A 57671-nucleotide genomic window follows, 5' to 3' on the forward strand; every position below is an offset into this window, starting at 1 on the left:
GGTTCGCCAGATCCTTCTGTAGCCGTTCCGGGCCGAAGGTTTGTCGGCTACGCTCGTGAGCTGCACGCACCTGCGCTTCGAGCCGAGACTCCTGCTGCGCGTGCAACGACAGCGGCCGTTTGCGCCAAGCATAGTAGCCACTCGTGGACACGCCCAGGAACCGGCACATCGGCGGCACAGGGTACTGCTGTCGCATCTGCTCAATTGCGCCGTACTTCACCGCGACTCCTTCGCGAAGTACGTTGCAAACTTTTTTAACAGATCGCGCTCCATCTTCACTTCTGCCAACTCTCGCTTGAGCCGGCTCAGCTCCGCCTCGATCTCAGTCAGTGGTTTCTGGGTTTGCCCGACGTTCTCCAGCTTGCCGTCCTTTGCGGCGCGAACCCAGTTCGCCAACGTCTTCATCGATATTGACAATCGACGGGCAGCTTCAGACACGCCCACTCCGTCAGTCATTGTCAGTTTTACTGCTTCTTCACGAAATTCCTTCGTGTACACAGCCTTCGGGATTCGCTTCATCAATGCCTCCATTCCTCAATTCTACGGAATGTTGGCGTCCACTTTTTTCAGCCGACCTCAGTGTCAGCGTGGTGAGCAATGCGCTGCTTCTTCGACTTGGAAACCTCGTCCCCAAAACATATGAAGGGATAGGCGCGCCCTGTCTGCATAAGCGTTAGGCATGCTGAGGTGGATCGGTTCGGATGAGGATGCCTAAAGGCATCCTCATCTTCCGTTTGAAACTCAATACCAGAGTTGGATGCCCACTACGAGCTCCTTGTCGGTCACGGGCTCACCATCGCGCCTGGAAAAATCTGCCGTACGGCCGAAGCGCCGCCCCCAGACAAGTCCGACGTACGGGGCTATTTCGCGACGTACCTCGTAGCGCAGCCGCAATCCGAACCTAATGTCTGATATACCACTGCCAATTTCTCTCTCAGGGTCCGACTTCCCGTACACGTTCAGCTCCGCTTCTGGAGTCAAGAAAAGCCTTTGCGAGAGCAGGAAGTCATACGATGTCTTGAATTGCATCGCTGTTCGGCCCGACGTCCCGATATAGCCCGTAGCCTGGACGTTGAAGAAGTACGGCGCGAGGCCTTCGACGCCAATAGCCGCCCAGTCCCGCGTCGGTCCGTTTCCGAAATCGTGCCTAACGCCGGCTTGCGCATTCCAGTAGGTTGAGTACGCGTGAGATACGAGCGCTTCAACGCGAGCGTCATCGGTCTTCCCATAAAGCCTCTGCCCCGAGCTTTTGAGCCACAGCCTGTTAATATCGCCGCCTAGCCAGGCTTCGGCATCCCACGAAAGGCCCTGACCACCGGCCGACTTTATATACTCAAGTTGATTGATGAGGAGTTGGTGGTAGACGGCGTTGTCGGCCATGTCCATGCCCGGCATGTGCATACCTTGGCTTGGGTTGTTCATGTGAATGGGCGGTTCATCCACCTTTATAATGCGGTTCGCTTGGCCAAGAGAAGGGTCTACGCCCTCCGGGTTCGCAGAACCGCTGCCTTCAGCCTGCGCGGCGCCGGCGTTTTGCTTCGGTTCGGCAGTTGCTGGCGATGTCGGTGATGTGTCAGTCGGCTTCTTGCTAGGCATGTTCATATTCCCCATGCCTTTCATGTCGGGCATCCCGTCCATCTGCGACATATCACCGGCAGCCCAAGATGCTGACGACGCTGTGACCAGAGCGACGCATGCAAGCGATACAGCCCATTTCTGAGTGTCAGCGGGAACGGACACGCGCGATTGATTGAGGCTCATGCAACCACCACCTGACGGAACATGCCCGCCTCCATGTGATACAGCAGGTGACAGTGGAACGCCCACTGCCCTGGTGCGTCCGCCGTGACAAGATAACTCACGCGCTTACTAGGCTGAACGTTTATGGTGTGCTTTCGAACGAGAAACTTCCCGTCCTCATCTTCGAGTTCACTGAACATGCCGTGAAGGTGGATTGGGTGGTTCATCATCGTGTCGTTGATAAGCGTGATGCGTAGTCTCTCGCCGTACTTGAAGACAACGGGCTCCGACTCGGAAAACTTCTTTCCGTCGAACCCCCAAATAAAGCGTTGCATGTTTCCAGTTAGGCGCAGCGTGATTTCCCTGCTCGGCGCGCGGCTGTCAAGCGGACCTCCAACTGTGCGCAGATCGGCGTATGTGAGCACCCTCCGTCCGTTGCCACGCAGCCGTGGTCCCGGGTCGCTGAGAGAGCCTGACACGGTCATGGGTCGGGCATCAACCGATGGCCCCGTGCCTAGCGCGGTTTCTCCCATACCGTTCCCGCCATTCTTACTGCCCATGCCGGACCTGCGATTCATATCGCCCATACCTTTCCCGTTGCCCATGCCCTTCATGTTGGACGTGTCTTCCGCATCACCCATGCCCTTCCCGTCGGACATGCTCTTCATATCACCCGTGCGTTTCCCGTCGCCCATGCCCTTCATGTTCGACATGTCTTCCCCATCACCCATGCCTTGCATATCAGGCATGCCCTTCTTGTCGCTCTTACCTTTTCCATCGTCCATACCCTTCATGTCACCCATTGCTTTGTCGCCGCCCATGTCCGACATCCCGTCCATACCTTGCATATCCCCCATGCCCATGTCATCCATGGTCAACCAAGTCTTCGGGTCGATACGTGGAACAGCGGCCTGCATGCCAGCGCTCGGGGCAAGCGTGGCGCGCGCATACCCACTTCGGTCCATGGATTGGCAGAAGATGGTGTATGCCTTATCGTCAGGTATGTCGACTACGACGTCATAGGTCTCGGCGACAGCAATTCGAAATTCATCGACCGGGACTGGCTTTACCTCCTGGCCGTCAGCCGAGACGACCGTCATCTTCAACCCGGGAATGCGGACGTCAAAGAACGTTTCCGACGAACCATTGATAAACCGAAGTCGTACCTTTTCGCCCGCTCGAACGATACCTGTCCAATTACCCGCGGGCGTAACGCCGTTTGCTAGGTAGGTGTAAGTGGCCCCGGAGACATCGTGAAAGTCAGTCGGATTCATGCGCATTTGGTTCCACATCCGCCGTTTAATTAATGCCGCTTTCATCCCCATCTGCTTCACGTCGTGGAAGAAATCAGGCGCGGTCGGCATCTGATAGTTGTAGTAATCGCTCGAGACTTTGAGCTTCTCCATGATTCGCTCTGGATTCTCATCGGTCCAGTCGCTGAGCATCACGACGTAGTCACGGTCGGTACGAATGCTCTCACCGCTAGCCGGCTCGATAATTAGGGGCCCATAGAGCCCCGTTTGCTCTTGGAATCGACTGTGGCTGTGATACCAGTACGTTCCTGCCTGCCGCACGAGAAAGTTATATGTGAACGTCTCGCCTGGTTGAATGCCTGGAAAGCTAATACCGGGCACGCCGTCCATGCCAAACGGCACAAGCACACCGTGCCAATGGATTGAAGTCGGGACAGCGAGCCGATTTGTGACGCGCATTGTGACTTCGCTACCCTGCTTCCATCTGAGTGTCGGCGCCGGAATCGAGCCGTTGACGGAAGTGCTCGGTCGAGTGCGGCCTGTGTAGTTGATAGGAGTCGAATCGATTGTGAGTTCAAAGTGCGTGCCGCTCAGTTCATGAGGTCCGCTCTTGGAGTTAGCCGCTCGGCTAACCAACGGCCACGCTCCGACCCCGGCGACCAAACCGCCCGTAGCCAGACCCTGCACAAACCGACGCCGCCCCACGTTGTTGGCTTTAGGAACGTTGGGGAAAGTTACCTTACTCACGTTTGCATCTCCTAACAAAAAAATAGTCCCACTGGGCCGTCCCTGTAACGGCGAAACTGTACGTTCGGGAACGACACAAAAATTCCCGCCGTTGCTACCTGCTCAAGTGAGCGCCGTGGTAGAGGCCAAACAAAAACCGGTCAGTCGACCCGGACAAGCCACACAACGCAAGCAATGTGCCGTCGTGAGGCACTTCTACATTGCTTAAGGATGAGATTAACGTCACAGCACGCTGTTGAAAAGGAGAAATCGGCTTCTAAATTTCAGATGGCAAATAAATGGCAAAACGGTAACCCAGACGCAATCTAAAAGACAGACTGTAAAGGTTGACCATCGACAAAATCATCAGGTATGCTTTAATCTGTCTCGCACAACGGATGCCGTAAACTAAGTCTCCGACAATCCGTCTATATTTTAATTATTGATAGATGAATGCCATCCGTGTTCAACATAAACAAACCGTCGGCGTGGTTTCTATTTTGGCTTTCCCCTTTTAGCGGCTAATTTGGTGGTAGAGACTTTGGCCGATTGGATCTGAACTGCGTCGGTAGTGTCGATGAAAGCAAGCCAACCGTTTTTAAGTGCTGAGAGCAAGCTGGAGCATAAACAAGTCGAAGCAGGAAAGTCTATTAATCGCAGCGGCGTCATATCCGGATAAACACGTGCGTCGAAAGGCTACCGCAGATGAATGCTGTTTCAATCGCGAAAATCGGTTTAGGATTTTCCTTAAATTCGTTTCGCGAGAGAGGGTATGTCCAGAATTTAGCTAAATTCCCACTTAGAAATTTAGTTTTGCTAATTGAACGCTGTGAACGCAAGTGCGTGGTTAAATAGCCGAGAATAGCGTGGGCGACGCCGTGGAAGAATTATTGAATATCTCTTGAGGCCGGCCGCGCTCTCTGTGGTCGATAGGCTTCGCCTTTGCAGTATAGCTACAAGGTGGCATGAGAACTGTTCTTACTTGAATGAACCGACTTCGAAAAATGATGTACGTCACAGAAGCTAAGTATGATTTACGGCAGAGAAGTCAAAATCATCATTCAGTTGCCGTCATATTAGAGAACAACCACAAAACGCGGCCGTCATGTCGAAGCGCCCACAAAAAGACTTCCATTTGATCGTACTCATTGTTTATCTCGAACCGGGTCACCCGTCCATGTTCAGCGAACAATGACGTATTATCCAATCAAAGGCGATGCGCATGAAAAGGGATAACGAAAACGCTGGATACGTGCGGCTTTTGGCCGAACTTGCTGCTGACAGGAAGCTCACGGTTGCGTATGTGAAAAATGCGATGGAAAGCGTCAGTTGCCCGGACGAAAAAGGAAGCGCGCTGATCGCGTTACGTTTGGTCGCGGAAGCATACGGCGGGCTCGGCGCCGTTGCGAGGGCAACCGGTGTGAGCCGTGCTACCGTTTATCGATCGTTGTCTGCTGACGGAAATCCAAGACTAGATACTCTGCTTGCCCTGTTGCGTATCGTCGGTTTGAGACTTTCAGTGGAGAGTGCAGTCCCATCAGTTCAACTAGAAGCACTGAAAATAGGCGCACCGAAGCGCAATCGCGACTCAAGTTCCGATTAAGGCATGCTTCGCGGTAGTACAGGTCGCTTAATAACAACGCTAGTTTATCCTGCTCCGGGGCAGAGAAAGTAGGTGAAACCTTTAAATGTCGCAGACACCGTGAATCGACAGAGCGTTACCCCGGTCGGCTAAGACATTATGCGCTCAGGATGCCAACAGCTATGCGGCGCGGCCATAACCATCCAAGAATGCAAGGTTTATAATTCTTTGACAGCTTAATCGGTACTCCGAGTCAATCTTGGCCCTTTGGAAGCTACGTGATTCTGCCGCTGTTTCACGTTCTGCTGTTCTGTTTGCCGCAGACGGCCAGGTGCCGAGCCATGAATTGTCAGCTTTAACCAGGCATCCCTAAGCTCATTGATGCGTATGTCGGTGATGGCCCCCAGTGTGCCGGATTACTCCGGCAGACGGAAATTTGCGACTAGACTCGTCTGCGGTGTTTATCACGACCATCCGACCGAACGGAACCCGACAGGTATTCGAGCTGGCGGACCGTGGCGGCTATCTGGAATCCATTCAAGAAATTCCGGAGCCGCACGCATTCAAAGCCAACGTTCGACTGGCGGATGGCAAGCATGAAGTGGAATTCGAAGAACACGAGCACCGCGATAAAGCGCGGGACGCAACGACTCGTGACCACAACATCCGGTCTGCCTACATTCACGTCATAGCGGATGCGGCGGTTGCAGTGCTGGCTATCATCGGTCTTGTTCTGGCACGCACGTTTGGGTGGCTTTGGACGGACCCGCTTGCCGGCGTCATTGGCGCATTGGTTGTTGCAAACTGGTCCTACGGTTTGATGCGAGACACTGGCGCAATTCTGCTCGACATGAGCCCCGACCAGCGGATGGCGAGAATGTGCGTCGTGCGATTGAAGGCAACGGCGACAATGTTGTCGACCTGCACGTTTGGCGGGTCGGACCTGGCCATATGAGCGCGGTGGTGTCGGTTACCACCAACGAGTCGCAGCACGATTCACGTTTTTTCCACGCGATTCTCGAACGTTTCAAAGGACTCTCGCACGTCACAGTCGAAGTACAACCCGCTCAGGCCGCGAGATGATGCTCCGCAACCAGTCCGAAAGGCACTGTGAAGTCACAACATGCCACGCGTCGACGTTTTTAGCGGCTGGTTCGCGGCGAGAGGATTAAGCCCTTGCCGATTGCGCCGCCCACAACTTAAACCACTGAAGAATTGTCCGAAGTCAGGGAACATGTTCGTGCGCTAAGAAGACATGCCCCCCATAGCACACTCGGAAACGAACACACACGCGTTGCGGCTCGAACGACCGCAGCCTATTGTTTTGCCCGCGGAATCTTTGAACCATCCGAAGCGCCGAATGTCCCTCCTTAGCCGGCTGATACAGCAATTTTCGGTGGCGTTCCCACGGCGCGAGGCCATTGCGGACTTAAAACCTTAAATGAACAAAACCGCGTACTTCGACAGTTCTCTCGCCGACGCGGTTTGCAGGCGGGCGTTCGCGGCAAGACTGGATATGACTCTCAAACGTTTAAAGATACCTTCGAAGCGTGTTGCTCAACGTCTTGGTGTCCCGGAGCACGACGTGACTCTATGGCGCGCCGGCGTGACCGTCCCGACGGGCGTCCAATGTCGGGGCCTTTCCGAACTGCTTTGCGTCGACGTCGCGTGGCTTTGTGTAGGTCAAGCGTAGGACGAGTATGTGTTGTACCCCGAAAGACAAATTCCGTCAGCGGACGTCATAACGCGCGTGTACTGTACATCTCGGGCCGCAACAACTTCAAGGGCGTTGCAAATTTAGCCCCGGCTTCACCAGGTTTGTGGCACGGGAACAATCATCGCCAAGAGAGAGGTCGTCCCTTCGTTCCTGAATCTCACAGCCGTATCGGCTGACATTCACCGCGCTCGTGCGAGAGGCCATCAACACGCGATATGCGGTGTTCGCATCAAGCGGTTGCGCCGTGGAATTTCGCCGCCTTAAGGCGAAGCGCATTTCCAATTACCGAAACGGAACTCAACGCCATCGCGGCGCTGGCGATAATGGGACTCAGCAGCAGGCCTAGCCATGGATAGAGAACACCAGCCGCTACGGGTATTCCAATCAGGTTATAGGCAAACGCGAAGAACAAGTTCTGGCGAATGTTACGCATCGTCGCTACGCTCAGCAGTCGCGCTGTGGCAATTCCGCGAAGGTCCCCTTTGACCAGCACGACACGGGCGCTATTCATCGCGACATCGGTACCCGTTCCCATTGCGATGCCGACGTTCGCTTGCGCCAGCGCAGGCGCATCGTTGACGCCATCGCCGGCCATTGCGACCACATGCCCTTGCTGCTGCAGCGTTTGAACGAATTTGTACTTGTCTTGCGGCAGGACGCCGGCCTCCACGCCATCTAACGTCAGCGCCTTTGCGACCGCGTTAGCTGTTACAGGGTTGTCGCCGGTGACCATGATTATCTTGATACCAGAATTTCGAAGCAGACGAACAGCTTCCGGCGTCGACGCCTTTACGGGGTCGGAAACCGCTAGGTAGCCAGCCAGTTTTCCGTCGACAGCCAAATACATAACCGTCTGTGCGTCTGCTCGCAGCCGGTCCACATCAACGCTTGCAACCGCGTAATCGGCTTTCGCTTCGTCCATCAAGCTCGCATTGCCGAGTAAAACCGTCCGGCCTTCCACTGTTCCGCGTACCCCTTTACCGGTCACCGAGTCAAACGACGAAACGGAAATCAACGCTACGTTGCGGTCGCGCGCACGCGTGACGATGGCCTGTGCTAGCGGATGCTCACTCTGTCCTTCAAGGCTGGCGGCGTACGCCAAAACAAGCTCTTCGGCGAAACCGTTGAGAGCTGTAACCGTCTGCACCTGAGGTTTTCCTTCCGTGAGCGTTCCCGTCTTGTCGACCACCAGCGTATCGACCTTCTCCATCAGCTCCAGTGCTTCCGCATCCTTAATCAGAACGCCTTGTTTCGCACCTCTGCCGACGCCGACGATAATCGATACTGGTGTGGCCAAACCGAGGGCGCAAGGGCACGCGATTATCAACACGCTGATTGCGACCACGAGGGCATGAGAAAGCGCCGGCGCGGGGCCCCAAATTGCCCACACAATAAAAGACATGACAGCAATTGCTATAACAGCCAGCACGAACCATCCAGACACTTCGTCGGCCAGCTTTTGAATCGGCGCTCGGGACCGCCCTGCCTCCGAGACCATTTCGACGATTCGTGCGAGTAGTGTCTCAGACCCGACTCTCTCGGCTTTCATAAGGAACGAGCCGGTCTGATTTACGGTAGCGCCGGTTGCTTTGCTACCGACTACCTTTTCAACCGGCATGGCCTCCCCGGTAATCATCGACTCGTCGACGCTTGACCGGCCTTCAATTACCAACCCATCGACCGGGACCTTCGACCCGGGCTTGACGCGAAGGGTGTCACCAACTGCAACAGCATCAAGCGGAACCACCTCATCTGCGCCATTCGCTCCTACTCTGACCGCAGTATTTGGGGCTAGCTTTAACAAGTCCTTTAGTGCGGTTGAGGTTCGCGAGCGCGCCCGAAGCTCCAGCACTTGTCCGAGCAAAATCAGCGCGACAATCAAAGACGCGGCCTCAAAATACAGTGGCAACTGCATACCTTGCCGAAAAGCCTGAGGAAGGCTCGCGGGGAAAACTAAAACGTAAAGGCTGAAGAAATATGCTGCGCCGACGCCGAGACCCACGAGGCTAAACATATTCAACTGCCAAGTCATAAACGATTTCCAGCCCCGCTCGAGAAACGGCCAGCCCGCCCACAACACCACCGGCGTAGCCAGTAAGGCCTGCGCATATTGAGCCCACGACATGGACTCGACGAGTGGAAGTCGCAGAGTCGCTGCCAAGCGATTGATGACTCCGTTTAGGTCTGGAAGCCGAAGGTCATGACCCATCGTCAACCACAGCAATGGTACCGAGAGAACTAGCGCAACCCAGAAGCGGCGAGTCATGCTCGTCAGTTCCGCTGAAGACTCCTCTTCCGCGACGGGCATGACTAGCTCTAAGGTCATGCCGCAGATAGGGCAGGAACCTGGATTCGGCAACCTTATCTGAGAATGCATTGGACACGTGTAGACAGCGTCATGTCCTGGCGCTGGCGTATGCAAGGCAGAAATCGGCAAATTCGTGGAAGTCATATTGCGTCCGGAGTGTGGTCCCGCATTTTTTGCGATTCGCGTAGCGCATGAGAATTTCAAGCTCAATCGGGCCCCTCAAACCGTTCACTGGCAAGCTCGACGCGCTCGGAAGAAAAAGTTGTCAGGCGCCAGCGGGAATCGTGAAGGTCACCGTTGGAACGAAACGGTGCGTTCGGGTCGCGTAGTCCTGCCAAGCTTGCCCGAATTGGAAAGCCGACTTCTTCTCTTCGCTCAACGCGAGCCGAACGTACATCATCACCAAAATCCCGAACATGACCAACGTAAGCAACGTGGCCCATTGCAGAAGGAACCCAAACATCACGAGCACGAAAGCGACGTATTGAGGATGCCGGACTCGCTGGTATGGCCCAGCCGTGGCAAGCTCGTTTCTCCGCTGTGCGCTGAATAGCACGTGCCAAGAAACACTCAGCAGGTAGAACCCGCCCAGAATGAACACGAAACTTAGAACGTGCGGAATTCCAAGGTGCGGATTTCCATGACGCCCCGACATCATCCACCAAATATGCCCCGCGTCGTGCGAAAAGAGATTAGTCTGCGGAAAGCGCGGTTCAAGCCAACCTGACAGCAGATAAACGGTGAGGGGAAAACCGTACATTTCAGCAAACAACGCGATGATGAACGCCGAAAAGCCACCGAAGGTCCGCCAATCGCGAAACCTGGTGGGCTTGAAAAAACTGTACGCGAAAATGATGAAGAATAGGGAGTTGATAACGACCAAGTGCCAAAGTCCATAATCACTAGCTGAGGGTGCCATCGTGCTCTCCCTTAGCTTTGACCGCCTCAACCCTGGTATGCGCGTTGTGGTTTTTTCCATGGTGCATGAATACGTGCATCAGCGGACAGGACAGCAACAGTACAAAGGGCAACGCACCGAGAAAATGGCTGCGGTGTTCCGAAAACATAAAGAAGAAAGCAATCGCCGCGAACCCGAGGAACACGATTGCGCCTCGGGATTTCCAGAACGGTTGTGCTTCGTCGGGATGCGTATTCATTCCAAGCTCCTTAGGCAGCGTGCTTTTCCGTGGGTTGCGGCTATTCTCCGTACATAACTCATCATGCTACGAGCACATCAAAATTGAGCACTTCGCCCAGTACGGATGAGCTATGGGCAAGTGCTTAGGACGCCTGCATCTTGCTCGCCGCGGTTCACGTTTTTACGACGCTTCGCAACGCGCTGCAGACAAGTTCTCGGCGAACTCTGTAACTACAGTAGGCCCAAAAGCAACTATTTTCTTGTCTCAAGTCAATTAAAAGCGGATGGTGCTCGTCAGGTTCCCAAAGACCGTCGTTGCAATCGTTTTTTCGCAACGACGCGGGCCACGGTGCCAGCGTCTGCCCATGTTTAATTGATTTGCGTCACTAAATATGTGCGTGCAAGGCATACACTTTCAGTGTTAGTTCAACCGTAGCCAGCCGGGTTTACACCAGCCAACCTACGATGTTTGCAACAAGAATAGGTCAACAAGGCGGCAATTGCGGTTGCAGCGGACCTTATACGACCCGCAGGAGTTCTAATGCGTGCCATTTTTCTGAGTCTGATAACGCTTGTCCTGCTTTCTCTTACCGGCTGCGGTTATAACTCCATCCAAAGCAAAGACGAGCAGGTGAAAGCAAGCTGGTCAGAAGTGTTGAACCAGTATCAACGTCGGGCTGACCTGGTTCCCAACCTCGTCAATACGGTCAAGGGCTACGCCAACCAGGAAAAGGACGTGTTCATCCGCGTGACTGAGGCTCGTGCGAAAGTCGGCTCCGTTCAAGCAAGCTCTGAACTCGTCAACGACCCCCAGGCTTTCGCAAAATTCGAAGCGGCACAAGCGCAATTATCGTCCACGCTGTCGCGGCTTTTGGTTGTGTCCGAGAATTATCCGCAACTGAAGTCAGATGCAAATTTCCGTGACCTGCAAGCTCAGCTTGAGGGAACTGAAAATCGCATCACCGTTGCACGAAACCGTTACATCAAGGCGGTGCAAGACTACAACGTGGCCATACGTTCGTTCCCGTCCAACCTTACGGCTAAAGCGTTTAACTACAACGAAAAAGCAAACTTTTCGGTGCAGAACGAAGCGGAAATTGCGCGTCCCCCGGTGGTAGATTTCAATGCGCCACCGCAGCCGGCCAGCGGAGCCACGAAATGAACACGAGAAGAGCGCTGAGGGTACTGCTATTAATTTTCGCGGCGATTTGGTCGTATGCGGCGAGCGCAGATACACCAATTCCCGCACTGACGGCACGGGTGACGGATGAAACATCTACATTGACGAGCGAGCAACGCTCGTCACTTGAACGAAAGTTGCAAGAGTTCGAGGCAAAGAAAGGAAGTCAAATCTCCGTCCTCGTTGTGACTTCCACTGAACCTGAGACCATCGAACAATACTCGCAGCGCGTCGTCGAACAGTGGAAGTTGGGACGAAAGAGCATCGACGATGGAGCCCTTCTTATCATCGCTAAAAATGACCGCACCCTCCGTATCGAGGTGGGTTATGGCCTCGAGGGCGCGCTCAACGATGCCACGAGCAAACGCATCATTAGTGAAACCATCGTGCCAAGCTTTAAACAGGGTGACTTCTACGGCGGCATCGATGCGGGCCTGGACAGCATGATGAGCGTTATCGATGGTGAGCCATTGCCGCAGCCGACTCAGCGCGCGGGAGGAATCGACGGAAATCCGATGCGTTATCTACCTGCTCTTTTCGTGATGACAATTGTCATCGGAGGCGTCCTTCGAAGCCTGCTAGGACGCCTCCCTGGCGCTATTGTGACAGGAGCGGGGGTAAGTGTTGTCGCGTGGTTTCTATCAAGCGGTATTTTAATCGCGATAGTTGCAGGCGCAATTGCACTTGGGTTCACATTATTCGGTAGCGGGCTTGGCGCATACGTTGGAGGGCGGGCTATCGGGGGGCAGGGTGGCAGGCTTGGCAATGGGTCCGGCCGTGGGGGATTCGGCGGCGGCGGCGGGAGCTTTGGCGGCGGCGGCGCATCGGGAAGGTGGTAACCATGAATCTAAAACGTGTGTTCAAACATTTGTTGATGAACCGGTGGAGAGTCGCCCTTGCCTTTCCACCCCGTACCTTATCGGCAATAGAAGACTCAATTGCGGTAAGCCATAAGGCGCATGCGGGGCAGGTGCGGTTTGCAGTCGAGGGAGCGCTTCACTCCGCTTTGCTGCTGAAAGGTGAAGATGCGAGAACACGGGCAGTCGAAGTCTTTTCTGAACTGCGGGTCTGGGACACCGAACAGAACAACGGGGTGCTCATCTATCTCCTTCTTGCTGACCGCGACGTAGAGATAGTTGCTGACCGAGGAGTGCACGCGAAGGTCGACGCGAGCGAGTGGGAGTCGATTTGCCGGTCGATGGAGGAAGCGTTCCGCCACTCAAGGTATGAGTCGGGTGTCGTCCAGGGGGTCGGTGACGTGACGGCCCTCTTGCAAAGACACTTTCCAGCTTCTCTCACGCCCTTCGAGGAACTGTCGTCCGACCCGGTATTGCTCTGACGCTCCCTAAGAACGGCGCAACGTTCGTGATTGCCGCTTGATCTGTATAGCTCATACCAATCAATAGCCCGTCGTGCTCGCAAAGCGAACGAGCTTGTTCGCTAATTCTGCGCACTGGCGGACTTCATAGACTCTTGTGCCGCCGGCTTTTGAAGGAGACGCCTGCGTATCATATCTCTTACGGGCGCTACCACGTACTCTTGAAAATACACAGCGGCGACAACAGTCCCGACTAAATAGAGCGGATACGTCGCCATGCTCGGTAAAACGTCTTTCGACGCTGCGACGCAGGCAGAGAAATGTGCGGCGCAATTCAGTGGTGACTCTCCTATAGAAAATAGCTTCAGCGCTTTCATCAACACAAGAAAGATAGGCGCATGAATCGCGAATATTGATAGCGCGGCGTTACCGAGTCTCACTGAGAGTTTTGCAAATCCCACAGGCAGCGCAGCCGGCGCGCACACAATGACCAATGCCATTTCAGCAGGCATCAAAGCGCCGTTGTGGACAATGTATCGCCAGAACAACGCGCCGTCTGCGACGAGCCACGCGGCAGCTGCGAAACTGAGGGCAACGAAAACGAGGGTAAGGAATCGTCGACCTGCAGTCGCGGTGAACAGGCTCAACCGTTGCTCGCGATACAGGCCATACAAAACAATGCCGCTCGCAAATTCCGGCAATCGCAGCAATGGATTTCTGGTGACTATTCCCACCGCTACCGGGCCGAACCAATGCATGCTACTCGCCACAATCGGTGGAACCATGTACGCGACCCACAAGAGCAACAATAGCAGGGCCTTCTTTCTAAACGCCATTATCCGAGGCGCGAGGAAGGGAAAGGTGATGTAGAAAAAAAGAAGAGTCGCTAACGACCATGACGATGGATTCACGGAACCGTAAGGCGGGTTCCAGACCTGCACCATCACAAGATTCAGAACGAAATTGAACGCCGTCGCTGTTTGACCTAGATGAACCAGCTCGTCGCCGCCGTCGCTTAGTGAAAGGGTGGCAAATTCACTGAATGCACGCGTGCCGGCCACCGAAACGAGTAACACAAGTGCTAGCGAAAACAGGTGGATGGGATACAGATTTGACAGCCGCTTAACAAAGAACGCTCGCGTTCCACCGCGAAGGTCCGACGACTGAGCGAAATATACGTGCGTCAGAATAAATCCGGACAGCAAGAAAAAGGTACTGGTTGCGAAGCCGCCCAAATTCAAAAGTTCCACGAAAGGAATCTGCGCGCTCTGCGGATACTGATGAATCGAGTGAAACACCATCAGATAGACGGCTAGGAGAAATCGCAGGAGGTCGAGCCCGACAAACTTGTTCTTCACTTTTCCTCTCGGGAATTTGGTCGCAATGGACATTGATGGAACGTCACCAAATGCCCGCGCTAGTTTTGACACTTAGCCGTCTTCCAGTGCTTCAACGTACACCGTGACCGCGCTTCAAGTTGTGCGACGGACCACAATTGTCGTAACGACCCAACGGCCTTTTCTTTCCATGCAGTCCTATTTAAATCGCTATCATCCACCTCACTACGACGAAGTTATAGAAAGGGTTTTTCACGATAGGCCGTTGGTGGGTCCAAATCCTCCTCAATAGGCGGCAACTCGTCGCGCCCAATGACAAATAGATGACTAAAATGTAATCCCGTCGCCATCTTCGGGCGGCCGGCTGAAGGGAGATTGCACTGCTGGCGAGCGGGCGCCGCGACACCCCCGTGATTGCTTTGACCGACCGTCTTTTTCAATTCATCGATTTGCATTCGGTCGCACATTTGCGGCGCGCCAGCGCAGTCCTTGCAGTGGACGGTCTTGTGCCGTGCGCATTTAAAAACTATGGCGGTCCATCGAATGCCGACTCGACGCACGAACACGTCTCATCGGGGACACAAACCAAAAAAAACCGAGCACAGGGCTCGGGCAAAAGCAAATACCTGTCACCAGCATCATCGGCAGCATGATGCATAAGACAAGCATTTGCCGCGTGTCAATAAAGCTATGCGGTTCGTTCTCGCTTACTCTGTACCAGGCAAAGGGCTTGATACGAGTACAGCGGCGACGGCGACAACGCCAATTAACACCCACGATTCAACGTGCAAGATTGTCGAGAACCGCTTAAGGGGCCCCTTATGACTTACCTCACTGTTTCTCAGCGACCCCAAAAGCGATGGCATTTCAAAGAAACGATTGTGTCCGCCCAACCCGGCCGCTATCAGCACGAGAACGAGCTTCAGAATGAGAACCTGTCCGTACCAGGAACCCAGCAAGTTTTCGGGAGCACTCACCCCACGCCAGCCGTTATAAGCGCCCGTCGCGAATAAGGCGATAAGGGCGATGGTGGCTGCATCGGACACCGACTGAACGAACGAGGCACCACCGGACAAATCCTCTCGTCCTGCCTTCATCATCCCCGGATTCACGATAAACGTCGCGGCGAAAACAATGCCGACCCAAGAACTGATGGCGATGAGGTGGACCCAGTCGGCCCACACGGGCAGGCTTAACGTTCCCGCATCGACCGGATGACCGCCGTTACTTTTTGCCAAGGCGACGCAAGCAACCAAGAGCCAGATAAGGGGCTGAAACCGAATGGTCCGCTCCCGCGTGCGGATGACCGACAGACCGATAAGAAGGACCAGTAGCCCGGCACCGATTGCCCAGACGTGACCGAACTGGGTCGACCTCAGCATCGAAACGACTGCGGGCCACGCGTCAAGTATCGGTAGTTCACTCATCAGGGCGCAATGAACCCAGAAGGCACCAGCGCTCGCGGCGAGGGTCAGGATAGCCGAAAGCGTGAACGCGGTGGCGAGGCGGCCGTTGACCTGCAGTCGCCAGCCGGACTCAGCGCCTCGCAGCCATCGCGCGCTCAGCAAAACACCCACCAAGCTGGCAAAGCTCAGACTCTGCAGCGCAAGAAAGACCAAGCGCGCGATTTCGAGAGGCCCGAAGCTCATTTACTTCACCGAAAACTTGTACGTGCCTTTGGACTTGTGACTGTCGCCAGTCATCACTGCCCATTGCACAGAGTACGTGCCGGCGCCAAGCTTCGGAATCGCCAGCGTGAGCACCTTCTTATCCGCCGCGTCGATTTTTGCCTTGCCTTCGCCAATCGCAGTGCCGCCTGCGTCTGCAACTTTGATAGTTGAGAACGCAGGCTCAAGGTCTTCATTGAACGTGAGGCGCAGATTTGGCGGCGCAGTGTCGACGATAGCATTGGCGGCAGGCTCCGCGTTCTCAAGCTTGCCGTGCGCGAAAGCCATTGCCGGCGCTAGCGCGACCAGGGCAGCGGCGGCAAGCCCAACGGCTGTTTTCTGATTAAAAAGCTTCATTCGGATTTATCCTGTCAGTGGGTGGCGCATGGCACGCCGCGAGAGACGGGCCACGCGAACGAAGGCTTCACTTCTTTTCGAGCTTGGTCACCGTCAACGCGCCGTTCACCTCTTCGGCCACAAAGTCAATTTTGTCGCCGACCTTGACCTGCGAAAGCATCGCCGGGTCCTTCACCTTGAATGCCATCGTCATGCCTTCCATGCCGAGATTCTCCAGAGGACCGTGCTTGATGGTCATCTTCCCGGTCGACATGTCGACTTTCTTGACTTCACCGTGCGACATCGCCGAATTTGCGGCACCACTTTTCATGGCGCCGCTGGACATGTCCATGTTGCCCATCTCACCAGCGGCATAGGCCGCGCCCGAGGTCGCGAAGACAGCGCCCACCATCATCGATACGATTGCTTTTTTCATCTCGTGCTCCGTCCATTGCGTTAAAAAGGACCCGCGCGTCGCGCGAGGCAAACTACTCATGCGTCAGGCATTTCACCCGTGTACTCAAATGCAACCGTTCCCTTGGGGTGCTTGAACCAACCTGGGTCTCGGTAGTCGTTGCGAGCCAAGCCCTCGCGCACCTTGACCACGCTAAACATTCCCCCCATTTCGAGCGGACCGAACGGGCCCGTGCCTGTCATCATCGGAATCGTGTTGTCTGGAAGCGGCATTTCCATTTCGCCCATCGCACCGCCGGCGCTACCCATCGCCATGTAGTCGGGAACCAGCTTGTTGATGCGCTTGGCCAGGTCCTTCTGCTGGACACCGATGAGGTTCGGCACCTGATGACCCATCGCATTCATCGTGTGGTGCGACTTATGGCAGTGAAACGCCCAGTCACCAGGACGATTCGCGGTGAATTCGATTGCCCGCATCTGCCCTACGGCGACGTCAACGGTGACCTCCGGCCAACGCGCGCCAGGTGGTATCCAGCCGCCGTCGGTTCCCGCGACTTCGAAGTGATAGCCGTGCAGATGGATGGGGTGATTGGTCATCGTAAGGTTGCCAAACCGAATCCGGACCCGGTCACCCATACGTACGGGAAGGTGGTCAACGCCGGGGAACACGCGTGAGTTCCATGTCCACATGTTGAAGTCCGTCATTTCATTCACACGCGGCGTAAAGCTTCCCGGGTCAATGTCATAAGCCGACATAATGAAAACAAAGTCTCGGTCGGCGTGCATGATATTCGGGTCTTTCGGGTGAACAATGAACGTCCCCATCATTCCCATTGCCATCTGCACCATTTCATCAGCGTGGGGGTGGTACATGAACGTTCCGTGCTTCTCCAGCTGGAATTCATAGACAAACGTTTTGCCGGGCGGGATGTGCGGCTGGGTCAGGCCACCGACTCCGTCCATGCCGGACGGCAACAACATGCCGTGCCAGTGAACTGTCGTGTGCTCCGGCAGTTTGTTCGTGACGAAAATGCGAACCTTGTCCCCCTCTACTGCCTCGATGGTCGGTCCTGGGGCTTGGCCGTTATAACCCCAAAGATTCGCCTTCATGCCCGGCGCCATTTCGCGCACCACGGGCTCCGCCGTCAGGTGAAATTCCTTCCATCCGTTGTTCATGCGCCAAGGCAGCGACCATCCATTAAGCGTCACGACGGGGTTGTACGGCCGCCCGTTGGGCGGCGCAGGCGGCGGTTGCATATTCACACTCGACATCGTTGCCGCCTCAGGCAATGACGCCGCGCCAGCCTTGCTGACAAGGGCAGCGCCAAGCAACGCCGCACCGGAACCGCCGATAAAATTTCGACGAGAGACCATTTCACTTACCTTCTGTATTTGTGGGGGACGCTGGTTGCGTTTTGGATTCGGGCATCGGTCGCAATTGCGCGACCGCAACCGCTGGCAAGCGGCCACCCACCGCCTGCTGCAGGTCGGTCTCCGCTATCCAATATTCCTTGAGCGCATCGATGTAGCTGTTGACCGCGCCAACCTGCTCGCGAGAATCAGCAAGCAGTTCGAACACGCTCGCCAGCATGCCGTTGTAACGCAGCAGAAGCTCATCCGAGATGGTTTTGCGAAGCGGCACGACCTCGTCGCGGTAGTGCTTTGCGACGTCGTAATCGCTGACATACGCGGAGTACGATTCGCGCACCTCAGAACGCGCATTCACCGCCGTTTCTGCGAGTCGATTAGCGGACTGCATATACACGGCCTGTGCTCGCCCGACTTTCGCGCCACCCCAATCAAACAGAGGTATCTCGACACTAATGTCAAAGCCGTGGAGGCGCCCCTTATCGGTTTCGAAATTGTTCTCGTATCCGACGTCGAGCGCGTTGATGAAACGGGTCGCCTGTGTGAGCCCCAATGAGGTTGCGACCGCTTGGGTCTGCAGTTTCGCCGCCTGTATGTCCAGGCGGTTTTGCATGGCGAAGCGCTCAAGGTCGTGCAGCTCGGGACGGTCTTTCGGAAGGTGGGGCAGACGCTCGGGCAACTGGAATTGAGCGCCAGCGCCCCACAAGCCCATCAGGCGCGTCAATTTCTCTCGAGCGGCGACGCTTTCCTGTCGGGTCTTGGCGAATTGAGCGACCGAATCCGCGTAGAACGCCTGCTCACGCGCGTAGTCAAGCTTGCTAAAGTTGCCTGCCTGCTGCATGCGCGAAGCCAGTTCGGCAACGGCTTCCGCCGAATCCTTGACCTGCTGCGCGTAGGCGACTGACTGTTGCGCCGCGACTGCGCTCACATAGGCGCGCCTGGTGTCGGCTGCAACTTTCAGCATCGCATCGGCGGTCAGCAGCTTCGTCTGCTCAAAGCGTCGGCTTTCAATACGTGTGGCCAACGGCAGCGTAAAGATACTCAGGATGCCAAGCGAGAACGTACGATTGATACTCAAATCGTTGCTGGAGTGCGTGCGACTGAACGAGAAGCCTGGGTTCGGCAACCGCCCGGCTTGCACAAGGTCGGCTTCGGAAATACCCAGGTCACCATATGAAGCCTGCAAGCCGCGATTGTTCAAGAGCGCGACCTGGACCGCGTCATCCATGCTCAACGGCTGTGCTAATAGTTCCCTGGTGCGCTTGAAGACCGAATCTCTATCGGCATCCGTTTTGACAATAACTGCGTCCTTCCCAAGCCGCTCAGATGCGACATTGGATACGGTATTGAAGCCACCGTCCTTGGAGAATGTTGTACAGCCGGCAAATAGGGCAACGACGCTGACAGCCGCAACGAGCCGACCAGAAGCAAAGAGTTGCGGCTTCATTCACCCATCTCCCCGTTGTTCATCTTCATTCCCCGCTTTCCGACAGAAGTTGGCTGCGAACCGGTTTCAGGAGGCATCTTCGAATGGTCCATGCCTGGCATGCTGTCGCTGCCCGAACCCCCTTTCATATCACCCATACCCTTCATGTCGCTCATGCCCTTCATGTCACCCATGCCTTTCATAGATTCGGGGTTGGCTGAGCCCATCGGCATTGTTGAATGGTCCATTTCCGCCATGCCATTTCCTTTCTCGGAAGAAGGCTGAGGGGTTTCTTTCGAAGGCTGCTTTTTATCCATGCCTTGCATACCGCTCATACCGGACATTCCATCCATGCCGGCCATTCCCGACATGCCCGTGCCGTTCTTTTTAGATGGTGTGACAGCGCCGTTTAAGTCGCGCCACGAGCCGACGGGCTTATCCTGAAAAGGCTTGTAGTCATTCGTTGCAGATGGAACGATGACTGCTGGCACCGGTGCGCCCGCGTCGGTTGGGTCTGGGGTAGCAGTGGGTCCACTTGCGAACGAAGGCAAAGCCACCGCTGCGCTAAGCAGCACGGCATAAATAATTCGCATGAAATCTCTCTCGACAGAGTTCAGCTGACAGCAACAATTGCGGTCAGAAACGGGGAGCGTCACGCCAGCGGCGGGACGACCAAACTCAGGCGAGAATGAGGCGGGGAGGTCTTTCGATACCACCCGTCAAGAAACGGGCGGAGCCAGCCGGCGCGTTGTCCAAAGGGATATCACGCACAGCCTGGCTGGGAATCGAGATAGCAGGGATTAGGGGAAGAACGCCGCCGGCACAGCAGGAAACGCAAGTACTGCAATGCCCACTGCCGTGATGGTGCATGCCGCCCTGGAGATGATGTTCTCCATGGATAGAGGCGGTCGTCATCGCTTCCGACACACGAGTCGCCATCTCGTGCACGTCGTGCGCGCTGGACATGACTTCTTCTCTGACCTGCGAAGGCTCGCAGGTCAGGGGGGCAGCCCCGAATGCCCGAGCCGACAGGCTCAGCATCAGGAACACGACCGTAAGAAGTTTGCGCCAGTTAATCATAGGGCCCGAGTCTAGCACGCGGTTTTAGCCCGTTGTAAGGTTCGCAGGGCTGACAACCCGAACACTACCAACACCCTCATGACGAGACAATGGCTCCAAGATGACCGTTCAGTCATCCACGCACCGAACATGGCGAAAATGTCATTTTGCCGCCATCTTTCTGAATGCTCCAAATTGTTACCCTGTTCGCATCACTAAAATAAGAGGCTCGGTATGCGCATACTTATCGTCGAGGATGAGCAGAAAATGACGTCGTATCTGCACAAGGGTCTGACCGAAGCGAGCTTTAACGTTGACATCGCAAGCAATGGCAAGGACGGTCTTTTCCTCGCGCTGCACGAAGATTTCGATGTGATGGTTCTGGACGTGATGCTCCCCGAGATGGACGGCTTTGAGGTACTGCGCCGTCTTCGAGAGCAGAAGTCGACCCCAGTTCTTCTGCTGACCGCGCGCGATACTGTCGAAGACAAAGTAAAAGGGCTGGAGCTTGGCGCTGACGACTACTTGTCCAAACCATTTGCGTACGCCGAATTTCTCGCTCGCATCAGGTCGCTCTTGCGGCGCTCGCCACGCGGCGCCCGTGACGTCATCATGATTGCCGACCTCGAGATTGAGCTCTTCAAGCGCCGTGCGAGACGGGGCAACACGCGCATCGACCTGACCGCACAGGAATTCGCGCTCCTTCAATTATTGGCCGAGCGTCAGGGTGAGGTGCTCACGCGTACCTTCATCACTTCGCAGCTCTGGGACATGAACTTCGACAGCGATACGAATGTCGTCGATGTCGCCGTCAAACGACTCCGGGCAAAGGTAGACACACCCTTTGAGCGCAAACTGTTGCACACAGTTCGCGGAATGGGATACGTCTTAGAGGAACGCACATGAGCACCACCGGCCGGCACTATTCGCTTTCCGGCCGCCTCGCGCTCGCATTCTTGGTGGTCGCCGCCGCAGTCTTTGCGCTCATCGGCGCATTTTTATATAGCTCCCTCGATACCGAGCTGCAACGGCGCGACGACATCGAGATTGACGGCAAGCTCAATCAATTTGCGCAACTTGCACGCGAGGCGAAGACCGTTGCAGGGGTGCATGGCGCCCAGACTATGTTTCACGAAATTCTGCTTTCTCATCCTGGCGTCTACCTGACCATCCTGGACCAGTCCGGCAAAATCGTTGCCAACCACTCCGAAACACCTGGGGCGAACCTTCCGTCGGCGTATGGCTCCCGAAACGCGCAGCGCGTACCGTACACATGCCAGCCATTTCAGATTGGTGCGGCGCGCTGCGTTTTTGCAGATGAAACGCTCCCATCAGGCGAGGACATACGGATCCTCCTCGCGAGAAGCGCATCGGACCGTGACTCGCTCCTTCAAAGCTACCGCCTCGACATTCTGTTCGCAGCTGCTGCAGGTTCCACGCTGATTGGATTTCTCGGGTACGGCGTGGCGCGCCGGGGACTCACGCCGGTGAAGAGTATCGGCCGCCAGACCTCCCGCATTGAAGCTGATAATTTGAGTGAGCGATTGAATGTCGAAGGTGGACCACTTGAGCTGACCGACATCGCTGTATCGGTCAACCGGATGCTGGACCGACTTGAGCGCGCCTTTACGCGACTGTCGCAATTCTCGTCGGACCTGGCGCACGACATGCGGACGCCGCTTGCGAACGTCATCAGTTCCTCGCAAATCACCTTATCGAAGACCCGCAGCGTCGAGGAATACGAGACGCTCATCGACTCGAATATCGAGGAATGCGAACGCTTGCAACGGATGATTGAGAACATGCTCTTTCTCGCACGAACGGACAACGTCAAGCAAGCAGTCAAAGTGACGGCGCTCGACGTCCAATCCGAATTTCAGCGACTCGCCTCGTATTTTCAAGGTATCGCCGAAGAAGGCCGACATGCAATTGGTGTTGAAGCCAGCGGCGTCGTACACGCAGACACGACATTGTTTCGCCGCGCTGTCAGCAACCTCGTGAGTAACGCGCTGGACCACGCGGCTCCCGATTCAATCATTTCGCTAAAGGCTGATGAGCTGCCAAACGCAACGGTGGTCTCCGTGAGTAATGCCGGCGTAGCGATTTCCGAAGCGCACATGGAAAAAATCTTTGACCGCTTCTATCGCATTGACCCGTCGCGCCATGAGTCCGGAAAGAATTCCGGACTGGGCCTTGCAATCGTTAAGTCCATTATGGAATTGCATCGCGGCAAGGTCGACCTGACAAGCTATAACGGACAGACCACGTTCACATTGATTTTTCCGAAATCCAGCTCTGCTGTGGTTCAAGAGGCTATCACCACATGAAGACCCTATTCTCCTTGACACTCGCCGCGCTCTGTTCGACCTCAGCTCACGCTGAACTTGTTACTGTGCTGAATTCGTCTGACGCCAACGTTAGCTTTATTGACATGGCTAGCCAAAAGGTGACGGACACCATCCCCGTCGGAAAAGAACCTCACCACCTGATGGCGAGCCCAGATAACAAGTCGCTCATCGTGGCCAATTCAATAAGCAACAGCTTGGTGCTCCTCGACCCAAGAACCGGGAAAGTTCAGCGTTGGATTGAAGGTATCGAAGACCCCTATCAACTCGGATTCTCGTACGACAAAAAGTGGTTCGTCACGGCGGGATTGCGTCTGAATCGAGTGGACATTTACCATTACGACGGGAGCAACTTTGCGCTCGGGAAGCGCGTTCCCTTAGCGGATACACCCAGTCACCTTGCATTCACGAAGGATAACAAGACCGTCTTCGTCACGCTGCAGGAATCCGACGAACTTGCGGCGCTCGACCTGGATACACAAACGGTCAAGTGGAAAATGAAGGTCGGCAAGGCGCCGGCCGGTCTCTTCTTCACGCCCGACGACAAGTACCTTTTAGTTGGCATGACAGGCGCCGATTATGTGGCGGTGGTCGACTGGCGTACGCAAAAGGTCGTCAAGACCATTCACACCGACCGGGGAGCCCACAACTTCCGGTCGCTGGCCGATGGACGCCGCGTACTTGTTACCAACCGCGTAGGGAGCACCATCAGCGTGGTCGACCTTCAGTCGCTCACGGTGCTGAACACGATTACAGGCCTTTTGCCCGGTCCCGATGACATGGAACTGACACCGGATAAGCGATACCTCTGGGTGACATTCCGCTTTACCCGATTTGTCGGAGTGATTGACCTGCAAACGATGAAGCTAGTGAACACAATTCACGTTGGAAAGTCTCCGCACGGCATTTACTTCCCTGACCGCGCACCGCTTGGTTGAGTGTAATCGTTGTTAACAAGGAGAGACCGAGATGAGCATCCTGACTGCAATTGGTCACGCGCTGTGGATGTCCTTCACGATGTTCTGGGACATATTCTGGGGGTTGTGCCTGGGATTTTTGTTCTCGGCGATTATCGAGGTCACAATTTCAAAAGGCGAAATGTCGAAGTTGCTGCCTGACGACTCGTCTAACTCGATAGTGACGGCGAGTGCCCTTGGCGCAGCGTCGTCGTCATGCTCATACGCGGCCGTTGCGATGGCGCGTTCCATAGTCCGCAAGGGTGGTGATTTCACGGCCGCCATGGCGTTCGAGTTCGCCGCGACCAACTTGGTGCTGGAACTGGGCGTGCTGATGTGGGTGCTAATTTCATGGCATTTCGCGGCGGCGGAATTTATCGGCGGCCCGATTATGATCATTGTGCTCGTAATCCTGTTTCGCTTAACGCTCAAGGACTCGCTGAAAAAAGAAGCACTCGCCCAAGCCGAAAAGGGCATTGCAGGTTCAATGGAAGGCCATGCGGCGATGTCAATGGGCGAGCAGAGTGGCACCTGGAAGGACCGCCTGTCGTCTAAAGCCGGCTGGGTCAACATAAGCCATTCGTTCGTGATGAATTGGGCAATGCTGTGGCGAGATATCGGCATTGGGCTGCTCGTTGCGGGCGCGTTGGGCGCCTGGGTTCCAAACGAATTTTGGAAAGCATTCTTTCTGGTGGACCACCCCGTCGCGGCAATGATCTGGGGCGCGTTTGTTGGACCGCTTATCGCCGTTATATCCTTCACCTGCTCCGTTGGTAATGTCCCACTTGCCGCCGTTTTGTGGAACGGCGGTATTAGCTTCGGAGGCGTCGCGGCCTTCATCTTTGGCGACCTCATCATCCCACCCATCCTGAACATTTACCGGAAATACTACGGTGGCAGGATGACCTGGTACATGCTCGTAACCTTCTACATCGCGATGGTCGTAGCTGCGCTGGCGGTCGAACTCATTTTCGGCGTCGCCGGTCTGGTCCCGCATCAGCGTATCGTCAGTATTCTGACCGAAACCATTACCTTCAACTACACGACGGTTCTGAACATCATATTCGCTGTCGTTAGCGCCGTGCTTGTCATCGTCTTCTATAAGAGCGGGGGGCCGGAAATGATGAAGATGATGGACGATGGTGGTCACGACAACGACCACCAGCACGCTCAAGATCAGGGGCAAGCTGCTTCCTCCTCGAGCAGCGGCGCAACTCCGCAGGAGCACGGGCATCACAATCATCACTAGCAGCTGGCAGCTTCGGCGAACGCCAAAAGTCGAACTTTACCGGTAGTCCACCCCCACCTACTTATAGAGGTTGCTGTGCACAAAAATTCTGTTAAGACCGTTGCATTGGGCATTGCCGTCGCTATCGGCTCATTAAGCGCCACGCCGACCTACGCGCAAACCCCCGCAAGCGGAGCCATGGGCGGAATGTCGATGGGCAAGGACGCATCGAGTTCAAGTAAAAGCCCCTCCACCGCAGCCTTCATGGCTGGTCGACAAACCATGATGCAACACATGGACATACCGCTCTCAGGCAATCCTGACAAGGACTTCATTGCTGGGATGATTCCTCATCATCAAGGCGCAATTCAAATGGCGCAAATCGAGCTTAAGTACGGCAAGGACCCAGAAGCAAGGAGGCTTGCGCAAAACATCATTGCGGAACAAAAAAGGGAAATCGTCGTTATGCACCACTGGCAAAAGAAGCACGGCGCGATGTAATAGGCGCTGCACAGACTGCGCTCAAATACGTCGCAGCAAAATTGGCGCGGTCGAATCAACATAAATCGCAACTTTAGCGGACGCAGCGCGTCGCGTGAGAAATAACATGCGACCTTGTCCTTTTCGGCGCGAAAACTCGACTAGGCAGTATGACTTCGCGCGAGGTAGGGCTGGCCGGCCGTAAGGAATCAAACGCGGATTAACATTGGTGCCAGAGCCGCACGGTGTGGACGGTGCCAACCCGGCGATTTCCCGCACGGAGGCCAGCATGGAACACGATATCACTTTGTACGTCGGCTTGGACGTCCACAAGGACTCGATCACGGTCGCCTACGCGCCCGCCTCGGGCGAGGTCGAACTGTCCGGCAAGATCGGTACGACGCAGACCGACATTGATCGCTTGTGCAAGCGCCTGCAGTCCAAAGCGCGCCACATACGCGTCGTCTACGAGGCAGGCCCGTGCGGCTATGGTCTCTACCGTCAGCTTGTGCAGAAAGGCTTCGACTGCATGGTCTGCGCACCGTCACTGATTCCCAGAAAGCCCGGCGAGCGCGTCAAGACCGACCGACGAGACGCCGTGAAGCTAGTGCGGTTGCTCCGTACCGGCGACCTGTCGGCAGTGTACGTGCCTACCGTAGAGGATGAAGCGTTCCGCAATCTGGCACGTGCATGGGTAAGCGCCAAAGACGATATGAAGCGTGCGCGGCAACGGCTGAAGGCCTTCCTGCTCTCGCATGGCGTGCGCTATCTGGGTCGGGCCGACTGGGGTCCCGCGCATCGACGCTGGTTGAGCGCGTTTTCGTTCGACAACCTTTGGCAGCAACTGGCGCTCGACGAACTGCGGCGCACGATCGAAGACCGTCTCGCGCAATGCGGGCGTCTCGAAGCCGCCCTGCGAGAGGCGGTCGTCGACTGGCGCTTCTATCCGGCGGTCCTGGGCTTACAGGCTATGCGCGGTGTGCAATTCACGACCACCGTGGGCATGCTCGCCGAGCTGGGCGATCTCTCACGCTTCACGCATCCACGCCAACTGATGGCCTGGCTCGGCGTTACCCCGTCAGAACATTCCTCAGGCAACAAACGGCGCTTGGGCAGCATCACCAAGACGGGTAACAGCTATGCAAGAAAGTTGTTGGTCGTGCCGTCTTGCCCAGCACCTCGCCGGTAGCAGTATTAAATGCCGCGAATAGACTAGCCTCTCGTTGCGGATACTCGAAGCCGTGGCTCTCGGCACGCCCCGGCGACAAAACGCGGCATCCGGTCCTTGCGCTCAAGTGCCTCGATCGCGGTTTTCTCATCCACGCAGAACACCGTCGCGTGCGCCGGCGGGTTTAGATAAAGCCCATCATGTCGGCTGCCTTGGTCTCGAAGTCCGGATCGTTAGAGACCATGTGCCGCCCCAGGCGCTGCTGCTTGATGCCGTGCTTGCGCCAGATGCGCTGCGCGGCCGAGACCGACACATCGCCCAGCTCTGCTGCGAGCTTGTGGTGTCGAACCGTCGGCTGGTTTGTGTGCTTGAGGGTGCGGTAAAGTACACGCGCTTCCAACTTGGCAGGCGGCTGCACAAAAGCACGCGGGGTGGCGAGAGTACGTGCCCGACAGTCGCTCATTGAGGAAACGCCCCGACCAACGTGCGACGAATCGCGAGCGCAGCGCAGTGCACTCATGATTCCGACGCGGGATTCACCATCCTCGAGCATCAAGATCAATTTTGCGCGTCGCACGTCCGCCGCGCGCACCGTTCGGCTGTGTGCCGCTGAAAGTAATTGTGCACGTCCGGTATCAGTCAGATTCATTTTTCATTTTTCCCATGGCCTAAATCCGAACACATACGGTGTGCCATGTCAATGACGCAGTGGACAGGTATCCGCGAAACTATCTCGTTGCATCATTGCCACCTCATCGCAGGAATCTAACGTCGGTGTTGCTCTGTCTCCGCGGGACCTTAATGGCCTTGCGCTCCATGGTCGTGCTCGCCGCTTTCCATCATTCGCATCATCTCTGGGCCGCCCGTTCTGAAAATACGACCATCAAGACGACGAACACTGCGCCGAAGATGAGGTTAAGCACGACCCATTTTTTGATCTCCCTATCCGATGCAGCGTCCATGTCGGCGAGCGGACCGCCTCGCCGACATGTTTCGCCGCAGGCCGACCCGCGTTCAGTTGTGCTCGGTGGCCCTCAATTATGTTGGCTGCGTCACCGTCCGCAGATACGGCTTGAGCGTCTTGAAGCCCTGCTGATACTTTTTCTTGGCTTCCTCATCGGAGACGGACGTCGGAATGATCACGTCCTCGCCCGGCTTCCAGTTCACCGGCGTGGCGACCGCGTGCTTGGCGTTCAACTGAAGCGCGTCGAGCAAACGCAGCACCTCGTCAAAATTGCGGCCTGCACTCATCGGATAGACAAGCATTGCCTTGACCTTCTTGTCGGGGCCGATGATAAACACCGAGCGCACGGTGGCATTGTCCGTCGCGCTTCGCTGGCCGCCGCTCGCGTTCGGATGAATCATGTCGTAGAGCTTCGCGACGTACAGATCCGCGTCGCCGATCAACGGATAATTCACTGCGTGCCCTTGTGTCTCTTCGATATCACCAACCCATCTTTGATGGTCACTCACGGGGTCGATGCTCAGTCCAATGATCCGGGTACTACGTTTGTCGAACTCTGCTTTCAGGCCGGCCAAATAGCCAAGCTCGGTCGTGCAGACGGGTGTGAAATCCTTCGGGTGCGAGAACAGGATGGCCCATTTATCTCCGATCCATTCGTGAAATCGGATCGTCCCTTCAGTGGTTTCGGCCGTGAAATCGGGTGCTTCTTCGCCTATGCGGATAGACATGTCAAACCTCCACTACTTATGTGAGTCGGAGGATCCCAGCCGCGCAAAAGCGGGCACTCCGGGTTGAGAGTCACGAACCATTATTGTGTGCTTTTTTCGGGCGGGGCCGTTGCGCTTTGGCCGCACGCGGAAGTGTCTGCTTTTGCTTCAACGCCGCGGACGTCGTCCACGTCGAGACGTTGTATGCCTTGCAATATCGTGCAACTCGATCGACTATCGCCCGCGCACTGTTGTACGAGTTGATCAAGCGAATCGCGCATGGACGTCAATTCGGCTATCCGATCGTTCAGTTCCGCTACGTGTTTCAAGGCAACCGCTTTGACGTCAGAACTGGCGCGGTCCTCATCTCGCCATAAGGCAAGCAAATGCCTGACACGTTCGATGGAAAAACCGAGCGCGCGCGTCCGTCGAATGAAGCGCATGACGTGAACGTCGCTCTCCTTATAGATCCGATAGCCGCTCCCAGCACGTCCATGTGGTTGTATCAAATCGATACTTTCGTAGTACCGAATCATCTTGACCGACATACCGGTAGCCTTGGCGGCTTCCCCGATGTTCATACGATCTCTCCTTTACTACTGCGAGCAGATTAACCCGCGTGGTTGTTTTAGTCGGCAGCGGCCAGCGCTTGAGCAAGAGCGTGCTTCCGAAGCGGATTTGCAACATCTCGCAAAGGCGTTCATGCCGGGCGAGCGCACACGATGCCGCGCTCGCCCAAGGTACTCCCTTGCGAATCGCTACTTGGCGATACGCGATTGCGGCTGCTGCTCCTGAGCCGTCTCGCTTGGGCGCGAAGCTTGATCGTCCTTACTATGGCTCATGCTTTTCATCATGAAGAACATAGACAACGGGCACAGCATGAACAACAAGAAGGGTCCGCCGCTCAATACGAGCGTTCGGAACTGAGGGAACGCCGCATAAGCCGCAGCTAGTATGACGAGCAGGACTGCTCCTGCAGCGATCATCGTTTTCATATTGCATTTCATGGTGTTGCTCCTATTTCAGATTCGGGAGAATGCTCGCGCGTGCGAGCACTGTCGTGTTATTTCGCGGGCGGCGTCTGGATCTTGTCGGCGTACTTGAGCATGATGTCGCCCATTGCCTTCATCATTTCACCGTGCATTTGCATCGCGAGTTTTTCGTTGCCCGGAGGGAATTGGCCCATCATCGGGCAGTTGCTCATCATCCCCTTTCCCATCATCCCTTTGCTCATCATTCCATCGCCCATCATGGCACTGGCGTGATCATGCATGGCCGGCTGCGGTGGGCTGGCCGCGGCACTCACTCCACTCGCGCCCAAAAGAGCAAGGGCCAGTGACACAGTGGCTAAACGTTTGGTGTTCATTTCGATTTCCTTGGCCTCTCCCTAGGTCGGAAGTAAGGCCGTCTGGTTATGTTCCTGTGGCGTCGCGCTGAAAACGCGTGACGCGATCCGTCGAGCCGAATCATCGACGTGCTGGCACGCAACCGCGCGGCGAGCTGACGCTGCGGATACGATCTAATGCCCAATCGCTGGAGGGGAGTTACAGAACTTGTGGCGGACGCTGCGGAAGATCAGGAATGAACTGCGCAAACGCAGTGGCGTCGAATGACGCGTAGACCGATGTAGAGGGCGCTGGTACGAGCGCGATCGGATGGGAAGATATCGCCGCAGGCGTGCAGGCAAGGCTACCGATGCTGCCGTGGCAATCGAGCTGATGCGTGGCCGATACAGTGGTGTCCAAGTGCGCTGCACCGGATGAGGCAACTGCGTGCGGGACCGCCGAGTGATGCAGTGGCGTGTGCGATCCGGCCATGGCCGATGAAATTTGCGGGCAAATCAATACTGGCGTGGCAAAGCCTGTCAAAGGCAGCCACGCAATCAAGAAGCACAGTAGTAATTTAACGACGCATTTCACGAGATATTGATTTCTGCACAGCTGTTCAGTTACAGACGCACTGTTTTTGGATCTGGATTACAAGGCGAACGCCGCGCTGCGGGTCACCGGCTTTCCTTTCAAGTTCAGACCTTGCCGCACGGCGGGTCCACTTATTCCATCCAATATAGGGCAACCCGGCCGCTTGTCGCCCGCGCAATGTCGCGAGAGGTTGGCGAGCGTGTCACGCATCACCACCAGTTCCGCAATGCGCGTGTTCAACTCGCCGATATGGTGCGCGGCGATCGTCTTCACTTCGGCGCTCGCGCGGTCCTGATCCAACCATAACGAAAGCAGTTGCCTGATCTGCTCGATCGGGAATCCCAAGGCGCGGGCTTGCCGGATGAAGCGCAGCACATGAACGTCAGAGTCTCCGTAGATCCGGTAGCCACTATCTGTGCGACCAGCGGCCTCCACCAGATCGATGCTCTCATAGTAGCGGATCATTTTCGCCGTGACGCCCGAGGCGCTCGCCGCTTGTCCGATGTTCATCTCGCACCTCATACATTAATTCATACCACTGCCCGTTGATTTCCAATTCTTACTCTAGACCTTCCAGTTACGGGAATGTCAAGGTTTTTTTGGCGTTGGGTGTCGGCTTCAAGACTCGCTTCTCGGCCCTTGACACTCCAGTGACGGAAGTGTTTAGACTCCGCTCCATTGTCAGATAACGCATGGCGTAGGCCAGCGAAGTGGCGAAACGTCTGCGGAAACACCCGAACGCGAGCGCGCCTTTCTTGAGCGCTCCGAATGGCAAGACCGGCGGTGATCCCGCAAGCCAACGAGTAGAGGCGAAAGAGATGTGGTGCACAACAAGAACGAAGGTAGCGGCGGTATACCCGGAGTGCGGGGCAAGCGGATCGACCGCGTCTGCCGCGAGTGAATCCGGGTGTGCGACCCTGTTGCTCGCCGATGTGCAGTCCATTGCGCACAACCTCCGCCAATCCGCCTGAGCCACCATGCGCCGCGAAGCTAAACGTACGCTAACCGTTATCACGCTCCTTGTTGCGCTGTTCTTCAGCCAGCTCTGGGTGGCTGCGTACGCGTGCACAACGACACCTTCGCTTTCCAGCTCATCGTCTACCGAAGCAGTCACGCTATTCGATGGTCATACCGACCTTCGCGATCACCAGGTCGCCGCGGTTTGCCACGCTCACTGCGACAATTCTGCGCAACCTGATCACGCCCAGCAACCCGCACCATCGCCACTCGTTTGGACACCTTTGATCTGGGGTGCATCGACGATCCCTGCATTGGCGATCCAGCCACGCTCGCCGACACGGCCTGAGCCTATTCTGCTTTCCGCCTCTCCCCCTCCTCGCATTCTGTTCCAGATTTTTCGAATCTGATCTCCGGCGATTGACGTCGATCGTGCTTGGCGAAAGCTAGCGCGCGATCACGCTCGTTCGCGGAAAGGTTTTCCCGCTTTGTCCCACCGTCTGCCTGTTCGCCGCGTTCGAACTGTGCGTCGCATCGCTCGCCGCTTACCGGGCCTCCGATCGTTCGCGAAGACGGATCAAGCAAAAGCGTTTCGCAAACCAAGCAAATTCAACTAAGTCGCCCAAGTCGAGTCGCGGGTAAGGCACCCAGGCTTTGTAACTTCGGCAATTTGTTTCGTCGATGCGTATCGCGTATTGCGCACTGCAATTATTTCTCTCTAAGGAATTAACAATGAAACGCTTCACTTCGTTCAAACACGCTGTCTTTGCAACCCTGGCCGTGTCGACGACCCTCACGGCCTTCGCGAGTGGTGGCGGTTCCGCCGCGCCGAGGGATTACCCATTCCAGAATGCGCACTCAAGCGCTGGTCAACGCACGGCATCGACGGCTTTCAGTGCGGCCGTTCTTCGCGCAGGCGTCACGGGTTCCACCGCCCCCGCGCTGGAGGCGCCTGCAGCAACTCACAGCACTTCGACGGGCAAGTCAGGGGCACAGGTGCGCGAGGAATTAGTGGAAGCGCAACGCATGGGCCTTATCCCATCAGGCAAGACTGACTATCCGCCCAGCGCCGAGACCATCGCGCGCAATCAGGTGCGATTCCAGCAGGCCGCACCGTTTTGGCGCGCGCATGGAGACCTTCCGGCGCAGGGGCAATTGGCGAGTGACGCCGATCAAAGCAAGTGAGTTATTACTGTGCGCCATCGTGCTTCATTGCATGAAGCCACGCAGCGACCTCTAGTCAGCAATCGTCGAAATCGAATGCGCTATCGCGCTTGACCTAATTAACATCAAGGAAACACACATGAAACGCATCACTTCGTTTAAACAAGTGGTCTTCGCAACATTGCTACTATCCGCAACCGTTACGGCATTCGCGGCGGGGGGCGGTGACAATGGATTGGGGCGTAATCCAAACCTCTATGCGCCCTCGCTTACTAGCTCAACATCCCACTCGCAGCAAACGGTGCTGGCAAATAGCGCTGGTTCCGAATCCGTTGTCCTCACGACTGGTACGAATGGTCCTTCGGCCGCAGAACGCTCAACAGGTTACGGGAAGACTCGTGCACAGGTCCGCACCGAACTGTTGGAGGCGGAGCGCGCCGGCACGGTCCCTGTTCATAAGAATGAGTACCCACCCAGCATCGAAACCGTTGCTCGCAACCAGGTTGGGTTCCAACAGGTCGAGCAGGCCTGGCGTGCGGGGATCCAGTGGTAGCGAACAATCAATAAGTTCGCTTTCGAGCTACTTAGCAGCGGTGATGGGACGTCGGGACTTTGTCGTCTACCGGTCATGTTGTGACAAGGACAAAGCTTGATCGTCTTTCATCGCCGTTTTTCAACGCATTTATCCGCACGGACGTCCAGATGCAGACATCCAGCGGTCAGCGGCGTAGTCAAAATTCCTCGCCACCTTAATAAAATGTCTCCGCTATAATTGCAGCCATGAAATTTCTTCGGACAATGCTCCTTCTGTTGCTCTGCGCTATGCTGCCTATCAGTGGGCTGGCAGCCAGTGGAGCGACTGGACAGTGTCCGATGCAAGAGGTCATGGCCGACGATAGCGGCGCCATGGCGGCCGATATGCCCGGCTGCGAAATGGTGACAGCGACATCCAGCGAACACGGTAAGTCGAAGTCATCTCTGTGCAAGGTGACTGCTCAATGTCAAATTGGCAGCCTCTATCACCCCGTATCTTCTCCCTCAGTCGTTCGGCCCGCAGGATCGTTTATCCCCCTCAGTTTCCACTACGCAGAGTCGTTCTCCTTCCGCGCGCCGGATGGACTCTGGCGTCCCCCGCAGTCCCTCTAGCTCCGTCGATCTGGTTCGCCGCAGCTTCGCGGCGATGTTGTCCTGGTTCAGGACTTGAGTCCGTATGTCCGTTCGCACGGATATAGGGTGCTCGACCATTCGGGGTTCACATGCATTTCCAACATCTCACGTCGATCATCCGACGTGGGCCGCTGCATTGCCTCGCTTTGGCAGCGGTCGTTATGTTTTCCAGTGGCGTGGCAAACGCCCAGGACGCGGGCTTGACGCTCGATGCAGCGCTTCAAATAGCCACCAGTCGTTCGTCCTCGATTCAGGCTTCGGAAGCCGCAGTCCGGGGCAGTTCCGACGTAGTCGTCAAAGCCGGGCAACTACCCAATCCCATGTTGAAGTTGAGCGTCGAGGACTTGCCCATCAATGGGTCACAGGCCTTCACGATCGGGCAGGACAATTTCACGATGCGCGGTATCGGCATCGAACAAGAGTGGGTATCTACGGACAAGCGCCGATTGCGTACTGCGTTGGCAGATCGCGCCGTAGAGCGCGATAAATCGACCTACCTGCAAAAAGTGGCGGAGGTCCGTCAGCAAGCGGCCATGGCTTGGCTGAACGCCATCTACGCAAAAAAGGCCGTCGCCTTGAGCCAGGCCCTGGTCGACCATCTGAGCCAGGAACTGACCGCCAGACAAGCGTCGTACCGCGGTGCAAAAGGCGCTGCGGTGGACGTCGCCCAAGCCAACCTCACGCTCGGGAACGCGCGTGATGAACTGATCAACGCGCAGCAGGACGAGAAGACCGCGTTTATCGCCCTGTCGCGTTGGACGGCGGCAGGCAATGTGCTGGAGGTCGCCGGCAACCCGCCGGAGCTGGAGTCACAGGTGTCCAGTTTAAGTGTCGAGCAGCTCGATCAAGTCCAGCCTGATCTGATCGCCGCACGCTCCGCCATCTCGTTGGCCGATGCCGACACCGACGTTACCCGAAGCAATCGAGACCCGAACTGGACGTGGGGGTTGACCTATTTCAAGCGGGGTGGAAATTTCTCGGACTACGTGTCGTTCGGTGTCTCCATCCCCTTGCCGATCAACCGCAGAAACGTCGAGGATCGCGACGTCGAGCAAAAGTCGGAAATGGGCACACAAGCACGGCTCACTTACGAAGACACCGAGCGACAGGTCGTAGCCGATATCCAAAGCCTGACGGCCAAGCTCGCCAGCGGTCGAGAACGTTTAGCGAACGTGAAGCAAACCGTTCTACCCGCCGCGGCGCAGAAAGTGGAACTCGCCAATGCAGCTTATCGGGCCGGTGCCGGCACGCTCTCCGATGCATTGGACGCGAGGCACACGCAGCTCGAAGCGAACCTTCAAGTGTTGAATCTCGAACGACAAGTCTCCCTGGTCTGGGCCCAGTTGGAATTCCAGGTTTTGCCGCCTGACTTGACCGCCAGCCAAGCCAGCCAATAAGGAGAAAAACATGAATCAGAAACTACTCGTACGTGCGGTAGCGTCGGTGTTCGTCGCAGCCGCGCTGCTAGGCGCCGGCTATGTGATCGGCACCCATCGTTCTGCGACGGATGCACCCATGGAATCAGCCACGGCCGCGACCTCACCCGCGCCCGGCGACAAGGTCGACCCGAAGACGGGCCGCAAGGTCCTGTATTGGCACGACCCGATGGTGCCGAACCAGCACTTCGATAAGCCCGGACCATCTCCCTTCATGGCCATGGCACTGCAGCCCGTCTTTGCCGACGAGGGCGGCTCCAGCGGAATCCGGGTCGACTCGGGGCTTCAACAGAATCTTGGTATCCGATACGCCACGGTGCGCCGGCAGGACACGGCCGAAGGTTTCGACGCGGTCGGCTCCACGCAGTTCGACGAGTCGGCGGCTGATGTCGTCCAGTCGCGGGTGACAGGCTACATCGACCATCTGTATGCAAGCGCGCCGATGCAGCGCGTGGCCAAGGGCGCGCCGATTGCGTCGCTGTTCGTTCCAGATTGGCTGGCACCGCAGGAAGAATATCTGGCGCTCAAACGCGGCGGTATGGACGACGGCATGCTTGAAGGTGCCCGCGCACGCATGCGAGCGATGTCGATTCCAGACGGGCTCATTGCGAACCTGGACCGAACGGGTAAAGCGCAGACGCACGTGACGCTTTCCGCGCAAGAAACGGGCGTGCTGACCGAGCTCAATGTCCGTGATGGCGCGATGGTGTCGCCAGGGCAGACGCTCGCCAAGGTCGCAGGCCTGTCAAAGCTTTGGTTAATCATCGAGATCCCCGAGTCGCTCGCGTTGCAGGTGCGGCCCGGTATGTTGGTCGACGCGATGTTCGACGGCGATCCGTCGCAGCACTTTAGCGGTCACATCCGCGAAATCCTGCCCGGCATCAGCACAAGCAGTCGCACGTTACAGGCGCGCCTTGAAATCGACAATACCGGGCTGAAGCTGACCCCGGGGATGCTGATGCGCGCGCATATCAGCGGAGCAAAACCCGTGTCGCGCCTGCTCGTGCCGTCCGAAGCCGTGATCACGACCGGCAAACGGTCGATTGTCATCGTCAAGAACAGCGATGGTCGACTGCAACCTGTCGCGATTACGGTGGGCAACGATGCCGGTGACGATACTGAAGTGACGAGCGGACTGACGGAAGGCCGGCAGGTCGTGGCCTCCGGCCAGTTCCTGATCGACTCGGAAGCGAGCCTGAAATCCGTGCTGCCGAAGCTCGAAGGAAGCGTTGTTCCAGGCATGGGTGCATCGGTTCCGGCGCCAGCCTCCGCCGCAGCTGCGGCTCCAACCTACGAGACGACCGGCAAGGTTGAAAAAGTCACGCCCGGTGACATCACGTTCTCGCACCAGCCCGTGCCCGCGTTGGGATGGGGTGCAATGACCATGACATTTGGCAAGCCTGCGCCCACGGCCTTCCCGGACGTCAAGGTGGGCGATTCCGTACATTTCGTGTTCAAGCAGTCCGATGACGGATACCAACTGACGAAGGTCGAACCGGTTGGAGGCACGAAATGATCGCGCGCATCATTCGCTGGTCAATTTACAACCGGTTTCTCGTGCTGCTCGCGACCGTGCTCGTCACAGCATGGGGCTTTTATTCGCTGACGCAGACACCGCTCGATGCGCTTCCTGATCTGTCCGACACGCAGGTCATCATCAAGGCCTCGTATCCCGGTAAAGCGCCGCAGGTGGTCGAAGACCAGGTGACCTATCCGCTCACGACGACGCTGCTGGGTGTGCCGGGCGCGACGACTATTCGCGCCTACTCATCGTTCGGTGATGCATTCGTCTACGTGCTTTTCGACGACAAGACGGACCAGTATTGGGCGCGTTCGCGGGTATTGGAATATCTGAACCAGGTGCAGAGTCGTTTGCCACCGGGTGCGACCGTGTCGCTCGGTCCCGACGCCACGGGGGTCGGTTGGGTCTACGAATACGCATTGGTCGACCGCACCGGCAAACACGACCTGGGGCAGCTTCGAGCCTTGAACGATTGGTTTCTGAAGTTCGAGCTGAAGTCGGTACCGGACGTCTCGGAAGTCGCGTCGATCGGCGGCATGGTGCGCCAATACCAAGTCGTCATCGATCCAGACAAGCTGCGCGCCTATGGCATCACACAAGGTGCTGTTGCCGATGCCATAGGAAAAGCCAACCAGGAGTCGGGCGGATCGGTTGTAGAACTCGCCGAGTCCGAGTACATGGTGAGGTCATCTGGCTACCTGCGCTCACTGGACGACTTCCGCAACATCGCGCTGCGGACCAACGATACCGGCACACCGGTCCTGTTGGGGGACGTCGCTCGCATCCAGATTGGCCCCGAAATGCGCCGTGGTATTGCCGAGTTGAACGGCGAAGGCGAAGTGGCCGGCGGCGTCATCGTGATGCGCTCGGGCAAGAACGCGCTGACGACCATCGATGCAGTCAAAGCCAAGTTCGCCGATTTGAAAAAATCGCTCCCACCAGGCGTCGAGGTCGTGACAACGTACGATCGCTCGCAGCTCATCGAGCGTGCAGTCGACAACCTCAAAGACAAGCTCATCGAAGAGTTCATCATCGTCGGGTTGGTCTGCGCGGTGTTCCTGTTCCATCTGCGCAGCGCATTCGTCGCGATCCTGTCGCTGCCGCTCGGTGTGCTGACCGCATTCATCGTCATGCGCTATCAGGGCGTCAACGCAAACCTGATGTCGTTGGGCGGTATTGCGATTGCCATCGGCGCGATGATCGATGCTGCGATCGTGATGATCGAAAATGCACACAAGCACCTGGAAGCGTACGACCACGAACATCCGGATAGTCCAATCACGAACGCTCAGCGGTGGGAACTGATCGCAGAGTCCGCGGCAGAAGTTGGGCCCGCCTTGTTCTTCTCGCTGCTCATCATCACGCTGTCGTTCATCCCGGTTTTCTCGCTCGAGGGCCAGGAGGGGAAGCTCTTTGCCCCACTAGCGTTCACAAAGACCTACACGATTGCCGCTGCCGCTGGGCTGTCCGTGACACTGGTGCCGGTGCTGATGGGCTTTCTCATCCGGGGACGTATTCCGCATGAGAATGCCAATCCGATCAATCGTGTGCTGATCCGGCTGTATCGCCCATTGCTCGAAGCGACGCTACGCCGACCGTGGGTCGCGATCGGGCTGGCGGTCGTCGCACTCGCCATCACGCTCATTCCTGTGTCGCGACTAGGCGGCGAATTCATGCCACCGCTCGACGAAGGCGACCTGCTGTATATGCCGACTGCGCTACCCGGCATTTCAGCGGATAAAGCCGCCGAGTTGCTTCAACAAACTGACCGGCTGATCAAGACGGTCCCGGAGGTGAAAACCGTGTTCGGCAAATCGGGACGTGCCGACACCGCGACTGACCCGGCGCCGTTCGAGATGTTCGAAACCACGATCCAGTTCAAGCCGCGCAGCGAATGGCGGCCCGGTATGACACCCGAGAAGCTTGTGGATGAACTCGATGCCCGCGTCAAGATTCCCGGTCTGTCGAATGTCTGGGTACCGCCGATTCGCAACCGCCTGGACATGCTGTCGACTGGCATCAAGACGCCCGTGGGGGTGAAGATCTCTGGAGCAGACCTTGGTCAGATTGACAAGATTGCCACGCAGGTCGAGTCCGTCTTGATGAACGTTCCAGGCGTCACGTCGGCGCTAGCGGAACGCTTGAACGGCGGCCACTACATCGACGTCAATATCGACCGGTTGGCTGCAGCCCGCTATGGCATGTCGGTGACTGACGTTCAGTCCATCGTGTCGACAGCGGTCGGCGGCGATAACGTCGGCGAAGTCATTGCAGGCCGCGAGCGTTTCCCGATCAACATTCGCTATCCGCGGGAGATCCGGGACTCCGTCGACAATCTGCGTCAGTTGCCGGTGGTCACCGACCGGGGGGCGCAGATCACGCTAGGGGACGTAGCCACCATCAAGATCTCCGATGGGCCACCGATGATCCGTAGTGAGAACGCGCGCTTGTCGGGTTACGTCTACGTCGACATTCGCGATGTGGACTTGCAATCGGCCGTGAAGGCAATGCAGCTTGCGGTTGCACAGCACGTTGTACTGCCGCCAGGCTATTCCATCGCGTGGTCCGGCCAGTTCGAGTATCTGGAGCGAGCGGCCGCGAAATTGCGGACCGTGATTCCGGTGACGCTCGTCGTCATTTTCGTGCTGCTCTTCCTGACGTTCAACTCGGCAGCCGACGCGCTGTTACTGATGTCAACCGTGCCCTTTGCACTGGTCGGAGGCTTCTGGCTGATCTGGATCCTCGGACACGCGGTGTCGGTCGCGACCGCTGTCGGGTTCATCGCGCTCTCGGGCGTCGCGGCCGAATTCGGCGTTGTGATGCTGCTGTATCTAAAAGGTTCGCTCAACCGTCGACTCGAGGAAGGCGCGCCCTTCACCGAAGCAACGCTCGTCGATGCAATTCGCGAGGGCGCCGTCTTGCGCGTGAGACCCAAGGCGATGACCGTCGCGGTCGTGCTGGCGGGCCTCATTCCGATCATGCTCGGCCACGGTGCAGGGTCGGAAGTCATGCAGCGGATCGCCGCGCCAATGGTTGGCGGCATGGTGACCGCACCGCTCCTGTCGATGCTGATCATCCCGGCCGCCTGGCTGCTGCTGCAACGCCGGAAGATTGCGCGCACCCAAACGAAAACTGAAGAACCGCTTCAACCTCACGCAGTACCCACTGGCACGCTCGTGCCGCAATCCCACTCTGGAGAAACCCAATGAAGAAGTTCGTTACCGTATCCGCCGTATTCTGCACCGCACTCACGCTCGCTAGTGCCGCGGTAGCTGCGGACGAAATGGCCGGCATGAAGATGGACAACGGCGCGATGAGCGCCGCCAAGCCGGGCAAATCGCAACTGACAGACGCTGTGGTCAAGAAGGTGGACCCATCGACTGGCATGGTGACGCTGCAGCACGGCGCGCTCACCAACATCGGCATGTCGGCGATGACGATGGCCTACAAGGCCAAGGACGCGGCGATGATTGACCACGTCAAGGAAGGCGAGAAGGTCAAAGTCCGGGTCGAAGATGTCAACGGCACGCTGACCATTGTGAAGCTGGAGAAGCACTAACTGGCGGTCGGCGCCAAGGACGCGGCGACGCCTACTCTGGTAGGCGCCGCTGTCCTTGAGGCCGCAGCTAACAGAATCGCGTTTGACACGACTACGGCAGCACTTCGGTCATGGTGTGGACGCCATAGAAATGGGAAACCGGCAGCACGGCGATCACGCCGTCGCCCGGCGCACCCACATGCGCGACCTTCATAATTGCAGCGACCAGCGTATCGACATCGGCCGTGCGAACGAAGATCTCGATTTTCAGGTGTCCGATCGCCTCGTCGTTCGCATACGGGTTCAGGTGTGCACCGAAACCTCTTACTTTGCTGATCGTGACGCCATGCGTATGGATTGCGTGTAGCGCTTTCCTAAGAGCCCCAAGCACATCCGGCCTGATAATGGCGACAACGCATTGCGATTCCATGATGATCCCTTTGTTCGGTTGGTTCGTTTCACGCTTTTTTGACGTACGCGCTACGCCAGCCCTTTGCATTGACTTGCTTACCGGCAAAGATCGTGCAAGGAGCCATTGCATCGCCGGCCTTTCCCTGGAAAAACTGGCAACTCGCACAGGCTTGTCCGGGTTGATGATTCGGATACTTCGCCTTGTCGACCTTGCTTGCATCTGTTTTGTACCCGAGCGCTTGCGCGTTCGCGTCGGATTCAAGGACCGGCCCGGCTTGCGCTGTAGCGTTGCGCTCCAGGATCAGCGACGAGGTCAAACCAGCGGTGACGAGCATAAAACTGCGGCGAGAGAATTTCATGGTCGCCCTCCATTTCACTGGCCTCCTCGCACTCGCGAAGTCTGGCCTGGTTGTCTCCGATTCTTGAATCACGCTCTTACGCCTGAATCAGATAGTTGCGCATCAAGCCCGAGTCCTCGTGCTCCAGCATGTGACAGTGATAGAGAAATATCCCGGTGTACGCGCCGAAGCGAATCAGCAAGCGGATTCGCTCGCCCGGCATAATGAGTACGGTGTCCTTCCATCCCTCATCGACATATCCACCCGCAACCGAGTCGCGCGCCCTGGAAAACTCCGTTGCAACGGAGCGCTTTAGTACGCGGAACTGCACACCGTGTACATGCATCGAGTGCGCCATCAACATCATCGATGCCTCGTTGCGAAACTCCCAGATTTCGGTGGTCTCGCGCCTCACGGTTTCCGACGCCGTGACGCTATCCATTTCGAAACGGCGCCCGTCGATGCCCCATGTCATCATGCCCATTGTGATACTGAACGCACGTGGCCGTGAGAAATTGATTGCCTCTTGCGGACGTACCGCCGGCACCCGCGCGAGGTGCATCGGCAGGACGCTGGTCGCATCCGATTGCTGCGTGACCCTGACGTTCAACACGGGGAAACGCGCGCCCATCGGCAACTCCGTATTACCCATCATCCCGCCCATGGCGACGTCGCCCGCGAACTCGCGGCTCTCCAGCGTCATCTTGGTCCCTACTGGTTGGTGGCTGAAGTCCGCCCACACGTCGATCCGCTCGGCCGGTGCGAGCGTCACGTACCGCCGTAGCAGTGGTGTTTCGAGCAGTCCACCATCGGTGCCGATCACTGTTAACGGCGAACCGTCGTTCCATGCGAGCTTATAAATGCGTGCGTTAGACCCGTTAAGCAGGCGTAGGCGATAGGCGCGGGTTGCTACCGGCAACACGAAGTCGGGCCGTCCATTGACGAGAATCTGGTCGCCGAGAAACCCCATCATCTGCGCCATCATGTCGTCCATGCCGCCCATGCCGCCCATGCCGCCGTTGCCCATCATTGTGCTTTTCATCATTCCACCACGCCCCATCATCCCGCCTGCTGGTTGTGACAGGTAAGCAAACTGGTTGTCGCCATTCACCTTTCGGTCCTGGATCATGAGCGGCACATCGTTAGCGCCTTCAGGTAGTTTGAGCGCAGCTTCTTCCTCATCACCGACGATCAGGAAGCCGGCCTGTCCAAAGTAAATCTGTGCGCCGGTGCGACCGTCCGGATGCGCGTGGAACCAGTACGTGCCGGCGCGGTTCTGGACCTCGAATTCATAGCGGAAATGCTGCCCGGGCGAGATCGCATTGCGCGGATGCCCGTCCATCGCGGCCGGCAAGAGCAGACCATGCCAATGGATGATGGTCGGCTCAGACAATTCGTTGATGAAATCGATCCGCACTTTTTGTCCGCGCCGCGCACGCAATACCGGCACGTACCCATCGGAGAGAAAGACGAGCGCGCTGGCGTCGCCTTGGGTGACTTTTCCGTCGTAGCGCCACACGTGTGTAGCCGATCCCGGCCAGATCGCGAGTTGATCTTTCTTTGCGCGCAACTCGACTTCGAGATCTGGGACGAATGGCGCATGCGTTGGTGGATTTGATTGCGCGGATGCGGTACGCGACGCAGGTGGCCAGCCTGCACTCGCGAGTAGTGCCGAGCTCAGCGAGGCGCGCAGGAGCGTGCGACGTTTCGTGTTCTTGATATCCGGCATTCATCACCTCCGCAACAAGCCGCCATCGTCTTGCTCGAGCCGCGGATTGGTGCCGTCACCTCCCCACGGATGCATGACGCCATCAACCCTTCGGCTCCCACTTCGCATCGACCGCAGCCTGGATCTTGCCCGGGTCTTTGATACCCTTACGCGTCATCTGATAAGCGATCTCCGCCGTACCCTGACAAACGGGGCACGTCACGGCCATCTGGTCTTCGAAGCACTGCAAATTGGAGCGATGCTCACCGCGATTCTCACAGCCGCACCAGCAATACAACTGGTTCAGGGTTGCCGGAATCTGCGTGGCTACCCAATACGCGTGCCGCGTCGCGGTGCCCGAGAACTGGTAGGGGTTCAGCACGTGCGAGGCATCGGTGCGTCCAGTCGGCACAATGCGCAGACCGTCGGCGCGCAGCATACCGATACGCCATGCAGTGTTGGCTGTGCCCGGTAATGGCCCCTTGTCCCCCACCGGCGTGGTCTTTGACATCATGATTTCCGCCGCCATTGACACTACGCCCGCGGATAGCGCCACCGGCAACACCCAAAGCAAGCGGCGCCTCGTCAAGTTCAATCGCGTGCTGCGAGGCCGTGCACGTGTGGCTTGGTCTATCGAAAGTTTTTTGTCAGGTTGCCTATCTTTCATCGAGGTGTCTCCTTGGCCAGATGAGGATCAACTCCAAGCGCGTATCGCGGCATGACACTACCGCATGCCACGCATCATGCCGACGTGCATCATTGCCATCCCTGCCACACCCAGTACGGTGATGAGTCCGACTACGGCTAGCACGATCACAATGGCTTTCAGAATTCAGGAACGATCACTCACGTCAGTCTCCATCCAGTTCGGTGCCACAGGCTAACGCGTGGCACCAGTTCTACTGGCGTAGGCAACCCCTGTTTCGCCGGCGGGCGCGAACCGCTGCGGGTTCATCCAACCGCTTCATGGACCGCGTTATCAGCACCATCGACAGGAACACTGAAGGCGGTCGGAAGCGACGCATGTATTTACCCGGCGGCAGTTTTCCTGACGCGCGTGCGCATCGTCCATGAACATGTCTACGATGGGACTAACGGAGAGGGATTAAAGCGCTTGTGGTGGGCGCTGCGGCGGCTCGGGGATGAACTGCGCCAAGAGAACGTGACTCATGGGCCGGTAGACAGGCAACGAGGTGATTGCTACCGTGACATGAAGGGAGGGAACGACAACCCACGGCATGCTGCACGAGTGACCGCCCATGCTGCAGTGACCACCCGCCTGCGTCTTCACGACGGGCGCTTTTGCGCCATCAGCATGATCGCCCATGTCAGTCATGGACATCTGGCTTTCATGTGACGGCGAAACGGCAGGCGCCATCGCTGAACAAAGCGACGCCTGCGCGGGGTAGCCGAGTATCGGCAACCACGCGATCAGAAAACAAGCGATCAATTTGGTCAGAAATTTCATGATTTTTAGTATAGGCGCAGTCGGGCAGTGATGCCACGTCTTGCAATCTCGGTATTTACGTCGACAACCTGATGGGCGAAGTCCCAGTGAATGCGACATTAGCGGCCCCAGCGTTGCAGGTGCGCGAGGAACGTGTCCGCACCAACGAATCCCACCACTTCCGCCCCCGTTTGTTGCTGACCGCTTCGGTCATAGAAAATTAATGCGGGCGGTCCGAACAATCCATAGCGCTTTAGCAGCGCAGCATCGGCGGGTGTGTTTCGTGTGACGTCGATGCGCAGGAGCTTCCAGTGTGCCAATTCAGCCGCCACACGTGGGTCGGCGAACGTAAAGCGTTCCAATTCCTTGCAGGAGAGGCACCAGTCCGCATAAAAGTCCACCATGACGGGCTGACCATGTGCCTGATTCAGTGCGTCGTCCAGTTCGGCCACCGTGCGCACCGGCTGAAAACGCGAGGGGCTTTCCGTGACGGCTGCCGTCCCCTGTGGCAGGCGCTTTAGCGGCTGCAACAAATCGTCGTTACCGGACAGGGCACCGAGCAGTTCGGCAATACCGGCAGCGACAAGGAGCACACCCAGTGCTTTGCCCACCCGTGCAATACCACGCGCATCCGGCGGCAATGGATCAATCGCACGAAGCATCATGCCGCACGCGGCGAGGAGCGCGGCCACCAGCACCATCAGCAGCCACGATGGCAGCAACGAGTAGACGAACCACAGGGCGGCCACCAGTAGCATCACGCCCAGCGTGTTCTGCGCCGCACGCATCCATTTACCTGTTCGCGGCAAGACCTGCGCGCCAAACGTGCCGACGACCAGTAACGGAATCCCCATGCCGATTGCCATCACATAAAGTGCCAGCGCACCGGAAAGCAGATCACCGCTTCGCGAGATGTACAGCAACGCACCAGCGAGCGCCGGCGTTGAACAGGGCCCGACGAGCAGCGCGGACAGGGCGCCCATCAGCAAGACGGGAAGGATACGTCCACCAGGCAATCGCTGGCTCCAGCCAGTGAGGCCCGTTTGCCAGCGTGAGGGCAATTGCAGTCGGAACATGCCGAACATCCCGAGCGCGAAGATCACCATGAGCATACCGAAGCTTGACAGGATCCACGGTTGCTGCATGAACATCACCAACTGGATGCCGAAGAACGCTGCAATGCTGCCCGCCAATGCGTAAGTCAGCGCCAGTCCCTGAACGTAGGCAAAGGTGAGCGCAAAAGCGTGCCAGAAATGCGGCCGAGCACTGTGTATTTCACCACCCAACACCACCGCTGTCACGATCGGAATGAGCGGATACATGCACGCCGTCCCCGCGATCAACAGGCCCGCAAGAAAAAAGCCGAGCAACTCAGCGATGCTGAGGCCGGCGGACGACGGCAGTGCCATCCCGAACAGTGTCGGCGGGTTCGCCGGTGCGCTGACGTCGGCATTGGCGACACGAGCTTGGTCTGGAGCATGCGTGATGTTCGACACCGCGCCGGCGGCTGCAATGCGGTAGGTCCGGGTGAGGGGCGGATAGCAGACACCCAGATCCGCGCACCCTTGAGAGGTCACTGACAGTACGACGTCGGCGGTCACGGGATGAGGTAACGTCAGACGCAGCAACACCGGGCCGTGATAAACGAAGACCTTGCCGAAGGTGGGATCGTCTTTCTCTTCGCCCGGTGGCAAGTCGACCGGCTTCATCGGGACGCTATCTACAGAGAAGCTAAAACGGTCCCGGTAAAGGTAGTAGCCGGAGTGCGTGCCGAAATCGAGCGTAACTTGCTGAGGTGCGCTGAGACTGACAGTTAGCGGGAAGGCCCGTTCGGGTGGCAACAGGTCAGATTCGGTCACCGCATGCGCTAGAAGCGGGACGACCGCAACGAGGAGCGCGAGCACTATCCGCTTGAACCAGCGCCATGCGCCTGCAATGTCGCGGGCACAGCGCGTCAGGCGCCCGCCCGCGTCCGGTCGCGTACCTAGCTGCACTTTGTCGATGAGCGTCATTGCCCCATCCTCCGACGCGTCGAAATGGCTCCGAATTGTCACACTGTAAGCGATCTCGCGGCCTAGCCCGTCTCGCCGTGATTCGACGATGGTCGATTCGCCGGCCTCACTGCATTCTTGACCCTGACCGAGCGTGAAGGTCAAGAACTCATAGAAAAAAAAACGAGGTGCGCGCGTCCTACGACGGCGATCGTAGGAGCTGATAGGCAGAAAGAAGGCTAAATGCGCGGAAAGCGAAGCGCCAAACCACGACGCACGATGACCGACCGAAATCAGATACTCGGATGCGATCTTAGCGTGTCGCCCGATTGCGACCGTAACGAAGCAAGCGCAATGCATTGGCGGTCACAAGAACCGTTGCGCCCGTGTCCGCGAGAATCGCCATCCACAAGGTGGTAACGCCAAACACGGTCGTGGCAAGAAAGATAGCTTTGAGGCCCAGCGCCAGCCCAATGTTTTGCCAGATGTTGCGGAGGGTCACCTTGGACAAATCAATGAGATCGGCCACGCCCATGACGCGATTGCGCAGCAAGGCGACTTCGGCCGTCTCGAGCGCCACCTCGGTTCCTCCACCCATGGCGACACCGACCGACGCGGCCGCAAGCGCGGGCGCGTCGTTAATGCCGTCGCCGACCATGGCGACAGGCCCTGCCTTCTTCAACAAAGCGATTTCTGCGAGCTTCTCATCGGGCAACAGTGCCGCTTTCGCGCTGATTCCAATCGTTGCGCCGATCGCGTTCGCTGTTCGCTGGTTGTCCCCGGTCAGCATGACGGTAGCGATGCCCATCGATTTCAACCTCGCAATCCCTATGGCAGCATCATCCCGCGGCTCATCCCGTAGCGCGATAAGCGCATCCACTCGCTTGCCCGAAAGCAGCACGACGACAGTTTTGCCCTGGTCCTCCAGCTGGGAAATGACGTGCGCCACTCGGTCGTCTAAGGGTGCCTGCTCCGCTGCGTATCGCGGCGACCCGACGGAGGCGAAGCCATCCTTCAATCGTACCGTCACAGCCTTTCCAGGCGTCGCCATTGCACCCCCGAAGCTCGAAGGAAGCACTAGCCCGCGCGCCATCGCTGCTTCGACAATGCCGATCCCAAGTGGATGGTTCGTTTTGCGCTCAACTGCCGCCGCTTTTGCGAGAACATTCGCCTCGTCACCCTCGACCGGCACAATGTCGGTCACCTGCGGGCGACCCTGGGTAAGTGTTCCGGTTTTGTCGAATGCGACCGTTTTCACTTTGCCGAGCGTTTCAAGCGCTGCGCCACCTTTGATCAGCAAACCGAGCCTGGCTCCAGCCGCAAGGCCGGATGCGATTGCGGCAGGCGTGGAGATGACCAGCGCGCAAGGGCACGCAATTAAAAGCGTTGCCAGACCCCGATAGACCCACGTGATCCAGTCTCCGCCAAAAGCGAGTGGCGGCACCACGGCGACCAGAAGCGCGATCAGCATTGCGGCCGGCGTGTAATTCGCACTGAAGCGATCGATCAATCGCGCTGTTGGCGCTTTCGATCCCTGCGCCTCCTCAACCATGTGAATAATGCGGGCGATCGTGTTATCAGCAGCAACGCGTGTAATCTCGACTCGCAACTCCCCATTCGCGTTGGTGCTGCCTGCGAACACGCTTGCTCCAGGTTCTTTTGGCACCGGCACGGACTCGCCCGTTATCGGCGCCTCATCTACTTCGGAGACCCCTTCGGTCACTCGACCGTCAGACGGCACACGGTCGCCAGGACGCACGATCACAATGTCTCCAACCAGCAAGTCTTCAGCCGATACTTTTTCGAGCATGCCATCCCGGTCGCGCAGGGCCTCGCGAAGAGTCAAGTTCATTAATGATTCGATCGCGCTTCGTGCGCGTCCGGCGGCAATCGTTTCCAGCAACTCGCCGACCGCGAACAGAAAGATGACAACGGCAGCCTCTTGCGCCGCACCGATTGCAACAGCACCGAGTGCCGCCACCGACATGAGCGTCTCGATGCTGAACGGGGTGCCAGAAATTGCACCCGCATATACGCGCTTTAACACCGGAACAACACCGAGCAGCGCCGCGATCGAATACGCCCATCGCGCTAAACCTGGATCGATTTGGGCGAACGCGGACGCGATCGCGAACATCGCACCCGTGAACAGAACAAGTTGCCCCTTGCGAGTGCGCCACCATGTTGGCGCAGTGCGCTCACCCGCGTCTGGCGTCGCCGAGGATTCCCCTTGAGCGTTCGACAATGGAGTAAAACCAAGCGCCTTGATCTTGGCTTCAATGCTTTCCGGCGATGTACGATCTTCGTCGAGCGTAAGACTCAGGCTCTCTTGGCCGTAGCTGACATTAATGTCGCTAACACCCGGCAGGCGCTTCATCGCATTTTCGATCTTGACCGCGCAAGCTCCGCAATCCATTCCTTCGATCCGAAGTTTCAGCGTGCTTGGACTTGCCATTGGATGACCTCGACAAAATTCTCGTTGAGGACTAGCATAAACCCTGTAGTAACCAGAGGGTCAAGGAATGGATACACCGATTTTGACGATTGGTCATCTGGCGAAAGAGACCGGCACGAAGGTGGAAACGATCCGGTTCTATGAAAGGATCGGCGTGTTGCCGCACCCTGAACGCACGGCCGCCAACTATCGCACCTACGATATCTCGCACCTCAATCGGCTGAGCTTTATACGGCGTGCCCGGGAGTTGGGCTTCTCGCTGGATCAAGTGCGCGAGCTTTTAGCGCTTGCAGATGATCGTAGCCAATCGTGTGCTGCGATCGATGCAATTGCCAATGAGCATCGCCGCGAAGTCGAACGCAAGATATGCGATCTTCAGGCTCTCAAGGCCGAACTGGACAATCTCATCGATCAATGCGGCTGCGGCACGGTCGCTGAGTGTCGAATTATCGAATCCCTTTCGCCTGCCGATTAGTCGGTCCGCCTGTCGCAAATGAGTGCCTGTTTCAAAGCCGTTCCGTCGACTGGGCGGTTGACAAGTGAGGCCCGCAAACTCCTGCTAAGTAAAAGTCAGACAGGCACAACGGGTCCAGGAACTGCCGATCGTGTCTGCCCGGCAGCGCTGCTCAGGAAAGTAGCGATAAGTTGCGGAGGAATGGTTCGCGTCAAAAGGCGCTCGGCGACAGTGCTATTAAGCTAACTTTCTTATCTTAGTAGTTGTCCCCACACGCTTCCGGGGCGCCCGACAACTTGTAGAGAGTAACCTAGCCGCCGAGTTGATCGTCGTTGGCTATCGAGAAGTCCCTCTTCGACCGCGAAACATTACCCGACGCCTCAACGTAGCAATCGTTGCAACCGCCGCATAAATGAGGGTGTCCCGAGACAGTCTGAAAAAAATTAGGTAAGCATCGCCGCAGCGGCGGATGCCATCTGAATAACGCCGAGTTCTCGTTTCTACTGTGAAAAGTCCAGCGCGTTCGTAAGATCCCCCATCGGCTTGCCACCGTTCGCCACGAGCGCGGCGTCACGTGTCGTCAGCCCGGCAAGAGACGGCAGCGAGAACCGATGCGTGATGAGCTTGAGGATCGACGTCGTATCGTATTGCGTGTGATCGACGAAACCCTTCTTCGCGTACGGCGAGATGACGAGTGCCGGGATACGGGTCCCTGGGCCCCAACGATCACCCTTGGGCGGTGCGACGTGATCCCAGAAGCCGCCATTTTCGTCGTAGGTCACCACGACGACCATATTCTTCCACTGCGGGCTCGCCTGAAGGTGCTGAATGACGTTGGCGATATGCGCATCGCCCGACGCCACATCCGTGTAGCCCGCGTGTTCATTCAAATTTCCCTGGGGCTTATAAAAAGCAACTTTCGGCAAAGTACCTGCGTCAATCGCCTTAATAAATTCAGCGCCGTCCGTTCCACCATCGAGCAAATGTTGCGCGCGGTTGGCCGTACCAGGTGCCAAGTCCGCAAAATAATTGAACGGTTGGTGATGGGTCTGGAAGTCCGGTACCACATTCACCGCACCGTTGATCTTTGTCCGGTCAGCCAATGCCGCTGCCCACGACCCCCCGTACCACGCCCAAGAGACGCCGGCGTTGTTTAAGAGGTCGCCGATGTGTTGCTGTGTTTGCGGGGGCAGCGTCGTCGCAACGCTGGGGTCAGCGAGTGTCGGGTCGCCGCCTGCAGCGGGAGGATTGCCGCTTGGCTGGTACGGCGGTTGCATGGTGTTAATTGCGAAAAAGTCGGGCGAAAGGTTGCCCGAATTGACGAACTTTGGAATGCCAGTCAAAGCAGACGAAGGCGAGTTAGCCGCGACTTGCAACGAGACTCCGTCGCTGTTTACAGCCGATACGGAACTCGCGGCCGGGCTTTTGTCGGCGTTCGGATATGTCGGCGTGCATGCGCACGCGAGCCACTGATGGTTGAGAAACGAGCCCCCAAAAGCACTCATGAAAAAGTTGTCGGCGAGCGTGTATTGCTGAGCGATTTTGTAAAGCGGAAGCTTGTCAGCGTTTGTGTTGTAGTGACCCATGACGAGACCGCCCGAGTCAGCCCACGCGGTGAACTTGTCGTTCTTCCCGCCGTCGATCTGCATTTGATTTTCATAGAACCGGTGGTACAGGTCCCGTGTGGTAACCGATAACGCGGCATTGAATCCGGCCGGATCATCGATAGCGAAGAGGGTATTCGGCAGATTGACAGTCATCGCTTGGGTGATGGCCGGCGTCACGCCTGTGGCTGTCAAACCGCCCCAAACGGCTGGCAGAGTGGGCAGCACGCTACCATCGCGGTCGAGCTGTTGCGTGTTGACCGTTGTAGCGTTCTGGATGCCGTTCGCACCCGGAAAGGTGCCATATAGGTTATCGAAGCTGCGGTTCTCAGCGTAGATCACTACGATATTTTGCACGGATGAAAGGTCTGCGTGATTGCTGTCGTGGCCGCCGCACGCGTATAAGCCGAAGACGGTTAAAGCTGCAAGCGGGATGGCACACACGAGTTTCTTGTTCATGGATTTTCTCTTGGGTGGGGGGCCGGCGCGTCGCAGGTATCGCACAGCGCCAAATCGTCGGGCGCCGTAAGTCTCGCAAACTACGTTGACAGAAAAGAGCCGAATTACTTACGTAAACGAAAGCTACGAGAAAGATTATCTGGACGCCGAATCGTCACAGAAAAGACATCTGCGCGACATACGCTGCGGCTTTCTTGATGCGAGCTCGCCATGTTTTTAACGCAGCGCTTTTCGCTTGCAGCAGTCCCTGCTATCAAATCGATTGCATTCGGCGCAGCCTGCGCGTTCATGTGCATCGCTTGGCTCGCTGGTTGCGACTCTCATGCAGAGACCCAGAAAAACGCAGCCGAGCCGACAAAGGTAAGTACCGCACTAGCGGGCGGGCAATCGAGAGCCCAGGTGTTCGCGGCCGTCAAACTGATGACCTCAGTCGGCGAGAAGATATTTCTGGATCCCTCACTGTCTGGCTCCGGCTCGCTTTCGTGCGCGTCATGTCATAACCCGTCTCATGCATTCGGCCCACCTAATTCGCTATCCGTACAACTCGGCGGTAACGATATGCATCGCTCAGGTTTTCGGGCCGCCCCTTCGTTGACGTACTTGCAGGGTATGCCTCAGTTCACTGAACACTTTCACGACTCGGACGACGAAGGAGATGAGAGTGTCGATGCAGGACCGACCGGAGGACTGACGTGGGATGGCCGCGTCGATCAGGGTTCGGATCAAGCGCGCATACCTTTGTTGTCCTCATTCGAGATGGGTAGCACGCCGGCGAAGGTGGTGTCTGCCGTAAAGGCCGCTCCGTATGCCGGTGAATTCAAGCTGGCGTTTGGCCCTGACATCTTCAACAATGATGACAAGGCGTTTGCAGCAGTCCTCAAGGCACTCGAGACATTCGAGCAAGTGCCTGCGAAGTTCTATCCGTACACAAGTAAGTTCGATGCCTATCTTGCAGGGAAGGCAACGTTAAACGCTGCAGAGCTGCACGGTCTCGACCTTTTCAACGATGAGCGCAAGGGCAACTGCGCATCCTGTCACATCAGTCAGCGTGCGAAGGATGGGACTCCCCCACGATTCACTGACTTTGGGCTCATTGCAATCGGTGTGCCGCGAAACCGAGCATTGCCCGTCAATAAAGATCCGCACTTTTATGATCTGGGTGCCTGCGGTCCGGAGCGCACTGATTTGAAAGGACGTGCGGAATATTGCGGTATCTTCCGCACGCCGTCGCTACGCAACGTCGCGCTGCGCAAGACGTTTTTTCACAATGGGATCTATCACTCGCTCGAAGACGTCGTCCGCTTTTACGTGCAACGAGATACGAACCCAGAAAAGTTCTATCCGGTCTCGAGGAGCGGTGTCCAGAAATTCGACGACCTACCGAAACGCTACTGGGCGAACCTGAACACCGACGCTCCGTTTGATCGAAAGCGCGGGGAAAAACCGGCGCTGGATGAGGCAGAGATCAAAGATGTTGTCGCGTTTCTCAACACGCTGACCGATGGGTACGAGACTGCAACGAAGTGAGGGCAGTCGTGGGCATACATCATGCGGGAGTCGTGATCTTATCCTAATTCAGACACGCTTCGATGGCCGCTTGTACCTTGCGGTGGCACAAAATATTGGTTGAGCGTGCGCACTCGATCGACGTCATTCGCAGCTGCGAACTTCTCGGGTCAGGAAGTAATCCGAATGCCCCTTACCTTCTCTTTATCGGAAGCAGCGACGTCGATATCAACGTCGCACTCGGGGCCCGTGGAGTCCGGCGACACTCACCGTCGCAACTCCTCGTCGTTTCTCAAGCGCGTTTCCGTGTCGCTCGGCCGTCGCGTGACAGCCACATTGCGGTCACAAATGCGAAAGCCGAGATACACGATACGACAAGGATCACCGTTCCGGCGAGAGAGTAGTTCTGATGGATAGTCCACAACGCGGCAGCCGAAATGGGCGCGACCCCTTTCGCGATATTGGATGGTGTCGACAATAGGCCGCTGACCGCGCCGTAACCTTCGGTCCACATGACATCCTGCACGATCGTTCCGCGCAGGATCGTCATCATCCCATTGGCGCCTCCGTAAATAAGGGCAAACAGCATCAGGAGGCCAGGCGACGCTCCCGCACATAAAAGAACAACGACCGAGACGGGAAAAGAAATCGTAACGATAATGCCGATGAGCGCTGGACGTACATTGCGGCCAACTGCAAACCACAACGCGCGCGCGGCGACCTGGGCCGGTCCGATGACTGCCATGGTCGCCAAGATCAAACCAGAGCCGGCATGCCGTTCAACCAGAAGCGGGACTAAATGAAAGGTCAAGGCTGCGAACGCGGCGTAGTACGCAGTGAAGCACACGCTCAAGCCCCAAAACGTGGGCGTGTGCAAGGCCCGAGCGGTCGAGGCCTGCGCCTCTGATTTAAGGCGCGCTTTCTCGGCGGTACTGCGCGCTTGGCCGGGGTTTCCCTTGACTGCGGTGAGGTGGATAGGCAGACAAACCACCAGGTTGATTGCTGCCAGCGCGATGAGGGCGTGCCGCCAGCTGAGCCAACTCACAAGACCTTGTGTCAGCGGAATGAAGAGCGTGCTCGCGAAACCGGCAACGAGCGTGATCAGTGTGATCTTGGTGCGAAACGTTGTCGGGTAGTCTCGCGTTACTACCGCGAACACCGGGTCGTACAGTATTGCGGCCATCGCGACACCCAAACCGATCCAGACGACGAAAAGGCACGCTAGACTCTGCGCTTGTGACCAGAGCAATAACATCGCGGTAGCGAGGATCGAACCGGCAACCATCACAAATCGTCCGTGACCTCGGTCGATCCAGGCCCCGATCGGGTAGGCTGCCAGGCCCGAGACAAGCAGCCCGACTGAGAGAGCGCCATTGGTCCACGTACGACTCCAACCCATCGTGTGCTCCATCGGCACGACGAATAGCGAAAAGCCGTAATACACGGAGCCCCAGGAAACGAGTTGAGCAATCGCGAGTGCCCACGTGGCAACATTTTCGTGCTCGGCGTACCTGCCCCAACGATTCGACAAAGTATTCACTTCGGGCCAGCCCCCGTTACGTCAGTTCCCGCGTTCGTAGGGGCGATCCGGAAGGCGTTGCAGCAAAAAAAACGGGGAGACATCAAGTCGCTCGCGATGACCTCGGCGAGGCGCTCCTCGCGTAGCGGTGCATCAAAGGCGTCGCTTTCAGCGGGCCCAGCTAAGTGACCGGCGGACAGCAGGCCGATTCCTTCACGAGTGCAGAAAGAAGTGAGTTCGTTAAGCTTATAAAGACCGCGAGCGGCCGCTAGCATATTCACGCGAAGAAACGACTTGCGATTGACCAGCGTCACATAAAATGTGACGCCCTCCTCAGCAAGCTGATTGCGGGTTCGCAAGAATGCGGTCTGCCAATCACAGGGAGGAAATCGGAACAAGACGGATGCGTCGAGCAAAAGCACTGCCGCGCTCGCCGCACCACCCCTTACAAAGCGCAGAAGCTCAAGCCGACCGACGCCCGTCGTGATGAGTAACGAGTCGACCGACCTTCCCGCTGTATGACCGAGCGAGCGCGATAATGCTGTTGCGAAGGCGCGGAAATCGCCAGTCCCTCGACTAGACGCAGAGCGGCCGGCGAGAAGGCCACGACCCACAACCGAGCCTTCGTTCGCGGCACTCGAGGACGGGTCGAGTCGAACCGCAACGAACGCCCGCATCGACTTGCATTCAATATCACCGGAACTCGGCAATAATTGACAGACGGTCTCTCTATCATTTGTCATGGTTCGCTCCCAGATCCTTCTCACGCCAAGGTGCACGGTCTGTCGGACGCCGAAAGGGTCCGCCCCGCACTTGCTAAATTACTACATTTCCATATAATTGGAAATATGAAATTTTCGCCTGGATACATTGCTATGTCATCTAAATCGCGCATCACTGATAATTCAATGCCTGCTGCAAAGCCTGACTTCCTGGACGGCAACATTGCCAAACGCCTGGGCATGCCGGACGCGTCACCGCCGAAAATCTTGCTGCTCTATGGGTCGCTGCGTGAGCGCTCGTTCTCGCGTCTCGCTGTGGAGGAAGCCGCGCGCCTGCTTGAGTTCTTCGGTGCTGAAACCCGAATCTACGACCCGCGCGGGTTACCTTTCCCTGATGATGTGGACTGCAACGAGCACCCCAAGGTGAAGGAGCTTCGGAACCTCTCAATCTGGTCAGAAGGCCAGGTCTGGTGCAGCCCCGAGCGGCACGGCACCATCTCCGGCATCATCAAGACCCAAATTGACCATCTGCCGTTAGCGATGGGCGGCGTCCGCCCTACTCAAGGGCGCACACTCGCTGTCATGCAAGTGAGCGGCGGTTCACAAAGCTTCAACTCGGTAAATCAGCTTCGCCAGTTGGGGCGATGGATGCGCATGTTCACCATCCCCAACCAGTCGTCAGTGGCAAAGGCGTATGAGGAATTTGACGAGCACGGACGAATGAAGCCGTCGGCCTACTACGACCGCATCGTTGACGTCATGGAGGAGTTGGTGAAATTCACGCTCCTCTTGCGCGGGAAGGCGGATTACCTTGTTGATCGATACAGTGAACGGGTCGACGAAGGTCGTCCCATAGATCCCCGCACGGACCTCGCGGCATTGGCGGGCGCTGAGGAGATGGCAATCACGGACCAAAGGGAGTGAGCGTCATGAACGCTATGGACAGCAAGCTGGCGGTGAAGGCGCTTGCGGCGCTTGCGCAGGAAACGAGATTGGCCACGTTCCGATTGCTGGTCACCGCAGGGCCCGAAGGGATGAGCGCGGGAGCAATTTCAGAAAGCTTGGGGTTAGCCGCGCCTACCCTGTCTTTCCATCTGAAGGAATTGGCCCATTCTGGCTTGATCGAGGGCACCGCGCAGGGGAGATTCGTGATGTACCGCGCGCAGTATGGACACATGCAGGCGCTTATCGACTTCCTGATGGAAAACTGTTGCGCAGCAGAAGGACTGGGCTGCGCAGCCAAGGATGCGGTAGCGTAGGGTCTGTTTTCCTTCAGCGGCTATCGGTGAACCCCGCAATCAACGCAGCCGCAGCACAAGCGCGTTCGCGAAACCGTTCAGGCGGTCACCGGCTTGCACTTCACCTTTTTGCGAGGCGTGCAATTTGCTGAGTCCACTCCCTCACAGCAGTTCTCGGTTAGAAAGCCGATCAGGTCGTTCACGTGATTGATCTCTGGGGCATAGTAGACAAAACGGCCCTCTTGGCGGGAACTCACCAAGCCCGCATGCGTGAGCTCTTTCAGGTGGAACGAAAGCGTCGCGCTGGCCAGTTCCAACTGCTCTTGAATGACCCCCACGCTCACCCCATCCGGACCTGCGGTAACCAACAGGCGAAAAATCCCCAGGCGCGTGGATTGCGCGAGCGCGGAGAGTGCTTTGATTGCGTCTTTTTCCTTCATCATGCCGTTGACTCGTCAGAATTCAACCAACGATTCTACAGCTATCGAGATGTCAATTGCATGACACTTTTGTTTAAGCCGCTTTTGCAACACTCGCGACCGTCGGGTGCGCGGTTGACAGCCGATATCCGGATCCGCGGACGGTCTCGATCATCCCTTCGCCGTGCGCTGGCCGAAGCGCGGATCTTAAGCGCTTTACGTGCACATCGACCGTGCGTTCCTCGATGAATACGTGGTCGCCCCAAACCTGGTCGAGCACAAAGGTCCGCGAGTGAACCCGTTCAGGATGAGTCAGGAAAAAATGCAGTAGCTTGAACTCCGTTGGGCCAAGGCGCAGCGGAACCTCAATGCCATCTACCATCCCGAAGACCCTACGCGTGGCCGGGTCCAATCTAATCCCGTTCATGATGACCGGATCGTCGGTCAGTTGCGGCGCCCTTCTTCGTAAAACTGCCTTGATCCGCGCCAACAGTTCTTTCGGCGAAAACGGCTTCGATATGTAGTCGTCGGCGCCCGCTTCAAGACCTTCCAGGCGGTGGTATTCCTCGCCACGGGCAGTGAGCATAATCACCGGTAGATCGCGTGTTCGAGGATCGCTCCGGAGATCTTTCAAGAACGTCAGACCTGATTGGTCCGGTAGCATCCAGTCCAGAACAATGATGTCTGGAAGCACGTCGGAGATTATCTCGTTGGCTTTGGCCACAGTGAACGCCGCGAGCGGAAGATAGCCCGCATGTCGGGCATTAACCGAAAGTATTTCGGCGATCGCCGGTTCATCTTCAACGAAAAGTATGGTTGCGGGCACTACCTTTCCCCTTATCCTTAGCCCAACGCTTCGCGCTCCAGCTGCTCACGCGACACATGGCGTACGTCGGTGCCTTTAACGACATAGATGATGAATTCCGCGATGTTCGTCGCGTGATCACCAATCCGCTCAATTGCCTTCGCGATAAATAGATAGTCAAGTGCAACCGAAATCACGCGCGGGTCTTCCATCATGTAGGAAACCAGTTTTCTCACGAACGCTTTGAATTGCTCATCGATCGCGTCGTCCTCCCGGATGATGTGGGCTGCCGCCACGGTGTCCAAGCGTGCAAACGCATCAAGCGCACGGTGAAGAACGGAAATTGCCATGTCACCAGATTGTTTGATTTCGGCAATGTTTATAGATCGGGCAGCTGGCTCACTCGAGATACGTCGGGTTCGCTTGGCGATTTTCCTCGCCTCGTCGCCCGCGCGTTCGAGATTTGTGATCGTCT

General features: G+C 57.1%; 52 protein-coding genes and 4 pseudogenes (1 of these 56 running past the window's edge). 22 read left to right on the top strand and 34 right to left on the bottom strand.

Translation table 11 applies throughout. The annotated features are described in order from the left end of the window. From ACRXB1_RS00005 to ACRXB1_RS00015, 3 genes and pseudogenes are all read right to left on the bottom strand, one after another. Nucleotides 1–519 (bottom strand): annotated as a pseudogene (locus ACRXB1_RS00005) (transposase); the annotation flags it as partial. Between the two features lie 222 nt (nucleotides 520–741). After that, nucleotides 742–1761: a copper resistance protein B gene (locus ACRXB1_RS00010; protein ID WP_449490613.1), complete on the bottom strand. Its 1020-nt coding sequence runs from the start codon at nucleotides 1759–1761 to the stop codon at nucleotides 742–744. Next, a complete protein-coding gene (locus tag ACRXB1_RS00015) occupies nucleotides 1758–3740 on the bottom strand; it encodes a copper resistance system multicopper oxidase (protein ID WP_449490614.1) in 1983 nt (660 codons plus the stop codon). The genes ACRXB1_RS00010 and ACRXB1_RS00015 overlap by 4 nt, the downstream gene beginning before the upstream one ends. A gap of 1201 nt (nucleotides 3741–4941) precedes the next feature. Here ACRXB1_RS00015 and ACRXB1_RS00020 point away from each other — a divergent pair. Further along, nucleotides 4942–5322 (top strand): helix-turn-helix domain-containing transcriptional regulator, encoded by a 381-nt coding sequence (locus ACRXB1_RS00020; protein WP_449490615.1) that lies wholly within the window; start codon nucleotides 4942–4944, stop codon nucleotides 5320–5322. A gap of 379 nt (nucleotides 5323–5701) precedes the next feature. Further along, nucleotides 5702–6384 (top strand): annotated as a pseudogene (locus tag ACRXB1_RS00025) (cation diffusion facilitator family transporter); the annotation flags it as partial. A gap of 863 nt (nucleotides 6385–7247) precedes the next feature. Here ACRXB1_RS00025 and ACRXB1_RS00030 read toward each other — a convergent pair. From ACRXB1_RS00030 to ACRXB1_RS00040, 3 genes are all read right to left on the bottom strand, one after another. Beyond that, the gene (locus ACRXB1_RS00030) at nucleotides 7248–9470 is read right to left on the bottom strand and encodes a copper-transporting P-type ATPase (RefSeq protein ID WP_449490616.1); all 2223 of its coding nucleotides are present in this window, start codon (nucleotides 9468–9470) and stop codon (nucleotides 7248–7250) included. Between the two features lie 121 nt (nucleotides 9471–9591). Then, the gene (locus ACRXB1_RS00035; protein WP_449490617.1) at nucleotides 9592–10245 is read right to left on the bottom strand and encodes a methyltransferase family protein; all 654 of its coding nucleotides are present in this window, start codon (nucleotides 10243–10245) and stop codon (nucleotides 9592–9594) included. Continuing rightward, complete coding sequence (locus ACRXB1_RS00040) at nucleotides 10229–10483, bottom strand: DUF2933 domain-containing protein (protein ID WP_449490618.1); 255 nt, start codon at nucleotides 10481–10483, stop codon at nucleotides 10229–10231. The genes ACRXB1_RS00035 and ACRXB1_RS00040 overlap by 17 nt, the downstream gene beginning before the upstream one ends. Before the next feature lie 522 nt (nucleotides 10484–11005). On the opposite strand from ACRXB1_RS00040, the gene ACRXB1_RS00045 reads away from it, so the two are divergent. From ACRXB1_RS00045 to ACRXB1_RS00055, 3 genes are read left to right on the top strand one after another with little or no spacing between them, the layout of a single operon-like run. Beyond that, nucleotides 11006–11626 carry a LemA family protein gene (locus ACRXB1_RS00045; protein ID WP_449490619.1) on the top strand — a complete coding sequence of 207 codons (621 nt, stop codon included), beginning with the start codon at nucleotides 11006–11008 and terminating at the stop codon, nucleotides 11624–11626. Continuing rightward, entirely contained in the window at nucleotides 11623–12483 is an 861-nt protein-coding gene (locus ACRXB1_RS00050) for a TPM domain-containing protein (RefSeq protein WP_449490620.1), read from the top strand. Before ACRXB1_RS00045 ends, ACRXB1_RS00050 begins: the two co-directional genes overlap by 4 nt. 2 nt (nucleotides 12484–12485) lie before the next feature. Further along, the gene (locus tag ACRXB1_RS00055) at nucleotides 12486–12983 is read left to right on the top strand and encodes a TPM domain-containing protein (protein ID WP_449490621.1); all 498 of its coding nucleotides are present in this window, start codon (nucleotides 12486–12488) and stop codon (nucleotides 12981–12983) included. Between the two features lie 101 nt (nucleotides 12984–13084). Here the strand turns inward: ACRXB1_RS00055 and ACRXB1_RS00060 are convergent, their stop codons facing one another. The 8 genes from ACRXB1_RS00060 to ACRXB1_RS00095 form a co-directional block, all read right to left on the bottom strand. Further along, a complete protein-coding gene (locus tag ACRXB1_RS00060; protein ID WP_449490622.1) occupies nucleotides 13085–14353 on the bottom strand; it encodes an acyltransferase family protein in 1269 nt (422 codons plus the stop codon). A 182-nt stretch (nucleotides 14354–14535) separates the two neighbouring features. Further along, on the bottom strand, nucleotides 14536–14754 hold the full coding sequence (locus ACRXB1_RS00065) for a hypothetical protein (RefSeq protein WP_449490623.1): 219 nt from the start codon (nucleotides 14752–14754) through the stop codon (nucleotides 14536–14538). A 252-nt stretch (nucleotides 14755–15006) separates the two neighbouring features. Continuing rightward, entirely contained in the window at nucleotides 15007–15948 is a 942-nt protein-coding gene (locus ACRXB1_RS00070) for a copper resistance D family protein (RefSeq protein ID WP_449490624.1), read from the bottom strand. Continuing rightward, the gene (gene copC, locus ACRXB1_RS00075; RefSeq protein ID WP_449490625.1) at nucleotides 15949–16323 is read right to left on the bottom strand and encodes a copper homeostasis periplasmic binding protein CopC; all 375 of its coding nucleotides are present in this window, start codon (nucleotides 16321–16323) and stop codon (nucleotides 15949–15951) included. It abuts the gene before it with no gap. A 67-nt stretch (nucleotides 16324–16390) separates the two neighbouring features. Next, the gene (locus tag ACRXB1_RS00080) at nucleotides 16391–16738 is read right to left on the bottom strand and encodes a copper-binding protein (protein ID WP_449490626.1); all 348 of its coding nucleotides are present in this window, start codon (nucleotides 16736–16738) and stop codon (nucleotides 16391–16393) included. A gap of 56 nt (nucleotides 16739–16794) precedes the next feature. Continuing rightward, nucleotides 16795–18090: a multicopper oxidase family protein gene (locus tag ACRXB1_RS00085; RefSeq protein ID WP_449490627.1), complete on the bottom strand. Its 1296-nt coding sequence runs from the start codon at nucleotides 18088–18090 to the stop codon at nucleotides 16795–16797. 1 nt (nucleotide 18091) lies between these two features. Continuing rightward, on the bottom strand, nucleotides 18092–19531 hold the full coding sequence (locus ACRXB1_RS00090; protein WP_449490628.1) for a TolC family protein: 1440 nt from the start codon (nucleotides 19529–19531) through the stop codon (nucleotides 18092–18094). Next, complete coding sequence (locus ACRXB1_RS00095) at nucleotides 19528–20103, bottom strand: hypothetical protein (protein WP_449490629.1); 576 nt, start codon at nucleotides 20101–20103, stop codon at nucleotides 19528–19530. The genes ACRXB1_RS00090 and ACRXB1_RS00095 overlap by 4 nt, the downstream gene beginning before the upstream one ends. 700 nt (nucleotides 20104–20803) lie before the next feature. On the opposite strand from ACRXB1_RS00095, the gene ACRXB1_RS00100 reads away from it, so the two are divergent. From ACRXB1_RS00100 to ACRXB1_RS00125, 6 genes and pseudogenes are all read left to right on the top strand, one after another. Further along, nucleotides 20804–21475 (top strand): heavy metal response regulator transcription factor, encoded by a 672-nt coding sequence (locus ACRXB1_RS00100; protein ID WP_438397111.1) that lies wholly within the window; start codon nucleotides 20804–20806, stop codon nucleotides 21473–21475. Further along, nucleotides 21472–22896 (top strand): heavy metal sensor histidine kinase, encoded by a 1425-nt coding sequence (locus ACRXB1_RS00105; protein WP_449490630.1) that lies wholly within the window; start codon nucleotides 21472–21474, stop codon nucleotides 22894–22896. The genes ACRXB1_RS00100 and ACRXB1_RS00105 overlap by 4 nt, the downstream gene beginning before the upstream one ends. Further along, nucleotides 22893–23852 carry a YVTN family beta-propeller repeat protein gene (locus ACRXB1_RS00110; protein WP_449490631.1) on the top strand — a complete coding sequence of 320 codons (960 nt, stop codon included), beginning with the start codon at nucleotides 22893–22895 and terminating at the stop codon, nucleotides 23850–23852. Before ACRXB1_RS00105 ends, ACRXB1_RS00110 begins: the two co-directional genes overlap by 4 nt. Nucleotides 23853–23883: 31 nt before the next feature. Then, a complete protein-coding gene (locus ACRXB1_RS00115) occupies nucleotides 23884–25119 on the top strand; it encodes a permease (protein WP_449490632.1) in 1236 nt (411 codons plus the stop codon). Between the two features lie 75 nt (nucleotides 25120–25194). Further along, nucleotides 25195–25599, top strand: coding sequence for a CopM family metallochaperone (gene copM, locus ACRXB1_RS00120; protein WP_449490633.1), 405 nt, complete (start codon nucleotides 25195–25197; stop codon nucleotides 25597–25599). A gap of 268 nt (nucleotides 25600–25867) precedes the next feature. Next, nucleotides 25868–26737, top strand: a pseudogene (locus ACRXB1_RS00125) (IS110 family transposase); the annotation flags it as partial. A gap of 1 nt (nucleotide 26738) precedes the next feature. On the opposite strand, the pseudogene ACRXB1_RS00130 reads toward ACRXB1_RS00125, so the two are convergent. The 7 genes and pseudogenes from ACRXB1_RS00130 to cueR (ACRXB1_RS00160) form a co-directional block, all read right to left on the bottom strand. After that, nucleotides 26739–27395: pseudogene (locus tag ACRXB1_RS00130) on the bottom strand (IS630 family transposase); the annotation flags it as partial. 389 nt (nucleotides 27396–27784) lie between these two features. Then, nucleotides 27785–28438, bottom strand: coding sequence for a peroxiredoxin (locus tag ACRXB1_RS00135; protein ID WP_449490634.1), 654 nt, complete (start codon nucleotides 28436–28438; stop codon nucleotides 27785–27787). 80 nt (nucleotides 28439–28518) lie between these two features. After that, nucleotides 28519–28998 carry a Cu(I)-responsive transcriptional regulator gene (cueR, locus tag ACRXB1_RS00140; protein WP_449490635.1) on the bottom strand — a complete coding sequence of 160 codons (480 nt, stop codon included), beginning with the start codon at nucleotides 28996–28998 and terminating at the stop codon, nucleotides 28519–28521. Nucleotides 28999–29175: 177 nt separating this feature from the next. Beyond that, nucleotides 29176–29412, bottom strand: coding sequence for a DUF2933 domain-containing protein (locus ACRXB1_RS00145; protein ID WP_449490636.1), 237 nt, complete (start codon nucleotides 29410–29412; stop codon nucleotides 29176–29178). Nucleotides 29413–29480: 68 nt separating this feature from the next. Continuing rightward, nucleotides 29481–29783: a hypothetical protein gene (locus ACRXB1_RS00150; RefSeq protein ID WP_449490637.1), complete on the bottom strand. Its 303-nt coding sequence runs from the start codon at nucleotides 29781–29783 to the stop codon at nucleotides 29481–29483. Nucleotides 29784–29961: 178 nt separating this feature from the next. Further along, complete coding sequence (locus tag ACRXB1_RS00155; RefSeq protein WP_449490638.1) at nucleotides 29962–30162, bottom strand: hypothetical protein; 201 nt, start codon at nucleotides 30160–30162, stop codon at nucleotides 29962–29964. Between the two features lie 231 nt (nucleotides 30163–30393). After that, nucleotides 30394–30846 carry a Cu(I)-responsive transcriptional regulator gene (gene cueR, locus ACRXB1_RS00160; RefSeq protein ID WP_449490639.1) on the bottom strand — a complete coding sequence of 151 codons (453 nt, stop codon included), beginning with the start codon at nucleotides 30844–30846 and terminating at the stop codon, nucleotides 30394–30396. Nucleotides 30847–32025: 1179 nt separating this feature from the next. Between cueR (ACRXB1_RS00160) and ACRXB1_RS00165 the strand changes: the two genes are divergently transcribed. The 7 genes from ACRXB1_RS00165 to ACRXB1_RS00195 all read left to right on the top strand — a co-directional run bounded on the left by ACRXB1_RS00165 (nucleotide 32026) and on the right by ACRXB1_RS00195 (nucleotide 40141). After that, entirely contained in the window at nucleotides 32026–32478 is a 453-nt protein-coding gene (locus ACRXB1_RS00165; protein ID WP_449490640.1) for a DUF4148 domain-containing protein, read from the top strand. Between the two features lie 118 nt (nucleotides 32479–32596). After that, complete coding sequence (locus ACRXB1_RS00170) at nucleotides 32597–33010, top strand: DUF4148 domain-containing protein (protein ID WP_449490641.1); 414 nt, start codon at nucleotides 32597–32599, stop codon at nucleotides 33008–33010. Between the two features lie 227 nt (nucleotides 33011–33237). Next, entirely contained in the window at nucleotides 33238–33603 is a 366-nt protein-coding gene (locus tag ACRXB1_RS00175; RefSeq protein WP_449490642.1) for a hypothetical protein, read from the top strand. 110 nt (nucleotides 33604–33713) lie between these two features. Next, nucleotides 33714–35021 carry a TolC family protein gene (locus ACRXB1_RS00180; protein WP_449490643.1) on the top strand — a complete coding sequence of 436 codons (1308 nt, stop codon included), beginning with the start codon at nucleotides 33714–33716 and terminating at the stop codon, nucleotides 35019–35021. A gap of 10 nt (nucleotides 35022–35031) precedes the next feature. After that, nucleotides 35032–36576 carry an efflux RND transporter periplasmic adaptor subunit gene (locus ACRXB1_RS00185; RefSeq protein ID WP_449490644.1) on the top strand — a complete coding sequence of 515 codons (1545 nt, stop codon included), beginning with the start codon at nucleotides 35032–35034 and terminating at the stop codon, nucleotides 36574–36576. Further along, nucleotides 36573–39791, top strand: a complete 3219-nt coding sequence (locus ACRXB1_RS00190) for an efflux RND transporter permease subunit (RefSeq protein ID WP_449490645.1) — start codon at nucleotides 36573–36575, stop codon at nucleotides 39789–39791. Before ACRXB1_RS00185 ends, ACRXB1_RS00190 begins: the two co-directional genes overlap by 4 nt. After that, nucleotides 39788–40141, top strand: a complete 354-nt coding sequence (locus ACRXB1_RS00195) for a copper-binding protein (protein ID WP_449490646.1) — start codon at nucleotides 39788–39790, stop codon at nucleotides 40139–40141. Before ACRXB1_RS00190 ends, ACRXB1_RS00195 begins: the two co-directional genes overlap by 4 nt. Before the next feature lie 91 nt (nucleotides 40142–40232). On the opposite strand, the gene ACRXB1_RS00200 is transcribed toward ACRXB1_RS00195, so the two are convergent. From ACRXB1_RS00200 to ACRXB1_RS00230, 7 genes are all read right to left on the bottom strand, one after another. After that, nucleotides 40233–40550, bottom strand: coding sequence for a P-II family nitrogen regulator (locus tag ACRXB1_RS00200; protein WP_449490647.1), 318 nt, complete (start codon nucleotides 40548–40550; stop codon nucleotides 40233–40235). 28 nt (nucleotides 40551–40578) lie between these two features. Then, nucleotides 40579–40890, bottom strand: a complete 312-nt coding sequence (locus tag ACRXB1_RS00205; RefSeq protein ID WP_449490648.1) for a high-potential iron-sulfur protein — start codon at nucleotides 40888–40890, stop codon at nucleotides 40579–40581. Between the two features lie 76 nt (nucleotides 40891–40966). Then, the gene (locus ACRXB1_RS00210) at nucleotides 40967–42598 is read right to left on the bottom strand and encodes a multicopper oxidase family protein (RefSeq protein ID WP_449490649.1); all 1632 of its coding nucleotides are present in this window, start codon (nucleotides 42596–42598) and stop codon (nucleotides 40967–40969) included. Nucleotides 42599–42680: 82 nt separating this feature from the next. Next, entirely contained in the window at nucleotides 42681–43091 is a 411-nt protein-coding gene (locus tag ACRXB1_RS00215) for a PCYCGC motif-containing (lipo)protein (RefSeq protein ID WP_449490650.1), read from the bottom strand. 591 nt (nucleotides 43092–43682) lie between these two features. After that, a complete protein-coding gene (locus ACRXB1_RS00220) occupies nucleotides 43683–43919 on the bottom strand; it encodes a hypothetical protein (RefSeq protein WP_449490651.1) in 237 nt (78 codons plus the stop codon). Between the two features lie 224 nt (nucleotides 43920–44143). Then, a complete protein-coding gene (gene dsbD, locus ACRXB1_RS00225) occupies nucleotides 44144–46036 on the bottom strand; it encodes a protein-disulfide reductase DsbD (RefSeq protein ID WP_449490652.1) in 1893 nt (630 codons plus the stop codon). A gap of 292 nt (nucleotides 46037–46328) precedes the next feature. Then, complete coding sequence (locus ACRXB1_RS00230) at nucleotides 46329–48470, bottom strand: heavy metal translocating P-type ATPase (RefSeq protein ID WP_449490653.1); 2142 nt, start codon at nucleotides 48468–48470, stop codon at nucleotides 46329–46331. A 67-nt stretch (nucleotides 48471–48537) separates the two neighbouring features. Between ACRXB1_RS00230 and ACRXB1_RS00235 the strand changes: the two genes are divergently transcribed. Further along, entirely contained in the window at nucleotides 48538–48945 is a 408-nt protein-coding gene (locus ACRXB1_RS00235) for a MerR family transcriptional regulator (protein ID WP_449490654.1), read from the top strand. Between the two features lie 479 nt (nucleotides 48946–49424). On the opposite strand, the gene ACRXB1_RS00240 is transcribed toward ACRXB1_RS00235, so the two are convergent. Continuing rightward, nucleotides 49425–50987, bottom strand: coding sequence for an acid phosphatase (locus ACRXB1_RS00240; RefSeq protein WP_449490655.1), 1563 nt, complete (start codon nucleotides 50985–50987; stop codon nucleotides 49425–49427). 210 nt (nucleotides 50988–51197) lie between these two features. Here ACRXB1_RS00240 and ACRXB1_RS00245 point away from each other — a divergent pair, with 210 nt between their 5' ends. Next, a complete protein-coding gene (locus ACRXB1_RS00245; protein ID WP_449490656.1) occupies nucleotides 51198–52514 on the top strand; it encodes a cytochrome-c peroxidase in 1317 nt (438 codons plus the stop codon). 271 nt (nucleotides 52515–52785) lie between these two features. Here the strand turns inward: ACRXB1_RS00245 and ACRXB1_RS00250 are convergent, their stop codons facing one another. Together ACRXB1_RS00250 and ACRXB1_RS00255 are read right to left on the bottom strand one after the other, a co-directional pair. Then, nucleotides 52786–54033 (bottom strand): MFS transporter, encoded by a 1248-nt coding sequence (locus ACRXB1_RS00250; RefSeq protein ID WP_449490657.1) that lies wholly within the window; start codon nucleotides 54031–54033, stop codon nucleotides 52786–52788. Then, the gene (locus ACRXB1_RS00255) at nucleotides 54030–54434 is read right to left on the bottom strand and encodes a hypothetical protein (protein WP_449490658.1); all 405 of its coding nucleotides are present in this window, start codon (nucleotides 54432–54434) and stop codon (nucleotides 54030–54032) included. Before ACRXB1_RS00255 ends, ACRXB1_RS00250 begins: the two co-directional genes overlap by 4 nt. Before the next feature lie 453 nt (nucleotides 54435–54887). Here ACRXB1_RS00255 and arsH point away from each other — a divergent pair, with 453 nt between their 5' ends. Together arsH and ACRXB1_RS00265 are read left to right on the top strand one after the other, a co-directional pair. Beyond that, complete coding sequence (gene arsH, locus ACRXB1_RS00260; protein WP_436230151.1) at nucleotides 54888–55658, top strand: arsenical resistance protein ArsH; 771 nt, start codon at nucleotides 54888–54890, stop codon at nucleotides 55656–55658. 5 nt (nucleotides 55659–55663) lie between these two features. Further along, a complete protein-coding gene (locus tag ACRXB1_RS00265; RefSeq protein ID WP_436230150.1) occupies nucleotides 55664–55993 on the top strand; it encodes a metalloregulator ArsR/SmtB family transcription factor in 330 nt (109 codons plus the stop codon). A 77-nt stretch (nucleotides 55994–56070) separates the two neighbouring features. Here ACRXB1_RS00265 and ACRXB1_RS00270 read toward each other — a convergent pair whose 3' ends face one another. From ACRXB1_RS00270 to phoU, 3 genes are all read right to left on the bottom strand, one after another. Continuing rightward, nucleotides 56071–56415 (bottom strand): metalloregulator ArsR/SmtB family transcription factor, encoded by a 345-nt coding sequence (locus tag ACRXB1_RS00270; RefSeq protein ID WP_436230149.1) that lies wholly within the window; start codon nucleotides 56413–56415, stop codon nucleotides 56071–56073. A gap of 70 nt (nucleotides 56416–56485) precedes the next feature. Then, complete coding sequence (phoB, locus tag ACRXB1_RS00275) at nucleotides 56486–57217, bottom strand: phosphate regulon transcriptional regulator PhoB (RefSeq protein ID WP_436230148.1); 732 nt, start codon at nucleotides 57215–57217, stop codon at nucleotides 56486–56488. Nucleotides 57218–57234: 17 nt separating this feature from the next. After that, nucleotides 57235–57671: the 3' portion of a phosphate signaling complex protein PhoU gene (phoU, locus tag ACRXB1_RS00280; protein ID WP_449490659.1), read on the bottom strand. Its footprint extends 268 nt past the window's final position; only the last 437 of its 705 coding nucleotides appear in the window; its start codon lies off the right edge, out of view; the stop codon is at nucleotides 57235–57237.

This window comes from Caballeronia sp. M23-90 (assembly GCF_053574605.1).

Coding starts and splice junctions, on each gene's coding strand:
- ACRXB1_RS00175 (WP_449490642.1), top strand. CDS start 33,238: ATGAAATTTCTTCGGACAATGCTCCTTCTGTTGCTCTGCGCTATGCTG.
- ACRXB1_RS00110 (WP_449490631.1), top strand. CDS start 22,893: ATGAAGACCCTATTCTCCTTGACACTCGCCGCGCTCTGTTCGACCTCA.
- ACRXB1_RS00085 (WP_449490627.1), bottom strand. CDS start 18,090: ATGGTCTCTCGTCGAAATTTTATCGGCGGTTCCGGTGCGGCGTTGCTT.
- ACRXB1_RS00010 (WP_449490613.1), bottom strand. CDS start 1,761: ATGAGCCTCAATCAATCGCGCGTGTCCGTTCCCGCTGACACTCAGAAA.
- ACRXB1_RS00210 (WP_449490649.1), bottom strand. CDS start 42,598: ATGCCGGATATCAAGAACACGAAACGTCGCACGCTCCTGCGCGCCTCG.
- ACRXB1_RS00170 (WP_449490641.1), top strand. CDS start 32,597: ATGAAACGCATCACTTCGTTTAAACAAGTGGTCTTCGCAACATTGCTA.
- arsH (WP_436230151.1), top strand. CDS start 54,888: ATGTCATCTAAATCGCGCATCACTGATAATTCAATGCCTGCTGCAAAG.
- ACRXB1_RS00215 (WP_449490650.1), bottom strand. CDS start 43,091: ATGATGTCAAAGACCACGCCGGTGGGGGACAAGGGGCCATTACCGGGC.
- ACRXB1_RS00100 (WP_438397111.1), top strand. CDS start 20,804: ATGCGCATACTTATCGTCGAGGATGAGCAGAAAATGACGTCGTATCTG.
- copC (WP_449490625.1), bottom strand. CDS start 16,323: ATGAAGCTTTTTAATCAGAAAACAGCCGTTGGGCTTGCCGCCGCTGCC.
- ACRXB1_RS00240 (WP_449490655.1), bottom strand. CDS start 50,987: ATGAACAAGAAACTCGTGTGTGCCATCCCGCTTGCAGCTTTAACCGTC.
- ACRXB1_RS00220 (WP_449490651.1), bottom strand. CDS start 43,919: ATGTCCATGACTGACATGGGCGATCATGCTGATGGCGCAAAAGCGCCC.
- ACRXB1_RS00145 (WP_449490636.1), bottom strand. CDS start 29,412: ATGAAAACGATGATCGCTGCAGGAGCAGTCCTGCTCGTCATACTAGCT.
- ACRXB1_RS00165 (WP_449490640.1), top strand. CDS start 32,026: ATGAAACGCTTCACTTCGTTCAAACACGCTGTCTTTGCAACCCTGGCC.
- ACRXB1_RS00105 (WP_449490630.1), top strand. CDS start 21,472: ATGAGCACCACCGGCCGGCACTATTCGCTTTCCGGCCGCCTCGCGCTC.
- dsbD (WP_449490652.1), bottom strand. CDS start 46,036: ATGACGCTCATCGACAAAGTGCAGCTAGGTACGCGACCGGACGCGGGC.
- cueR (WP_449490639.1), bottom strand. CDS start 30,846: ATGAACATCGGACAAGCGGCGAGCGCCTCGGGCGTCACGGCGAAAATG.
- ACRXB1_RS00035 (WP_449490617.1), bottom strand. CDS start 10,245: ATGGCACCCTCAGCTAGTGATTATGGACTTTGGCACTTGGTCGTTATC.
- cueR (WP_449490635.1), bottom strand. CDS start 28,998: ATGAACATCGGGGAAGCCGCCAAGGCTACCGGTATGTCGGTCAAGATG.
- ACRXB1_RS00235 (WP_449490654.1), top strand. CDS start 48,538: ATGGATACACCGATTTTGACGATTGGTCATCTGGCGAAAGAGACCGGC.
- ACRXB1_RS00095 (WP_449490629.1), bottom strand. CDS start 20,103: ATGCGAATTATTTATGCCGTGCTGCTTAGCGCAGCGGTGGCTTTGCCT.
- ACRXB1_RS00030 (WP_449490616.1), bottom strand. CDS start 9,470: ATGACTTCCACGAATTTGCCGATTTCTGCCTTGCATACGCCAGCGCCA.
- ACRXB1_RS00045 (WP_449490619.1), top strand. CDS start 11,006: ATGCGTGCCATTTTTCTGAGTCTGATAACGCTTGTCCTGCTTTCTCTT.
- ACRXB1_RS00020 (WP_449490615.1), top strand. CDS start 4,942: ATGAAAAGGGATAACGAAAACGCTGGATACGTGCGGCTTTTGGCCGAA.
- ACRXB1_RS00050 (WP_449490620.1), top strand. CDS start 11,623: ATGAACACGAGAAGAGCGCTGAGGGTACTGCTATTAATTTTCGCGGCG.
- ACRXB1_RS00245 (WP_449490656.1), top strand. CDS start 51,198: ATGTTTTTAACGCAGCGCTTTTCGCTTGCAGCAGTCCCTGCTATCAAA.
- ACRXB1_RS00205 (WP_449490648.1), bottom strand. CDS start 40,890: ATGAAATTCTCTCGCCGCAGTTTTATGCTCGTCACCGCTGGTTTGACC.
- ACRXB1_RS00040 (WP_449490618.1), bottom strand. CDS start 10,483: ATGAATACGCATCCCGACGAAGCACAACCGTTCTGGAAATCCCGAGGC.
- ACRXB1_RS00195 (WP_449490646.1), top strand. CDS start 39,788: ATGAAGAAGTTCGTTACCGTATCCGCCGTATTCTGCACCGCACTCACG.
- ACRXB1_RS00180 (WP_449490643.1), top strand. CDS start 33,714: ATGCATTTCCAACATCTCACGTCGATCATCCGACGTGGGCCGCTGCAT.
- ACRXB1_RS00115 (WP_449490632.1), top strand. CDS start 23,884: ATGAGCATCCTGACTGCAATTGGTCACGCGCTGTGGATGTCCTTCACG.
- ACRXB1_RS00090 (WP_449490628.1), bottom strand. CDS start 19,531: ATGAAGCCGCAACTCTTTGCTTCTGGTCGGCTCGTTGCGGCTGTCAGC.
- ACRXB1_RS00055 (WP_449490621.1), top strand. CDS start 12,486: ATGAATCTAAAACGTGTGTTCAAACATTTGTTGATGAACCGGTGGAGA.
- ACRXB1_RS00265 (WP_436230150.1), top strand. CDS start 55,664: ATGAACGCTATGGACAGCAAGCTGGCGGTGAAGGCGCTTGCGGCGCTT.
- ACRXB1_RS00185 (WP_449490644.1), top strand. CDS start 35,032: ATGAATCAGAAACTACTCGTACGTGCGGTAGCGTCGGTGTTCGTCGCA.
- ACRXB1_RS00080 (WP_449490626.1), bottom strand. CDS start 16,738: ATGAAAAAAGCAATCGTATCGATGATGGTGGGCGCTGTCTTCGCGACC.
- ACRXB1_RS00230 (WP_449490653.1), bottom strand. CDS start 48,470: ATGGCAAGTCCAAGCACGCTGAAACTTCGGATCGAAGGAATGGATTGC.
- ACRXB1_RS00200 (WP_449490647.1), bottom strand. CDS start 40,550: ATGGAATCGCAATGCGTTGTCGCCATTATCAGGCCGGATGTGCTTGGG.
- ACRXB1_RS00070 (WP_449490624.1), bottom strand. CDS start 15,948: ATGAGCTTCGGGCCTCTCGAAATCGCGCGCTTGGTCTTTCTTGCGCTG.
- ACRXB1_RS00150 (WP_449490637.1), bottom strand. CDS start 29,783: ATGAACACCAAACGTTTAGCCACTGTGTCACTGGCCCTTGCTCTTTTG.
- ACRXB1_RS00135 (WP_449490634.1), bottom strand. CDS start 28,438: ATGTCTATCCGCATAGGCGAAGAAGCACCCGATTTCACGGCCGAAACC.
- ACRXB1_RS00270 (WP_436230149.1), bottom strand. CDS start 56,415: ATGATGAAGGAAAAAGACGCAATCAAAGCACTCTCCGCGCTCGCGCAA.
- ACRXB1_RS00065 (WP_449490623.1), bottom strand. CDS start 14,754: ATGCAAATCGATGAATTGAAAAAGACGGTCGGTCAAAGCAATCACGGG.
- ACRXB1_RS00190 (WP_449490645.1), top strand. CDS start 36,573: ATGATCGCGCGCATCATTCGCTGGTCAATTTACAACCGGTTTCTCGTG.
- ACRXB1_RS00060 (WP_449490622.1), bottom strand. CDS start 14,353: ATGTCCATTGCGACCAAATTCCCGAGAGGAAAAGTGAAGAACAAGTTT.